This window comes from Cupriavidus sp. 96C5-1 (assembly GCF_057798855.1).
Genome location: NZ_JBYOJU010000030.1, coordinates 56,113 through 113,150, shown reverse-complemented (window position 1 = coordinate 113,150; position 57,038 = coordinate 56,113). Strand labels below are relative to the sequence as shown.

Annotated in this window: 50 protein-coding genes and 1 tRNA gene (2 of these 51 only partly in view); 24 read left to right on the top strand and 27 right to left on the bottom strand. The window is 67.9% G+C overall.

From position 1 onward, the window contains the following. Positions 1-1,632: the 3' portion of an efflux RND transporter permease subunit gene (locus tag AC3FOF_RS28290; protein ID WP_017227668.1), read on the top strand. It extends 1,665 nt beyond the left edge of the window; only the last 1,632 of its 3,297 coding nucleotides appear in the window; its start codon lies off the left edge, out of view; it ends in the stop codon at positions 1,630-1,632. A gap of 9 nt (positions 1,633-1,641) precedes the next feature. After that, complete coding sequence (locus AC3FOF_RS28285) at positions 1,642-3,231, top strand: efflux transporter outer membrane subunit (protein ID WP_488728478.1); 1,590 nt, start codon at positions 1,642-1,644, stop codon at positions 3,229-3,231. Positions 3,232-3,247: 16 nt separating this feature from the next. On the opposite strand, the gene AC3FOF_RS28280 is transcribed toward AC3FOF_RS28285, so the two are convergent. After that, positions 3,248-4,693: a sensor histidine kinase gene (locus AC3FOF_RS28280; protein ID WP_488728477.1), complete on the bottom strand. Its 1,446-nt coding sequence runs from the start codon at positions 4,691-4,693 to the stop codon at positions 3,248-3,250. Continuing rightward, positions 4,686-5,402 (bottom strand): response regulator, encoded by a 717-nt coding sequence (locus AC3FOF_RS28275; RefSeq protein ID WP_276264487.1) that lies wholly within the window; start codon positions 5,400-5,402, stop codon positions 4,686-4,688. Before AC3FOF_RS28275 ends, AC3FOF_RS28280 begins: the two co-directional genes overlap by 8 nt. Before the next feature lie 339 nt (positions 5,403-5,741). Between AC3FOF_RS28275 and AC3FOF_RS28270 the strand changes: the two genes are divergently transcribed. After that, positions 5,742-6,716 carry a tripartite tricarboxylate transporter substrate binding protein gene (locus tag AC3FOF_RS28270; RefSeq protein WP_488728476.1) on the top strand — a complete coding sequence of 325 codons (975 nt, stop codon included), beginning with the start codon at positions 5,742-5,744 and terminating at the stop codon, positions 6,714-6,716. On the opposite strand, the gene AC3FOF_RS28265 is transcribed toward AC3FOF_RS28270, so the two are convergent. Then, entirely contained in the window at positions 6,709-7,632 is a 924-nt protein-coding gene (locus AC3FOF_RS28265; RefSeq protein ID WP_017229620.1) for a LysR family transcriptional regulator, read from the bottom strand. The genes AC3FOF_RS28270 and AC3FOF_RS28265 overlap by 8 nt on opposite strands. A 116-nt stretch (positions 7,633-7,748) precedes the next feature. Between AC3FOF_RS28265 and AC3FOF_RS28260 the strand changes: the two genes are divergently transcribed. Continuing rightward, the gene (locus tag AC3FOF_RS28260) at positions 7,749-8,201 is read left to right on the top strand and encodes a PACE efflux transporter (RefSeq protein WP_276269029.1); all 453 of its coding nucleotides are present in this window, start codon (positions 7,749-7,751) and stop codon (positions 8,199-8,201) included. Between the two features lie 168 nt (positions 8,202-8,369). On the opposite strand, the gene AC3FOF_RS28255 is transcribed toward AC3FOF_RS28260, so the two are convergent. Continuing rightward, positions 8,370-8,579 carry a YMGG-like glycine zipper-containing protein gene (locus AC3FOF_RS28255; protein ID WP_276269028.1) on the bottom strand — a complete coding sequence of 70 codons (210 nt, stop codon included), beginning with the start codon at positions 8,577-8,579 and terminating at the stop codon, positions 8,370-8,372. 322 nt (positions 8,580-8,901) lie between these two features. On the opposite strand from AC3FOF_RS28255, the gene AC3FOF_RS28250 reads away from it, so the two are divergent. The 5 genes from AC3FOF_RS28250 (at position 8,902) to dacB (ending at position 14,217) form a co-directional block, all read left to right on the top strand. Beyond that, positions 8,902-10,182 carry a flavin-dependent oxidoreductase gene (locus AC3FOF_RS28250; RefSeq protein WP_488728475.1) on the top strand — a complete coding sequence of 427 codons (1,281 nt, stop codon included), beginning with the start codon at positions 8,902-8,904 and terminating at the stop codon, positions 10,180-10,182. Positions 10,183-10,243: 61 nt separating this feature from the next. Continuing rightward, entirely contained in the window at positions 10,244-11,458 is a 1,215-nt protein-coding gene (locus tag AC3FOF_RS28245; protein WP_488728474.1) for an ABC transporter substrate-binding protein, read from the top strand. Further along, the gene (locus tag AC3FOF_RS28240; protein WP_276269056.1) at positions 11,455-11,964 is read left to right on the top strand and encodes a DUF3237 domain-containing protein; all 510 of its coding nucleotides are present in this window, start codon (positions 11,455-11,457) and stop codon (positions 11,962-11,964) included. Before AC3FOF_RS28245 ends, AC3FOF_RS28240 begins: the two co-directional genes overlap by 4 nt. Before the next feature lie 79 nt (positions 11,965-12,043). After that, positions 12,044-12,631, top strand: a complete 588-nt coding sequence (locus tag AC3FOF_RS28235) for a MarR family winged helix-turn-helix transcriptional regulator (protein ID WP_488728473.1) — start codon at positions 12,044-12,046, stop codon at positions 12,629-12,631. Positions 12,632-12,675: 44 nt separating this feature from the next. Beyond that, positions 12,676-14,217: a D-alanyl-D-alanine carboxypeptidase/D-alanyl-D-alanine endopeptidase gene (dacB, locus tag AC3FOF_RS28230; RefSeq protein WP_276269054.1), complete on the top strand. Its 1,542-nt coding sequence runs from the start codon at positions 12,676-12,678 to the stop codon at positions 14,215-14,217. 852 nt (positions 14,218-15,069) lie between these two features. Here the strand turns inward: dacB and AC3FOF_RS28225 are convergent. The 8 genes from AC3FOF_RS28225 to AC3FOF_RS28190 all read right to left on the bottom strand — a co-directional run bounded on the left by AC3FOF_RS28225 (position 15,070) and on the right by AC3FOF_RS28190 (position 24,100). Next, positions 15,070-16,056 carry an L-threonylcarbamoyladenylate synthase gene (locus AC3FOF_RS28225; RefSeq protein WP_488728472.1) on the bottom strand — a complete coding sequence of 329 codons (987 nt, stop codon included), beginning with the start codon at positions 16,054-16,056 and terminating at the stop codon, positions 15,070-15,072. 156 nt (positions 16,057-16,212) lie between these two features. Beyond that, a complete protein-coding gene (locus AC3FOF_RS28220; protein WP_017227173.1) occupies positions 16,213-17,457 on the bottom strand; it encodes a 5-(carboxyamino)imidazole ribonucleotide synthase in 1,245 nt (414 codons plus the stop codon). A gap of 54 nt (positions 17,458-17,511) precedes the next feature. Beyond that, positions 17,512-18,009: a 5-(carboxyamino)imidazole ribonucleotide mutase gene (gene purE, locus AC3FOF_RS28215; RefSeq protein ID WP_017227172.1), complete on the bottom strand. Its 498-nt coding sequence runs from the start codon at positions 18,007-18,009 to the stop codon at positions 17,512-17,514. A gap of 202 nt (positions 18,010-18,211) precedes the next feature. Beyond that, positions 18,212-19,120 carry a phosphoribosylaminoimidazolesuccinocarboxamide synthase gene (locus AC3FOF_RS28210; RefSeq protein ID WP_488728471.1) on the bottom strand — a complete coding sequence of 303 codons (909 nt, stop codon included), beginning with the start codon at positions 19,118-19,120 and terminating at the stop codon, positions 18,212-18,214. Positions 19,121-19,275: 155 nt separating this feature from the next. Further along, positions 19,276-20,340 carry a class II fructose-bisphosphate aldolase gene (fba, locus tag AC3FOF_RS28205; RefSeq protein WP_017227169.1) on the bottom strand — a complete coding sequence of 355 codons (1,065 nt, stop codon included), beginning with the start codon at positions 20,338-20,340 and terminating at the stop codon, positions 19,276-19,278. 167 nt (positions 20,341-20,507) lie between these two features. Continuing rightward, entirely contained in the window at positions 20,508-21,944 is a 1,437-nt protein-coding gene (gene pyk / locus AC3FOF_RS28200) for a pyruvate kinase (RefSeq protein ID WP_017227168.1), read from the bottom strand. Positions 21,945-21,957: 13 nt separating this feature from the next. Beyond that, a complete protein-coding gene (locus tag AC3FOF_RS28195; RefSeq protein WP_276264355.1) occupies positions 21,958-22,875 on the bottom strand; it encodes a DUF4349 domain-containing protein in 918 nt (305 codons plus the stop codon). 16 nt (positions 22,876-22,891) lie between these two features. After that, positions 22,892-24,100: a phosphoglycerate kinase gene (locus AC3FOF_RS28190; protein WP_488728470.1), complete on the bottom strand. Its 1,209-nt coding sequence runs from the start codon at positions 24,098-24,100 to the stop codon at positions 22,892-22,894. A 341-nt stretch (positions 24,101-24,441) separates the two neighbouring features. Between AC3FOF_RS28190 and AC3FOF_RS28185 the strand changes: the two genes are divergently transcribed. Continuing rightward, on the top strand, positions 24,442-25,581 hold the full coding sequence (locus AC3FOF_RS28185) for a helix-turn-helix transcriptional regulator (protein WP_488728469.1): 1,140 nt from the start codon (positions 24,442-24,444) through the stop codon (positions 25,579-25,581). Between the two features lie 63 nt (positions 25,582-25,644). Here AC3FOF_RS28185 and AC3FOF_RS28180 read toward each other — a convergent pair whose 3' ends face one another. The 4 genes from AC3FOF_RS28180 to AC3FOF_RS28165 all read right to left on the bottom strand — a co-directional run bounded on the left by AC3FOF_RS28180 (position 25,645) and on the right by AC3FOF_RS28165 (position 31,292). Then, positions 25,645-25,968: an AzlD domain-containing protein gene (locus tag AC3FOF_RS28180; RefSeq protein ID WP_276264358.1), complete on the bottom strand. Its 324-nt coding sequence runs from the start codon at positions 25,966-25,968 to the stop codon at positions 25,645-25,647. Beyond that, positions 25,965-26,786, bottom strand: a complete 822-nt coding sequence (locus AC3FOF_RS28175) for an AzlC family ABC transporter permease (protein WP_488728468.1) — start codon at positions 26,784-26,786, stop codon at positions 25,965-25,967. Before AC3FOF_RS28175 ends, AC3FOF_RS28180 begins: the two co-directional genes overlap by 4 nt. Before the next feature lie 309 nt (positions 26,787-27,095). Further along, positions 27,096-28,124, bottom strand: a complete 1,029-nt coding sequence (locus AC3FOF_RS28170; protein ID WP_488728467.1) for a Bug family tripartite tricarboxylate transporter substrate binding protein — start codon at positions 28,122-28,124, stop codon at positions 27,096-27,098. 246 nt (positions 28,125-28,370) lie between these two features. Next, positions 28,371-31,292 carry a DEAD/DEAH box helicase gene (locus tag AC3FOF_RS28165; RefSeq protein WP_488728493.1) on the bottom strand — a complete coding sequence of 974 codons (2,922 nt, stop codon included), beginning with the start codon at positions 31,290-31,292 and terminating at the stop codon, positions 28,371-28,373. Positions 31,293-32,387: 1,095 nt separating this feature from the next. Here AC3FOF_RS28165 and AC3FOF_RS28160 point away from each other — a divergent pair. The 6 genes from AC3FOF_RS28160 (at position 32,388) to AC3FOF_RS28135 (ending at position 37,069) form a co-directional block, all read left to right on the top strand. Continuing rightward, positions 32,388-33,308, top strand: coding sequence for a branched-chain amino acid transaminase (locus AC3FOF_RS28160; protein WP_017228540.1), 921 nt, complete (start codon positions 32,388-32,390; stop codon positions 33,306-33,308). Between the two features lie 91 nt (positions 33,309-33,399). Next, positions 33,400-33,594, top strand: a complete 195-nt coding sequence (locus AC3FOF_RS28155) for a zinc-finger domain-containing protein (RefSeq protein ID WP_017228539.1) — start codon at positions 33,400-33,402, stop codon at positions 33,592-33,594. 121 nt (positions 33,595-33,715) lie between these two features. Next, entirely contained in the window at positions 33,716-34,738 is a 1,023-nt protein-coding gene (gene waaF / locus AC3FOF_RS28150; RefSeq protein ID WP_276264361.1) for a lipopolysaccharide heptosyltransferase II, read from the top strand. A 57-nt stretch (positions 34,739-34,795) separates the two neighbouring features. Next, entirely contained in the window at positions 34,796-35,236 is a 441-nt protein-coding gene (locus AC3FOF_RS28145; protein ID WP_017228538.1) for a YybH family protein, read from the top strand. Between the two features lie 74 nt (positions 35,237-35,310). After that, positions 35,311-36,384, top strand: coding sequence for a YheT family hydrolase (locus AC3FOF_RS28140; protein WP_488728466.1), 1,074 nt, complete (start codon positions 35,311-35,313; stop codon positions 36,382-36,384). Positions 36,385-36,460: 76 nt separating this feature from the next. Next, complete coding sequence (locus AC3FOF_RS28135) at positions 36,461-37,069, top strand: DUF2946 family protein (RefSeq protein ID WP_488728465.1); 609 nt, start codon at positions 36,461-36,463, stop codon at positions 37,067-37,069. Here the strand turns inward: AC3FOF_RS28135 and AC3FOF_RS28130 are convergent. After that, the gene (locus AC3FOF_RS28130; protein ID WP_488728464.1) at positions 37,062-38,825 is read right to left on the bottom strand and encodes a M48 family metallopeptidase; all 1,764 of its coding nucleotides are present in this window, start codon (positions 38,823-38,825) and stop codon (positions 37,062-37,064) included. The two genes, AC3FOF_RS28135 and AC3FOF_RS28130, sit on opposite strands and share 8 nt — an antisense overlap. 131 nt (positions 38,826-38,956) lie before the next feature. Here AC3FOF_RS28130 and moaC point away from each other — a divergent pair, with 131 nt between their 5' ends. From moaC to AC3FOF_RS28115, 3 genes are all read left to right on the top strand, one after another. Continuing rightward, positions 38,957-39,436, top strand: coding sequence for a cyclic pyranopterin monophosphate synthase MoaC (gene moaC, locus AC3FOF_RS28125; protein ID WP_017228928.1), 480 nt, complete (start codon positions 38,957-38,959; stop codon positions 39,434-39,436). Positions 39,437-39,727: 291 nt separating this feature from the next. Then, a complete protein-coding gene (locus AC3FOF_RS28120) occupies positions 39,728-40,156 on the top strand; it encodes a hypothetical protein (protein WP_276269647.1) in 429 nt (142 codons plus the stop codon). A 118-nt stretch (positions 40,157-40,274) separates the two neighbouring features. Further along, positions 40,275-40,808 (top strand): YMGG-like glycine zipper-containing protein, encoded by a 534-nt coding sequence (locus AC3FOF_RS28115; protein WP_276269646.1) that lies wholly within the window; start codon positions 40,275-40,277, stop codon positions 40,806-40,808. Positions 40,809-40,918: 110 nt separating this feature from the next. Here AC3FOF_RS28115 and AC3FOF_RS28110 read toward each other — a convergent pair whose 3' ends face one another. From AC3FOF_RS28110 to recA, 8 genes are all read right to left on the bottom strand, one after another. Then, the gene (locus AC3FOF_RS28110) at positions 40,919-42,784 is read right to left on the bottom strand and encodes a PglL family O-oligosaccharyltransferase (protein WP_488728463.1); all 1,866 of its coding nucleotides are present in this window, start codon (positions 42,782-42,784) and stop codon (positions 40,919-40,921) included. 114 nt (positions 42,785-42,898) lie between these two features. Beyond that, positions 42,899-43,387, bottom strand: coding sequence for a pilin (locus AC3FOF_RS28105; protein ID WP_488728462.1), 489 nt, complete (start codon positions 43,385-43,387; stop codon positions 42,899-42,901). A gap of 410 nt (positions 43,388-43,797) precedes the next feature. Then, the gene (locus AC3FOF_RS28100) at positions 43,798-44,493 is read right to left on the bottom strand and encodes a TerC family protein (RefSeq protein WP_017229595.1); all 696 of its coding nucleotides are present in this window, start codon (positions 44,491-44,493) and stop codon (positions 43,798-43,800) included. Between the two features lie 311 nt (positions 44,494-44,804). Continuing rightward, complete coding sequence (gene sucD / locus AC3FOF_RS28095; protein WP_276268701.1) at positions 44,805-45,686, bottom strand: succinate--CoA ligase subunit alpha; 882 nt, start codon at positions 45,684-45,686, stop codon at positions 44,805-44,807. Positions 45,687-45,767: 81 nt separating this feature from the next. Then, a complete protein-coding gene (sucC, locus tag AC3FOF_RS28090; RefSeq protein ID WP_276268702.1) occupies positions 45,768-46,934 on the bottom strand; it encodes an ADP-forming succinate--CoA ligase subunit beta in 1,167 nt (388 codons plus the stop codon). Between the two features lie 69 nt (positions 46,935-47,003). Further along, positions 47,004-47,678, bottom strand: a complete 675-nt coding sequence (locus tag AC3FOF_RS28085; protein WP_488728461.1) for a DUF2889 domain-containing protein — start codon at positions 47,676-47,678, stop codon at positions 47,004-47,006. A gap of 324 nt (positions 47,679-48,002) precedes the next feature. After that, the gene (gene recX / locus AC3FOF_RS28080; protein ID WP_017229591.1) at positions 48,003-48,470 is read right to left on the bottom strand and encodes a recombination regulator RecX; all 468 of its coding nucleotides are present in this window, start codon (positions 48,468-48,470) and stop codon (positions 48,003-48,005) included. 252 nt (positions 48,471-48,722) lie between these two features. Next, entirely contained in the window at positions 48,723-49,790 is a 1,068-nt protein-coding gene (gene recA / locus AC3FOF_RS28075; RefSeq protein ID WP_017229590.1) for a recombinase RecA, read from the bottom strand. Positions 49,791-50,123: 333 nt separating this feature from the next. Between recA and AC3FOF_RS28070 the strand changes: the two genes are divergently transcribed. The 5 genes from AC3FOF_RS28070 to AC3FOF_RS28050 all read left to right on the top strand — a co-directional run bounded on the left by AC3FOF_RS28070 (position 50,124) and on the right by AC3FOF_RS28050 (position 55,081). After that, positions 50,124-50,810, top strand: coding sequence for a response regulator (locus AC3FOF_RS28070; protein WP_276263835.1), 687 nt, complete (start codon positions 50,124-50,126; stop codon positions 50,808-50,810). A gap of 130 nt (positions 50,811-50,940) precedes the next feature. Continuing rightward, entirely contained in the window at positions 50,941-52,503 is a 1,563-nt protein-coding gene (locus AC3FOF_RS28065; protein ID WP_488728460.1) for a sensor histidine kinase, read from the top strand. After that, complete coding sequence (locus AC3FOF_RS28060; RefSeq protein ID WP_017229587.1) at positions 52,500-52,841, top strand: DUF4212 domain-containing protein; 342 nt, start codon at positions 52,500-52,502, stop codon at positions 52,839-52,841. Before AC3FOF_RS28065 ends, AC3FOF_RS28060 begins: the two co-directional genes overlap by 4 nt. Before the next feature lie 256 nt (positions 52,842-53,097). Further along, positions 53,098-54,798 carry an MFS transporter gene (locus AC3FOF_RS28055; RefSeq protein WP_276263837.1) on the top strand — a complete coding sequence of 567 codons (1,701 nt, stop codon included), beginning with the start codon at positions 53,098-53,100 and terminating at the stop codon, positions 54,796-54,798. A 206-nt stretch (positions 54,799-55,004) separates the two neighbouring features. Next, positions 55,005-55,081: transfer RNA gene (locus tag AC3FOF_RS28050), tRNA-Met, on the top strand. 124 nt (positions 55,082-55,205) lie between these two features. Here the strand turns inward: AC3FOF_RS28050 and AC3FOF_RS28045 are convergent. Together AC3FOF_RS28045 and AC3FOF_RS28040 are read right to left on the bottom strand one after the other, a co-directional pair. Then, complete coding sequence (locus tag AC3FOF_RS28045; protein ID WP_488728459.1) at positions 55,206-56,210, bottom strand: Bug family tripartite tricarboxylate transporter substrate binding protein; 1,005 nt, start codon at positions 56,208-56,210, stop codon at positions 55,206-55,208. Positions 56,211-56,238: 28 nt separating this feature from the next. Then, positions 56,239-57,038, bottom strand: partial view of an amidase family protein gene (locus AC3FOF_RS28040; protein ID WP_488728458.1) — the 3' portion only. 610 nt of this gene lie beyond the right edge of the window; only the last 800 of its 1,410 coding nucleotides appear in the window; its start codon lies beyond the right edge, outside the window; the stop codon is at positions 56,239-56,241.

Sequence of the window (57,038 nt, the reverse complement as noted above, 5' to 3'; positions counted from 1 at the left end):
CCGGTCCGGCCGGAGCAGCAGGGGCGCTTCTTCCGCGCCAGCGAACGCGCCTTCACCTGGATGCACGACCACTACGCGCGCTCGCTGGCGGTCGCGCTGCGCCATGGCGTGCTGGTGTGGCTGGTACTGCTGGCCACGATCGCCCTCAATGTCTGGCTGTACACGATCGTGCCCAAGGGCTTTTTCCCGCAGCAGGATACCGGGCGCCTGATCGGCTTTATCCGCGCCGACCAGGCCACTTCGTTCCAGGCCATGCGCATCAAGCTCGACAACTTCATCAAGATCGTGCAGTCCGACCCGGCGGTGGTCAACGTCACCGGCTTCACCGGCGGTTCCCAACGCAATACCGGCCAGATGTTCGTCACGCTCAAGCCACTGTCCGAGCGCGAATCCGCCGACGCCATCGTGGCCCGGCTGCGCGGCAAGCTAGCCAAGGAGCCGGGCGCGAGCCTGTTCCTGACGTCCGTGCAGGACATCCGCATCGGCGGCCGGCAGAGCAGTTCGGCCTACCAGTTCACGCTGCAGTCGGACGACCTCGATGTGCTGCGCGAATGGGAGCCCAAGGTGCGCGCGGCGATCTCCAACCTCAAGGGCCTGGAAGACGTCGATACCGACACCAATGACAAGGGCCTGCAGACTTCGGTGATCATCGACCGCGACACCGCGTCCAAGCTCGGCGTCACCGCCCAGCAGATCGATGCCGTGCTCAACGACGCCTTCGGCCAGCGCCTGGTCTCCACCATCTACAACCCGCTCAACCAGTACCGGGTAGTGATGGAACTCAGCTCCGAGTACCTGCAGGGTCCGCACGCGCTGCAGGATATCTACGTGGTCACCGGCGGCGGCAAGCGGGTGCCGCTCTCGGCCTTCGCGCGGGTGACGCCCACCAGCACGCCGCTGGGGGTGAACCACCAGGGCCAGTTCGCGGCCTCCACCATTTCCTTCAACCTCGCGGAAGGGGTGTCGCTGTCGCAGGCCACCGACGCGGTGAAGGCGGAGATGGCGCGCATCGGCGTGCCCGAAACGCTGCAGGCGAATTTCCAGGGCAGCGCCAAGGCCTTTCAGGACTCGCTCAAGAGCCAGCCGCTGCTGATCCTGGCCGCGCTGATCACGATCTACATCGTGCTCGGCATGCTGTACGAGAGCTATGTGCATCCGCTCACCATCCTGTCCACGCTGCCGTCTGCCGGCGTAGGCGCGTTGCTGGCGCTACTGGCCTCGGGCACGGATTTCAGCATCATCGCGCTGATCGGCGTGATCCTGCTGATCGGCATCGTCAAGAAGAACGCCATCATGATGATCGACTTCGCCATCGACGCCGAACGGCGCGAGGGCCTGTCCCCGCGCGATGCCATCTACCGTGCCTGCCTGCTGCGCTTCCGCCCCATCCTGATGACCACCATGGCAGCCCTGCTGGGCGCGGTGCCGCTGGCGATCGGCCATGGCGACGGCGCCGAGCTGCGCGCGCCGCTGGGCATCTCCATCGTCGGCGGGCTGGTGGTCAGCCAGTTGCTGACCTTGTACACCACGCCCGTGGTCTACCTGACGCTGGACCGCCTGCGCCTGAAGGTGCGCGCCTGGCGCCGGCGCCGCACGGCCATGCCTGCGGCCACGGCGAGCCTCGAACCCTGAATGCGATCCATGAACGCCATTTTCCGCATCCCTCCCCTCTTCTTCCCGGCGACCTCGCTGACGATCGCCTGCGCCCTGCTGCTGGGCGGCTGCGCCGTGGGCCCCGATTACAAGCGCCCCGACGCGCCCGCCTCGCCTGCCTTCAAGGAGGCGCCGGCAGACAGCACCCAATGGGGAGAGTGGAAGCCGGCCGAGCCGCAGGACACCAGCGAGCGCAGCAACTGGTGGGCGATATTCGGCGATCCGCAGCTCGACGCGCTGATGTCGCAGGTCAAGGTATCGAACCAGAACATCAAGGCGGCCGAAGCGCAGTACCGGCAAGCGCTGGCCGCGCTGCAGTCGTCCCGCGCGGGTTATTTCCCCACGGTCGGCGCCTCGGCCGGGCTGGACCGCGCGCGCGGCAGCAGCGGCCAGGTCGGCAACAGCCAGAGTGCCTCGCTCTCGGCCAGCTGGGAGCTCGACGTGTGGGGCCGCGTGCGGCGCCAGGTGGAGAGCAGCGAAGCCAGCGCGCAGGCCAGCCAGGCCGACCTGGCTTCCACGCTGCTGTCGACCCAGGCCACGCTCGCGCAGAGCTACTTCCTGCTGCGCATCGCCGACCAGCAAAAGGCCCTGCTCGACCGCACCGTCGCCGACTACGAAAGATCGCTGCAACTGGTGCGCAACCAGTACGCGGCCGGCACGGCGCAGCGCTCCGACGTGCTGCAGTCGGAAACCCAGCTCAAGAGCGCTCAGGCGCTGCAGATCGACATCCAGATCACCCGCGCGCAGTACGAGCACGCCATCGCCATCCTGACCGGCAAACCGCCCTCGGATCTCAGCATCGCACCGCAGGACTATGCCGCCGCCGTGCCGCGCGTGCCCAGCGCGGTGCCGTCGGCGCTGCTGGAACGCCGGCCCGATATCGGCGCGGCCGAGCGCCGCATGGCAGCGGCCAACGCGCAGATCGGCGTGGCTCAGGCCGCTTACTACCCCACGCTATCGCTGTCGGCCAGCGGTGGCCTGTCCGCCGCCACGCTCGCGCGCTGGCTGTCGCTGCCGGACCGCGTGTGGTCGATCGGCCCGGCGCTGGCCGGCACGCTGTTCGACGGCGGCCTGCGCAGCGCGGCCAAGGCGCAGGCGGTGGCGGCCTACGACCAGACCGTGGCCAACTACCGCCAGACCGTGCTCTCGGCGTTCCAGGAGGTCGAGGACAATCTGGCCGGTGCGCGCCTGCTCGAGCAGGAAGCCGTGGTACAGAACGACGCGCTGCGTTCGGCGCGCGATGCCCTGGCGCTGGTCAACAACCGCTACCGCGCGGGCACCGCCAGCCTGCTGGACGTACTGACCGCGCAGACCACGGCCTATACGGCGGAGCGCACCGCGCTGGCCATCGTCGGCCGCCAGTACACCACCAGCGCGGTGCTGATCAAGGCGCTGGGCGGCGGCTGGCATGTCGTGCCGCAGAGCGCTTCGAATCCCCCCCCTGCCGCACCGCCAGCCGCACCGGCCCCGGGCGGCACGCCTCCGCCCGCCGGGACGCAAGGCAACGTGCCGGTACCGGCGGACGCCGCGCGCCAGCCCCCGGCAGGCGCGCCCGCCGGCGTCTCGGCAAAACGGTAGCCGGCTGCGCGGCCTCTTACTGCGGGGAAAAACGCACGCGTACCAGCAGGCCCTTGCCCTGGGCGCCGTCCAGCAGCGCCAGCGAGGCACCGTGCGCAGCAGCAATGTCGCGCACGATGGTAAGCCCGAGCCCCGAGCCGGCGGGGGACGCGTCCCGCGCCGGCCCTGCGTTCCTCGCGCCGGCGGCACTGCCCCGGTAAAACGGCTCCAGCACCGCCGCGCGTTCCGCGGCAGGAATGCCCGAGCCGTCGTCTTCCACCTCCAGCACCACGGCCTCGCCGTTACCGGCATCGCGATAGGCGCGCGCCGTGACGACCCCGCCCGATGGCGTGTAGCGCAGCGCATTGTCGATCAGGTTGGTGACCAGTTCGTGCAACAGGTCGGTTCCGGCCACGTGCAGCACCCCCGCCCCTTCGAAGCCCAGGTCGATGCGCCGCGCACGGGCGGCGGGCATGAGTTCGAGGCAGACCTCCCGCACCAGCGCCGCCACGTCGAGCATGCGGGGCGCCTCCGCCCCGCCGTGCGCGGCGCGCGCCATCGACAGCAGGCGGTCGGCCAGCGCGGCCATGCGCGCGGTGCTGTCGGCGAGACCCTGCGCGATGCGGCGCTGCTCGGCGGGATCGTGCTCGCGCGCCGCCAGCTGCGCCTGCGTGTGCAGCACCGCGAGCGGCGTGCGCAACTGGTGCGCGGCGTCGGCGATAAAACGGCGCTGCGCGGCCAGCACCTGCTCCAGCCGCGCCATATAGCCGTTCATCGCCTGCACCAGCGGTGCCGTCTCGCGCGGCGCGCTGTCGAGCGGCAGCGGCGTGGTGGCGCCAGGCTGCCGCTGCGCCACTTCGGCGCGCAGCGCATCGAGCGGTGCCAGCGCGCGCCGGGTGAACAGCCAGATCACCAACACCGCGGCCAGCACCAGCATCAGCTGGCCCCACAGCACCTCGAACAGGATGTTGCGCGTCAGCGCCTGGCGCGAGTCGAGGGTCTCGCCGACCTCGATCAGCGCCATGCCGCCGTGCGTGCCGCCGGCGTCCATCACCGGCTGGCGCAGCGCGGCGATGCGGATCGGCTGGCCGCGGTAGGTGCGGTCGTAGAAACTCACCAGCGCGGGGTAGAGCCTGGTGCGCGGCTGGCTGGCATCGAACGGCGGCAGGTCGTCGTAGCCCGAGACAAACTCGCCATGCACGCCGCTCACGCGGTAGAACATGGTGGCGTTCATGCCCACCTCGAAGGTGTCGAGCGAGATATACGGCACGTCCACGCGCACGCCTTCGGCCGTGAGCGTGATGCGCTCGGAGATATTGCGCGCCGAGGCGAGCAAGGTGCGATCGTAGGCCAGGTCGGCCGATTCCAGCGCGTTCGAGTACGCCACCAGGCCATATGCCGCCTGCAGCGCCAGCATGGGCGGTATCAGCCACCACAGCAGGCGCGCGCGCAGGCTGGCGGGCCGCTTGCGCCGCTCAGCCACCGCCGGGCTCCGGCACGCCTGGCTCCAGCACATAACCCAGCCCGCGCAGGGTGGCGATGACGGCACCCGAGCCTTCGAGCTTGCGGCGCAGGCGATGCACATAGACCTCGATCACATCGGGCTGGGTCTCGTCGGCCAGCGTGAAGATGCCGGCGTAGATCCGGTCCTTGCTGACGGTCTTGCCGGGCGGCGTCATCAGGATCTCCAGCACCGCATGCTCGCGCGGCGTCAGCGCCAGCGGCACGCCGCCGACCTGGAAATGCCGCACCACGGTATCAAAAGCCAGGCCGCCGCAGCGCACCAGCGGCGCCTCGGTCTGCCGGGCCCGCCGCAGCAGCGCCTTGACGCGGGCCTCGAACTCGGCCAGGTCGAAAGGCTTGGCCATATAGTCGTCGGCGCCGAGATCCAGTCCCTTGACACGGTCGCCCACCTCGCCGCGCGCGGTCAGGATCATCACCGGCACGCGGCAGCCCCGGCCGCGCACGCGCGCCAGCAGATCGAGGCCATCGCGGTCGGGCAGGGTCAGGTCGAGCAGCACCAGCGCATAGTCGCTGCCGGCGCCGCCGGCGCTGCCGGCATGCGTGCTGAACAGCAGCGATTCCGCGCTGGCCGCGTCGGCCGCGCGCTCCACGGTGAAATGCAGCGCACGCAGCGCCTGCATCACCCAGGTGGCCAGTTCGTCGTGGTCTTCGACCAGCAGTACTCTCATGGAAGGTTCTCCTCCTGCTTTCCTTGTGTGCGTTCCGCATCCGGCCGCGTGCCAGCCAATGCCATGCGCCGGCTGGCTTCCGTCCCCCGCTTGCGGGAGGGGGCGGCCCCCCCTCTCCCCGGCCCTCTCCCCATCAGGGTCCATGAGGGAGAGGGCGTGACAGCCGTCGCCGCTGCGGATGGTTTCGGTGCATTCTTTCCGGCGGCTCCGGGCTACCCTGCCGCAGGCGCTCTCTTATGCCTGATTTCCGCATCGGCGGCCAGCGGATTTGTTCGTCGTTTCCCGGTAAGCTGTCTGCCGTGCCCTGCCCCTTCGTCCGGCCCTACCTTAGGAAAAACCATGCGCTTCGTCCTGGCCGCCCTGCGTCCCGCCTGCGCCGCGCTCGCGCTCGGGGCCGCTTGCGCGCCTGCTGCCGCCGCGCCGGAATGCATTGTGCCGGCGAAGCCCGGCGGCGGCTTCGACCTGACCTGCAAGCTGGCCCAGCGCGCGCTGCTGGAAGCCGGCCTGACCGAACAGCCGATGCGGCTGGTCCATATGCCGGGCGGCATCGGCGCGGTGGCCTACAACAGCATGGTGGCGCAGCGCCCTGCCGAGCCCGATACCATCGTCGCTTTTTCCGGCGGCTCGCTGCTGGCGCTGGCGGAAGGCAAGTTCGGCAAGTATGGCCCGGCTGACGTGCGCTGGGTCGGCGCGCTCGGTGTCGACTACGGCATGATCGCGGTACGCGCCGATTCGCCCTACCGGAACCTGAAGGACCTGGTCACCGCGCTCGGGTCGGATCCCGACCAGGTGCTGTTCGGCGCCGGCGGCACCATCGGCAACCAGGACTGGATCAAGGCCGCGCTGCTGGCCAGGCAGGCCGGCGTGGGCTACAAGCGCATGCGCTTCGTGGGATTCGAGGGCGGCGGGGAAGCCTTTACGGCGCTGGCGGCCGGCCACGTGCAGGCAGTGTCCGGCGATGCCTCCGAAGCCGCGCTGCAGCTCGGCACGGGCGGCATCCGCATCCTCGCCGTGCTGGCCGAACAGCGCCTGCCGGGCAGGCTGGCGGGCGTGCCCACCGCGCGCGAACAAGGCTACGACATCACCTGGCCCATCGTGCGCGGCTTCTACATGGGGCCGAAGGTCCCGCAGGCGGACTACCAGCGCTGGGCGAGCCGCTTCGAACGCCTGCAGGCCAGCCCGGCCTTCGCCCGCCTGCGCGCCGAGCAAGGGCTGTTCCCCACGGCGCTGCGCGGCGCGGCGCTGGATGCCTACGTGAAAAGCACGGTGCAGCGCTATGGCGCGCTGGCGAAGGAATTCGGCCTGGTCAGGTAGCGGCTCCGCCCGACGCCGGGCGCCGGCTCTGCGGGCGCGGCAACGGCTGTTTGCTGACCCGCTCCTTGAGCCAGGTGGCGGCCTTGCCGAGCGGCCGCTGCTTGTGCCAGACCAGCTCCATCGCCACCGGCCAGTCCTGGTCGTCGAACTCCAGCACCGGCGACACCAGCTGCGCCGCCGCCGGCGAATTGGCCGCCACGTGCCAGGGCACGAAGGCCCAGCCCAGACGCCGCTTGACCAGTTCGACGATGACCCACTGGCTCTCCACCCACCAGACTTCGGCGGCCACCCGCAGCCGCATTTTTTCCTCGCTGTCGCTACGGGTCGCCACCATCAGCTGGCGGTAGCGCTTTAGCTCTTCCCAGCCCACGCGCTGGTCCGCCAGCGGATGGTCGGGCGCGCAGATGATCTGCATCGGCACCCAGCCCAGCGCGCGGAACCCCAGCTCCGGCGGCAACACTTCCTGGCGCCACATCAGGCCGAGGTCGGCGTTGCCTTGCAGCACCAGCCGGCTGACGTCCTCCATCAGGGGAAACAGCAACTCCAGCTCCACCGCGGGAAAGCAGGCCGAGAATTCTTCCAGCATCACGCCCAGGGTTTCCTCCGGATACAACTCGTCCACCGCCAGCACCAGGCGGCTCTCCACGCCCTCGCCCAGGCTCTTGGCCACCCCGCGGAAATGCTCGCAGCGCTCCAGGATCACGCGCGCCTCGGCCAGCAGGCGTTCGCCCGCCGCGGTCAGGGTGGGATAGCGGCCGCTGCGGTCGAACAGCTGGTTGCCGAGATCGATTTCCAGATTGGCCACGGCCGCGCTGACCACGGATTGGGCCTTGCCCAAGCGGCGCGCCGCGGCGGAAAACGAGCCGCATTCGGCGGCGGCGGCGAAGGCCTGCAATTGTTCGAGCGAAAGACTCATCGGGGATCCTGTAAAACGGCAGCCGGCCAATCCATCGTTTTTAGCGATGGATACCAACTTTACCATCCCAGAATTATAGATAGAATGGCCTGCATTCACGCCAAACAGGAAGCATCATGCGCAGTACCAAGGACAGGATTCGCCACACCGTCGGTTTCGAATTGATCGGCCTGCTGATCTTCGCGCCCGTGGGCAGTTGGCTGTTCGGTTTCGCCCTGCACCAGATGGGCATCATCGCGGTGGTGGCGTCGGTGATCGCCGCCGGCTGGAACTATCTCTACAACCTGCTCTTCGACAAGGCCATGCTGCGGTTCACCGGGCAGCTGCGCAAACCGGTGGCCGTGCGGGTACTGCACGCGATCCTGTTCGAACTGGGGCTGCTGGTGGTCTTCCTGCCGATGGTTTCCTGGTATCTCGGCATGAGCCTGCTGGACGCCTTCATCATGGACATCGCGGTGGCGGCGTTCTACGTGGTCTACGCCTTCATCTACAACTGGGCTTACGACGCTGTATTCCCCGTGGGCAGCACGGCCGGCAAGCATGGCAAGCCGATGGCCGAGTCGGCCTGAGGCATCTGCCAAGGCCGGCCGGATGCGCCAAAACCGTCTGCAATGACGACGGTGTTTACTCCCTCTCCCCCCTCATGGGGAGAAGGTTGGTTTGGCTAGTAGGCACAACAAGCAAAGCCAACGGTGTTGTCCAGCGCGGCGGCGCCTGAAGCGCCCCCGCCCTTCCGCCTACCTGCGCCCAGGGGTCACCACGTTGCCGACCACGCCACCCAGGGCCGCGCCACCGAGCGTGGCCCCCGGGCCGCCGATCAGGGCCGCGCCGGCCACGCCGCCGACGCCCGCGCCGATCACGGTATTGCGCTGCCTGGGCGTCATGCCGGCGCAGCCCGCTGCGCTCAGCAGGGCGGCGAGCATCAGGGACAGGATCACGGTACGCATGATGGGGCTCCTTGATCGATTGGTTCTTTGCGCCTGGCAATTCACCCAGGGCTGTTGCGGTCACCGCAAGATCCGGCATCGCGGCATACGCAAGCAGTATGGAGGCCAATACAGCACGCCGCGACCCGGCCCACACCGAATCCGCTGTCAGAGGATTCCCACAAACCCCGTCGACGGCTGCCGCCTTGCGGGTATCCCCGCATCTCGCGGCGCTTGAAGCGTCCGGCCATTTAGTTATACTCCATAACAATTATTCCGCTTGCCGCCGACGCTGCCCTGGAGAGCGATGCGGCCAGCCATGACAAGCCGAGGAGACGACATCATGAAGATCGCGATTGCCGGCGGCGGCATCGGCGGCCTGACGCTGGCACTGCTTTGCCACCGGCACGGCATCGAGGCCGAGGTGTGGGAAGCCAGCGAAGCGCTGCGTCCGCTCGGCGTGGGCATCAACCTGCTGCCGCATGCGGTGCGGGAGCTGGCCGAGCTCGGCCTGCATGACGCACTGGCCGCGCTGGCCGTGCAGACCTCGTCGCTGTCCTATTACAACAAGCTTGGCCAACGTATCTGGCACGAGCCGCGCGGACGCGCGGCGGGCTACGACTGGCCGCAGTTCTCCATCCACCGCGGCGAGTTCCAGATGCTGCTCTACCGCACCGTGGTGGAACGCCTGGGCGCACAACGCGTGCACACCGGGCATGCTTTCGAATCCGTGGTGAGCACCGGCGCCCGTGCCGGCGATCCGGTGGCGTTCACGCTGCGCCGGCGCAGCGACAACGCGCAGGTCACGGCCCGGGCCGATGTACTGGTGGGTGCCGACGGCATCCACTCCGCGGTGCGCCGCCACTTTTATCCGCAAGGCGATGCGCCGCGCTTCTCGCGCCGCACGCTGTGGCGGGCCGTCACCGAAGCGCCGCCCTATCTCGACGGCAGCTCGATGTTCATGGCCGGACACCAGGACCAGAAGTTCGTGGCCTACCCGATCTCCGAGCCATTGCGCCGCGAAGGACGCTCGCTGGTCAACTGGATCGCCGAGCTGCGCGTGCCCGATCACGTCTCGGATACGCCGCCACGCAGCGACTGGAACAAGCAGGTCGGCAAGTCCGTGTTCAGCGCGGCCTTTGCCGGCTGGCAGTGGGACTGGATCGATATTCCCGCGCTGATCGACGGCGCGCAGGCCATCTACGAATTCCCCATGGTCGACAAGGACCCGCTGCCGCGCTGGACCTTCGACCGCGTGACGCTGCTGGGCGACGCCGCCCACCCGATGTACCCGATCGGCTCCAACGGCAGCGCGCAAGCCATACTGGACGCGCGCTGCCTGATGGACAGCCTGCTGGCCAACGGCGCGCCGGGCGACGTGCAAGGCGCCGGCTACGCCTTGCGCGAATACGAGGCGGAACGGCTGCCGCGCACCGCGGCCATCGTACTGCGCAACCGTCTCAATGGGCCCGAACAGGTCATGCAGCTTGCCGAACAGCGCGCGCCGCAAGGTTTCGACAATATCGACGCTGTGATTCCACGCGCGGAGCTGGAAGCGATTGCGCTGCGCTACAAGCAGCTGGCCGGCTTCGACCGCCAGTCGCTGCAGGCGACGCCGCGCTAGCCGCTTCGTCCGGCGGTCTGCCGTCATCTACCTACCGGCCGGCCGTGAGAAGCCGGCGTCAATGAATACAGGAGACATCGTGCCGCGCCTCAGCCTTGTCCGACTCGCCAATCCGCCCGCCGCCGCAAGCCGCGCAGCCAGCGTCCGTACCGGGTGCGCGGCGGCAGCCCTTGCCGCCGCGCTCGGCGCCGCCCCCGCGCTGGCCGACGTGACGGTCGGCGTCAGCATCTCGTCGACCGGCCCTTCGGCCTCGCTCGGCATTCCGCAGAAGAACAGCATGCCCTTGCTGCCGGAGACCATCGGCGGCGAGAAGATCCGCTACATCGTGCTGGACGACGGCTCCGACCCCACCCAGGCCACCAAGGTGGCGCGCCGCTTTGTCAGCGAGGACAAGGTCGACATCATCCTTGGCTCCTCGGCGGTGGCCCCCTCGATCGCCATTGCCGAAGTCGCCGACGAAAGCCAGACCGTGCAGCTCGCCTTCTCGCCGATCGAACTCAAGCCCGGCCGCGGCGAATGGACCTACCGCCTGGCGCAGCCCGTCGGGCTGATGGCGCAAGCCGTGGCGGAAGCCGCGCACGCCAGGGGCGTCAAGACCATCGCCTTTATCGGCTTCGCCGACGCCTATGGCGAAACCTGGCTCAAGGAATTCACCGCCGCCGCCACCGCGCGCGGCATCCGCCTCGTCGCCACCGAGCGCTATGCGCGCTCGGACACCAGCGTCACCGCGCAAACGCTCAAGCTGATCGCCGCCCGCCCCGACGCCGTGCTCATCGCCGGTGCCGGCACCGGCGCGGCCCTGCCCCACACCGCGCTGCGCGAGCGCGGCTATGCGGGCCCGGTCTATCACACGCACGGCGCCGCCACCAAGGACCTGATCCGCATCGGCGGCAAGGCCGTCAACGGCGCCATCCTGCCGGCGGGCCCGGTGATCGTGGCCGAGCAACTGGCAGACGGCAATGCCGTGAAGAAGCCGGGAATGGACTATGTGAGCCGCTACGAGAAGCAATACGGGCCCGACAGCCGCACCCAGTTCGGCGCCCATCCCTACGATGCGGGGCTGGTGCTGCAGCGTATCGTGCCGGTGGCGCTCAGGCAGGCCAGGCCGGGCACGCCGGCGTTTCGCCAGGCGCTCAAGACCGCGCTGGAAAGCGAGCGCAATATCGTGGTTTCGCACGGCGTGCTGAACTACACCGCGCAGGATCACTTCGGCTTCGACACGCGCGGCCGGGTGATGCTGACCATCGACAACGGCAACTGGAAGTTGCTGAAATGACCGTGCCATCCGCCTGCGCCGCTTTTGCCGCATTGCCGTCGCCGACGCTGGAGCATGTGGCCGACTTCAGCTTCCGGCTGGCGCCGGTCACCGAGGTCGGCCCCAGCGCACTGGGCAACCGCCGCGTGATTCCCATCCTGGACGGCGAGGTGCGCGGGCCCCGCCTGCAGGGACGCATCCTGCCCGGCGGCGCGGATTTCCAACTGGTGCGGCGCGACGCCGGCGACGGCATCATCGTGGCGGATATCGAAGCCCGCTACGTGCTGGAGACCACCGGCGGCGCCCGCATCTATATCGTCAATGCCGGCTTGCGCAGCGGTCCTGCCGACCTGATCGCGCGCCTGGGTGCCGGCGAGACCATCGATCCAGGCCTGATCTACTTCCGCACCGCGCCGCGTTTCGAAACCGCGGCGCCGGAGTATGGCTGGCTTATGCAGCACCTGTTCGTGGCCACCGGGGCACGCCATCCCGACCGGGTGGAAATGCGGTATTTTCAGGTCAACTAAACTAGACACCGGACCACAGCAGACCGGACCGCCGCTGCGCGCGCGCCGGCACGCTCTCCACTCACCAACGCCAAGGCCCATGACCACAGCAAAGGCGCGTCCGCGCCGCAGCCGCGAAGCCCTCGCCCCCAATCCCGCCGGCGCCCGCGATGCGGCATCACCGGGCGGCCGGGCAGATAGCGGCGGCTTCGATGCGCATGTGGCCGACATCGACTATGGCGTGCTCGACAGCCTGGTCGGCTACGCGATCCGCCGCGCGCAGATCCGCATCTACGAAGACTTCGTGCAATCGCTGGCGCAGTGGCATATCACGCCGCCGCGCTTCTCCGCGCTGGTCATCGTCTCGCGCAATCCGCATCTCAAGCTGACCGAGCTGGCCCGCATCCTGGGCATCGCGCGTTCCGGCGCGGTGCTGCTGGTGGACGCGCTGGAAGAGATGAAGCTGGTGGCGCGCCGCCCCGCGCCGCACGACCGCCGCGCCTACAGCCTGGTGCTGACACCCGCCGGCCGCCGCACGCTGGCGGCGGCCACCGCTGCGGTATGCGAACACGATGCACGCGTGGCAGCCGCGTTGACGCCGCAACAGCAGGACACGCTGCGCGACTTGCTCGGCCGGCTCGCACAGCCCGCGCCCGCCACGAAGCCGGACCCGGCAGGCACGGTGTAAATCTCGGCGCGGCGTCATCCGTTGCCCCATGTCCATGCGTTAACATGGGCACCATGCTGAAACGCCGCTCCCCATTCCTTCGCCGCCTGCTGCCGCTTTGCGCCGCCGGGCTGCTCTGCATCCACGGCCTGCCGGCCGCCGCCAAACCCGCCGCCCACAAAGCCAAGGCCACCCACACTGCCGCCGCGGCCGCCGAGCCCGGCACCGCGCGCTCAGGCCTGCCGGCCAGCGTGCTGACCGCGCTGCGGCGCGCCCATGTGCCGGCCTCCGCCACCAGCTTCTATGTGATCAAGGTCGGCGCGCACGCGCCGCGGGCCAGCTGGAACGCGCAGGCGCCGATGAACCCGGCTTCGACCATGAAGCTGGTCACCACCTTCGCCGGCCTGCAATTGCTCGGCCCCGCCTACCGCTGGCAGACCACGCTCTACGCCGACAGCCAGCCCGGCCCCGACGGCACCATCAACGGCAGCATCTACCTGCGCGGGCATGGCGATCCCAAGCTGGTGCCTGAAGAAATGGCCAAGCTGGTAGCCACCGCGCGCGCCACGGGCGCCACCACCATCAACGGCGACCTGGTGCTGGACCGCAGCTTCTTCGATCCTTCCATCGGTACCGGCGGCACCATCGACGGAGAAACCCAGCGCGCCTACAACGTCAGCCCGGACGCGTTGCTGTATTCGTTCAAGACGCTGTCCTTCACCATCACGCCCGAGCCGGCCACCCAGTCGGTTGCGGTATCCGTCACTCCCGCGCTGGCGCAGCTCAAGCTCGACAACCGCCTCGCGCTCGCCAACGGCAAATGCGGCGACTGGTCCGCGCGCGCCCGGCCGTCGGTCACGCCGCAGGCCGACGGCACCGTGCTGGCCTCCTTCGACGGCAGCTACGCCGCGGACTGCGGCGAACACGTGGTGAATATCGCCACGCTGTCGCACAACGAGTTCGCCTGGGGCGGCTTCGTTGCCGAATGGCAGCTGGCCGGCGGGCGCTTCACCCACCAGCCGGCACTGCGCGTAGGCCGCGTCCCGCGCGGCGCCTTCGTGCTGGCGCGCCACTACGGCCAGCCGCTGTCGGAGATCGTGCGCGACATCAACAAGTTCTCCAACAACGTAATGGCGCGCCAGCTATACCTGACCATCGGCGCCGAAATCGACCGCAGCGGCCCGGCCAGCACCGCGCGCTCGGCCAAGGTGGTACAGCGCTGGCTGAACCGCCAGGGGCTGGACATGCCGGACCTGGTGCTGGACAACGGCTCGGGGCTGTCGCGCGAAGAACGGATCAGCGCATACGATATGTCGCGCCTGCTACAGCAGGCGCTGGCCAGCGAAGTGGGACCGGTGCTGATCGATTCGCTGCCGATCCTGGGCGTGGATGGCACGCTGCGCAACCGGCTGACGCGTGCCGGGGCCGCCGGCAATGCCTATATGAAAACAGGCACGCTTGCCGACGTACGGGCGCTGGCGGGATATGTCGATGCCTTGAACGGGGATCGGTATGTGGTGGTGAGTTATATCAACCATGCGAACGCGGCACAGGCGCGGGATGCGCATGATGCGTTGTTGCAGTGGGTTTATCAGGGTGCGCCGTGAAGGTTGGCTGTTTTTTTGGGCAGGGGGGTAACTGCAAAGGCTTAACGGCTTAACGGCTTAACGTCAACGTCAACGTCAACGTCAACGTCAACGTCAACGTCAACGTCAACGTCAACGTCAACGTCAACGTCAACGTCAACGTCAACGTCAACGTCAAAGGCAGTTTCACCTCCCCTACGGGGAGGCGACCTACTTTCTTGTCTCGCCAAGAAAGTAGGCAAAGAAGGCGACCCGGATGCGGCGAAAGACCCCTCGTCGTCGAACCAAAAGAGCGGCCGGAGGCCAAACTCGCATCGCCTTAAGGCGATACTCAAACATGGCCTCCTCTTCTCCGCTCTTTTGGCCCGACGACGAGGCGCCGCATACGGGCAGCCGTATCACCACGGCTCGCTTCGCATCGCCATGGGTGTGGCCCGCTCCGCGGGCGGGCCACACGGCTACGCCGAATCGTTGGCGGGCGGCAGCGTTCTGCGGGTGAACACGAAGGTGTGTAATTCGGGGGGGAGTCGGAGCAGGCAGCAGGTCAAAACATGACCGAGGGTCCAGATCTGCACAATCCAGAACCAGGAAACACAGCGCCGGTTTCGTAGGCCCCCAGGGGCCACCTGTCACGCGATGCGAAGCGAGCCGTGTTGGTGTTGGATGCCGTATGGGGCGCCTCGTGGCCAGCTCAAAAGAGCGGAGTAGAGGGGTTTTTGAGCCCCATCCGGCGCGCCTTCTTTGCCTACTTTCTTGGCAAGACAAGAAAGTAGGTCGCCTCCCCGAAGGGGAGGTGAAACCGCCGTTGACTTTGATTTTGACTTTGACGTTAGGCCGTTAATCAGTTGCAGTTGCAGTCAAACCCTAAACCCATCACCCCCCAAACGCAGCAGCAGCCCGCTGCAAGCGATCCCGAACCCCCTCCCACTCATGCCCAGCCGGCAAGGCCTCGAACACCAGCCGCCCATACCCCTCCCTATCCAGCCTCCGCAACAAACGGTAAAGCTCCCGCGCATAGGATTCCGCGTCGGCAGGCGCCTGCACCCAGACGCAGCGCGGATCGGCAGCCGCCTGCTGGCCAACCCAGGCCACCCTGGCGTCGGCCGGCAGGTCGGCTAGCTGCGCCGGCAAGTCGGCGGCAGACGACAAGGCCAGCGGCGTGTGCGGCGCATAGTGCGCCTTGAGCGTACCGGAAGCACGCGGCGCCGCCGCGTCCGGGGGCAAGGGCATCACGCCAAGCACCTGCGCCATCATGGCCGGCGTGATCGCGCCGGGGCGCAGCAACACCGGGCCGATGCCCTGTTCCAGCCGCGACAGGTCGACGATGGTCGATTCGATCCCGACCTCCACGCCATCCCCTTCCAGCACAAAGACGCTGTCGCCGAACTCGTCGCGCACATGCTGGGCCGTGGTCGGGCTGACCTGCCCGAACTTGTTGGCGGACGGCGCGGCGATGCCGCCGCGCCCGCGCTTGAAGCGGGCCAGCAGCGCCTGCGCGACCGGGTGCGAGGGGCAGCGCAGGCCGATGCTGTCCTGGCCGCCCGCCACCGCCGCGGGGATATGGGCGGCGCGCTTGAGGATCAGCGTGAGCGGGCCGGGCCAGAAGGCATCGATCAGTTGCTGCGCGGCCGGCGGTACGTCGTCGACCCAGTAGCTGATGTCGCCGCCGTCCACCACGTGCACGATGATCGGATGGCCGGTCGGGCGGCCCTTGGCCGCGTAGATGCGGGCGATGGCCTGGGGGTTTTCCGCGTCGGCGCCGAGGCCGTAGACCGTCTCGGTGGGAAAGGCGACCAGCTCGCCGGCCTCCAGCAGTTGGACCGCTTGGTCAAGTTCGGCGGACGTGGGCATGCGCGACATCGGGAATCTCTGCAGGTAGGCGAAGCGATAAAGCGATAAAGCAGTGAAACTATATAGCAGGCAATGCGCCAATACGTGGCGGGTTTCCGGCCCGCGGGCCCACGGCAGCGAGCCCGCGTGGCGCCCCTTCAGGGCGCTGAGACCAGGGCGAGGCAATCAGGGCGCGATATGCAACGCCTTCAGCGCGGCATCGAAAGCGCGCCCGGCGTCGGCCGCCTCGCCACCCACGCAGTTGACGTGCCCCATCTTGCGCGAGGGGCGCGCATCGCTCTTGCCGTACAGGTGCAGCTTGGCGCCCGGCTGCGCCACCACTTCGTCCCAGGCCGGCGTGCGCTCCAGGCCGAACTCGAACCACGCATCGCCCAGCAGGTTAAGCATCTTGCCGGCCGAATGCTGCCGCGTGCTGCCCAGCGGCAGGCGTGCCATGGCGCGCACCTGCTGTTCGAACTGGCTGGTCTCGCAGGCATCCATGGTGATGTGGCCGGAGTTGTGCGGGCGCGGCGCCATTTCGTTGGCGATCAGCGAGCCGTCGGTCAGCACGAAGAACTCGATGCACAGCACGCCCACATAGCCCATTTCGGTGGTGATGGTGGCGGCGGCGGCGCGGGCCCGCGCGGCGATCTCGTCGGAGACGCTGGTGGCGGGCATCACGGTGGAGAACAGGATGCCGTCGCGGTGCACGTTCTCGGCCAGCGGCCAGGTGGCGGTAGTGCCGTCCGCGGCACGCGCGGCCAGCACCGAGACCTCGTAGGCCAGCGGCAGCATCTGCTCCAGCACGCAGGGCACATGCTGCATGGCGCGCCAGGCGGCACGCACGTCTTCGCGGGTCTTGACGCGGGCCTGGCCCTTGCCGTCGTAGCCCATGCGGGCTGTCTTCAGGATGCCGGGCAGCAGGTGCTCCGGCAGCTGGTCGACGTCGGCGTCGTGCTGGATCACCCAGTGCGGGGCCGTGGGCACGCCGGTGCGCTCGGCGCAGGAGGCGAAGAACTTCTTCTCGCCGATGCGGTTCTGCGCGATCGACACGCAATAGCCGCGCGGCGCCACGAAGGCACCGAGCTGTTCGAGCCGGTCGAGCGACAACGACGGCACGTTCTCGAATTCGGTGGTCACCGCCGGGCACAGCGTTGCCATCTCGGCCAGCGCGGCCTCGTCGGTATAAGGCGCGCAGATGTGCTTCTCGGCGATCGAGCCGGCCGGGCTGTCCTGGTCCGGATCGAGCACGCAGACCTTGTAGCCCATCGACTGCGCGGCATGGGCGAACATGCGGCCGAGCTGGCCGCCGCCCAGCATGCCAAGCCAGGCGCCGGGCAGCACCGGTGCGCTGGGACTGTCGATGCCGAACTCGGCACGCGACTCCGGCGTGTGGGCTTCGACCAGGTGGGGATGGATATCGGTGGGCATGGCGCGTCTTTCCGGATTCGAGGGCTTTTGAGCTGGTCTGGTAGTGCTGGCGCCTTATACCGGCAGCGTCATCGCGCGCGCAGCTTCGGTCTGCTTGGCGCGGAACGCTTCCAGCGCCGCGGCCAGCGCGTCGTCGGTGGTGGCCAGGGTGGCGATGGCGTGCAGCGCGGCATTGGCGGCGCCGGCCTCGCCGATGGCGAAGGTGGCGACCGGCACGCCCTTGGGCATCTGCACGATCGACAGCAGCGAATCCTCGCCGCGCAGGTAGCGCGACGGCACCGGCACGCCGAACACCGGCACGATGGTCTTGGCGGCGATCATGCCAGGCAGGTGGGCGGCACCGCCGGCACCGGCGATGATGGCGCGCAGGCCGCGTTCGCGCGCGGTGGCGGCGTACTCGAACATATCGTCGGCCATGCGGTGGGCGGACACCACGCGCGCCTCGAAGGGCACGCCGAAATCCTTCAGCATGGCGACCGCGTTCTGCATCACGTCCCAGTCGGAACTGCTGCCCATCACAACGCCGACCAGCGGCTTGGCTGTATTGCTCACGTCAAATCCTTAATTATCGTCTGGCGCGTGCCGACCAGTCATCGTCATCGCGCCAACCTTCGCCTTGCCGCGGTCTGCTCCCCTCTCCCGCGCGGCGGGAGGGGCCGGGGGGAGAGGGAGTAAACATCGTCAGGCACTTCAAGCGACGCTGGCGCATCCTGCCGGCTTCGGCCAGCGTCGCCGCCCGCGCCGCCTTCAAGAATTACTGCAGTTCCTCGCCGGTCAGGCGCGTCAGCGCCTCGCGGTACTTGGCGGCAGTCTTCTCGATCACGTCGGCAGGCAGGGCCGGCGCCGGGGCGGTCTTGGGCCAGGGCTTGCCGTCGATGCGCACGGCTTCCAGCCAGTCGCGCACGAACTGCTTGTCGAAGGACGGCGGATTGGTGCCGACCTGGTACGAATCGGCGGGCCAGAAGCGCGAGGAATCGGCGGTCAGCACTTCGTCCATCAGCGTCAGCGTGCCGTTCTCGTCCAGGCCGAATTCGAACTTGGTATCGGCGATGATGATGCCGCGCGTGGCTGCGTAGTCGGCCGCTTCCTTGTACAGGCGGATCGAGATGTCGCGCATCTGGCGCGCCAGGTCGGCGCCGATGCGCGCTTCCGTCTCGGCAAAGGAGATGTTCTCGTCGTGCTCGCCCATCTCGGCCTTGGCGGCCGGGGTGAAGATCGGCTCCGGCAGCTTCTGCGCATTCTGCAGGCCAACCGGCAGCTCGACGCCGCACACGCTGCCGGTCGCCTGGTAGTCCTTCCAGCCGCTGCCGGCCAGGTAGCCGCGCACCACGGCTTCCACCAGGATGGGCTTGAGGCGCTTGACCACCACCGCGCGGCCTTGCACCTGCTCGATCTCGGCCGGGCTCACCACGCTCTCGGCGCTGACACCGGTCTCGTGGTTGGGGACAATGTGGGCCAGCTTCTTGAACCAGAAGTTGGCCATCTGGTTGAGCACGCGGCCCTTGGCCGGGATCGGCTCGCCCAGGATGACGTCGAAGGCCGACAGGCGGTCGGTGGTGACGATCAGCAGCTTGTCGTCGCCGACGGCGTAGTTGTCGCGGACCTTGCCGTGGCCGAGCAGCGGCAGCGAAGTGATGGAGGACTGATAGAGAGCGTTCGACATGGTGGTTCCGATAGGAGGCACTAAGAGAATGAAGCGGCCTCGCTCCATTTTGTTAGCGCCTCTCGGGCCCCGGCAAGCAGCGCCGGGGCCTGAAAAGCGTCGTCCCCGCGCTGGTCCTTTTCACGGGATTCACGCGGGGACGGCACGGGTTCTGCTTACTGCACGACCTGGGCCAGCGCGCCCGACTTGTACTGCTGGGCGATGGCGTCGAGCGAGACCGGCTTGATCTTGCCGGCCTGGCCTTCGCAACCGAAGGCGATGTAGCGTGCCTTGCAGACCAGCTTGGCGGCTTCGCGGGCCGGCTTCAGGTACTCGCGCGGATCGAACTTGCTGGGGTTCTCGGCGAAGAAGCGGCGAATCGCGCCGGTCATGGCCAGACGGATATCGGTGTCGATATTGATCTTGCGCACGCCGTACTTGATGGCTTCCTGGATTTCCTCGACCGGCACGCCGTAGGTTTCCTTCATGTCGCCGCCGAACTGGCGGATCTCTTCCAGCAGTTCCTGCGGTACCGAGGACGAGCCGTGCATCACCAGGTGGGTGTTGGGGATGCGGGCGTGGATTTCCTTGATGCGGCTGATCGCCAGGATGTCGCCGGTGGGCTTGCGGGTGAACTTGTAGGCGCCGTGCGAGGTGCCGATGGCGATGGCCAGCGCGTCGAGCTGGGTGGCCTTGACGAAGTCGGCGGCCTGTTCCGGGTCGGTCAGCAGCATGGAGTGGTCCAGCTTGCCTTCGGCGCCGATGCCGTCTTCCTCGCCGGCTTCGCCGGTCTCGAGCGAGCCCAGGCAGCCGAGTTCGCCTTCCACGGTGACGCCGATGGCATGCGACAGCTGCACCACCTTGCGGGTCACGTCGATGTTGTACTCGTAGTCGGACGGGGTCTTGCCGTCTTCACGCAGCGAGCCATCCATCATCACCGAGGAGAAACCCAGGTCGATCGCGGCCTGGCAGATGGCCGGGGACTGGCCGTGATCCTGGTGCATCACCACCGGGATATGCGGGTAGGCTTGCACCGCGGCTTCGATCAGGTGGCGCAGGAAGTGCTCGCCGGCATACTTGCGGGCGCCTGCGGAGGCTTGCATGATCACCGGCGCATTGACTTCGTCGGCGGCCTGCATGATGGCCTGAACCTGTTCCAGGTTGTTCACGTTGAAAGCCGGCAGACCGTAGCCGTTTTCGGCGGCGTGGTCGAGCAGCTGGCGCATCGATACGAGTGGCATGTCAAACTCCTAAAGAAAGAATGGGGTGTCCCGGTATTCGTTTATTGGCGTATTGGCGTATTCGCGTATTCGCGTATTGGCGTATTCGTCCGGTCGCGTCCTCGATGGGTCGCGTGCGGCTTATCCTGCGCGTGCGGGCGCCGGCTGTCTGTCCGGCGCGGCACACATCAGGCGCCGACCCGGACGATCTTCAGCGTATTGGTACCGCCCGGCTGGCCCATCGGCTCGCCGATCGTCAGCACGATAAAATCGCCGCGCTGCACCACGCCGCGCGACAGCAGCAGTTCCTCGGCCTGCTCCAGCGCCGTATCGCGGTCGGCGCTGGCCTCCAGCGGCAGCGGCACCACATTGCGGTAGAGCTGCATCTTGCGCTGCGACGCCAGGTTGGGCGTCATCGCATAGATCGGCACATGGATGCGGTGCCGGCTCATCCACAGCGCGGTGGCCCCGGAATCGGTCAGCGCGGCAATGGCCTTCACCTGCAAATGATAGGCGGTGAACAAGGCGCCCATGGCGATCGACTGGTCGATGCGGCCAAAGGTCTGGTTCAGGAAATCGGTGTCGAGCTGGACCACCTCGGATTTCTCGGCCTCGACGCAGACCGCGGCCATGGCTTCCACGGTTTCCACCGGATAGCGGCCGGCGGCGGTCTCGGCCGACAGCATCACGGCGTCGGTGCCGTCCAGCACGGCATTGGCGACGTCCGACACCTCGGCGCGGGTCGGCACCGCGTTGACGATCATGCTCTCCATCATCTGGGTGGCGGTGATGGTCAGCTTGTTGGCTTCGCGCGCCAGCCGGATCATGCGCTTTTGCAGCGCCGGCACGGCCGCGTTGCCGACTTCCACGGCCAGGTCGCCACGCGCCACCATGATGCCGTCGGATGCCTGCAGGATCTCCTCCAGCACGCCTGGGCGGATCGCCTCGGCGCGCTCGATCTTGGCGATCATGCGGGCCTTGTGCTGGTGCGGCTGCCCGGCCACCGCGGCGAGCTGGCGCGCCATTTCCATATCGGTGGCGTTCTTGGGAAAGCTCACCGCGACATAATCCGCGCCCAGCGCCATGGCGGTCTTGATGTCCTCCATGTCCTTGGCGGTCAGCGCCGGCGCCGACAAGCCGCCGCCCTGGCGGTTGATGCCCTTGTTGTTGGACAGCTCGCCGCCGATGCGCACCGTGGTGAAGATCTCGTGGCCAAGCACGCGGTCCACCACCAGCACGATCAGGCCGTCGTTGAGCAGCAGCAGGTCGCCGGGACCCACGTCGCGCGGCAGGTCTTCGTAGTCCAGGCCGGCGCGCTCCTGGTTGCCCAGGGTGCAGGTGGAATCGAGGATGAACGGCTCGCCGGGATGCAGCGTGATCTTGCCGTGCTCGAACTTGCCGACGCGGATCTTCGGTCCCTGCAGGTCGGCCATGATGGCGACCTCCCGGCCGCAGGTCCTGGCCGCCTCCCGCACCAGGCGGGCGCGCTCGATATGGTCCTCGGCCTTGCCATGGGAGAAGTTCAGGCGTACCACATCGACTCCGGCCGCGATCATGCGCGTGAGCATCTCCAGCGTGCTGGAAGCGGGGCCGATGGTGGCAACGATCTTGGTCGAGCGGGTCATTAGCTTGTTTTCCTTATCGAGAGCCAGCGCCGTCCGGCGGCGCCGGCAAGGCCTGTTTCCTGCGCGCCGCGCGGCGCCGGCGCCAGGCCAGCGCCAGCCACAGCAATGGCACGCCGACCAGCAACCACGGCAGCGCACCGGCGGCCACGCGGATCAGCATGGCCAGGCTGCCGAGGAACAGCCCGGCAATATCGTTATAGGCTTCGCGCAGCGGCGACACCTTGCGCTGGCTGACGAAGCTCTCGCGCGCGACGAAGTCGATATGGACCTCGTTGCGGTCGGTCTGCGCCGCCAGCAGCTTGCGCAGGCCGTTGATGGTGTCCAGCTCGGCCTGCACGCGCGCCAGCTCGCGCTCCAGTTCGATCACGTCGCGCAGCGGGCCGCGCGCGTTCTGCAGCATGGCGCGCAGGCGGTCGCGCAACTCCGTGGTGTTCTTGATGCGCGCCTCGGCATCGATCACCTGGTCGGTCTTGTCCTCGCTCGATACCGTGTTGGATACCACGGTGCCGCCCTGCTCCGCCGCCTTCAGCAGATCGGGCAGGGACTTGGGCGCGACGCGCGCGCGCAGTTCGCCGCGCGGCGGCGCGCCATCGCGGCTGCGCGTGAAGCCGGCCTCCAGCAATTCGCAGCCCAGCGCCTGGCAGCGTTCCACCACGCTCTTCCAGCCGCCTTCCAGCGCTTCTGCGGTGTTTTCCACCGTCAGCGCGTACTTGAGCGCCAGGTAGCGGCGTTCCGCCTCCTGCTGCTCGCCCTGGGCGCCACCCTGCGCGCGCGCCAGTTCGGCCGCGGGCATGCCCGCGGCGGCAGGGGCCGCCGGTGGGCGCCCTTCGGGCCCGTTGCCCGAGCGGCCGCACGCGGCCAGGGCCAGCAACGCCCCGGCCAGCAGCAATGCCGCCAGGCCGCGCGCGCCGTCCAGGCGCGCGCCATTCACGCGGAAACCCCGCACCTCAGCCTGCCGCGCGCTGTTCCAGCACCTCGAAGGCGGGCAGCTTCTTGCCTTCCAGGAACTCCAGGAAGGCGCCACCGCCGGTGGAGATATAGCCCACGCGGTCAGCAATGCCGTACTTGGCGATCGCCGCCAGGGTATCGCCGCCACCGGCGATCGAAAAGGCCTTGGACTCGGCGATGGCCTGCGCCAGCACCTGCGTGCCGTTGCTGAACTGGTCGAACTCGAACACGCCGACCGGGCCGTTCCACACGATGGTACCGGCGGCCTTGAGCTGCTCGGCCAGCATCCGGGCGGTCTTGGGACCGATATCCAGGATCATGTCGTCGTCGGCCACGTCGCGTGCATCCTTGACGGTGGCGGTGGCGCTGGCGCTGAATTCCTTGGCGCACACCACGTCCACCGGGATCGGCACCGAGGCGCCGCGTGCGGCCATGATGTCGATGATGGCGCGGGCGTCGCCCACCAGGTCGGCCTCGGCCAGCGACTTGCCGATCTTGAGCCCGGCCGCCAGCATGAAGGTATTGGCGATGCCGCCACCGACGATCAGGTTGTCCACCTTGCTGGCCAGCGATTTGAGGATGGTCAGCTTGGTGGAAACCTTGGAGCCGGCGACGATGGCCACCAGCGGACGCGCCGGCTGGCCCAGAGCCTTGCCCAGCGCATCGATCTCGGCCGCCAGCAACGGGCCGGCGCAGGCGACGGGCGCATACCTGGCGATGCCATGGGTGGTGGCCTCGGCGCGGTGCGCGGTGCCGAAGGCGTCGTTCACATAGACATCGCACAGCCTTGCCATCTTCTGCGCCAGTTCGTCGCTGTTCTTCTTCTCGCCCTTGTTGACGCGGCAGTTTTCCAGCAGCACCACTTCACCGGGCTTGACCTGGCTGACCTCGCCGGTGCCGTCGACCCAGTTCTGCACCAGCTTGACCGGCTTGCCGAGCAGTTCGCCAAGGCGCTGGGCGACCGGCGCCAGCGAATCCCCGGGCTTGAACTCGCCCTCGGTCGGGCGGCCCAGGTGCGACGTCACCATCACGGCGGCGCCGGCCGCCAGGCAGGCCTCGATCGCCGGCACCGAGGCGCGGATGCGGGTGTCTTCGGTAATATTGCCGGCGTCATCCTGCGGCACGTTCAGGTCGGCACGGATAAAAACACGCTTGCCGGCAATTTTGCCTTCGGAGATGAGATCGGAAAGACGCAGGACAGAGGTCATGGCGGTTGGCTGGGAGCAAAAATCGGGGAAAATCGGCATTTTACCTGATCGCAAGGGCCATTTTGCGGGAATGGGCCCATGATGCCACCGAGGAAGGGTGCCGCTTTCGCCACATGCGGCGAGCGATACGCGGCGCACCCCGAACAGTCCCCCTGAAAGAGGGGTGCGACAATCCGGCACGGTCTCGTAGGCTGATGGAAAGCGTGCAAGTTATGCGCACAAGAACATAGCCAGAGGCCCGCCCAAGACGGGACCCAAGGCAGGGGAGCCGAACGCGCTGAGCCAGAAGCAGCGTCGGCGCCACCCGGCTAATGCCGTTGGTCGCGAAGGCAGGGGTAATCATGAATGAAGACATGCACGGGGCAATCCGTGGCTTGTACGAGGGGATTCTCGACGCGCAGGCATGGCAGCAAAGCCTGCTTGCCATGAGCGGCATCGTGGGCAGCGCGCACGCTTCGATGATCATGCGGGACACCGATCGCGACCTGATGACGGTCAACGAAACGGTGCGCCCGGTGCGGGAACTGTTCAGCGCCTACGAAAACGAATTCCACGAACTGGACCCGGGCAAGCTGTTCGCCCACAAGCTGTCGCCCGGGCAGTGGTACGTCGACGCTCGCGATTTCGGCGAAGGTTCGATGCAGCGCAGCCCGTTCTACCGCGACTTCCTCCACCGCTTCGACCTGTGCTCTTACGCCGCCTGCCTGGTGGAACGGCAGCCACACTACGAGGTGTATTTCTCGCTGCAGCGCTCGTTCTCGCAAGGCGTGTTCACCGAGACCGACACCAGGGCGCTGGACTGGGCGCTGCCCCATATGCGCAGCGCCATGGCCATGCGTGAGCGCACCATCGGGCTGTCGACGCTCGCGCAGCTCTCGGGGCAGATACTGGAACGCCTGTCGTTCGGCGTGATTGCCTATTCGGCCGCGCGCCGCGTCTTGCTGAGCAACGGTATCGGCGAGCGCTGGGTGCGGCGGCTGGACCCCTCTGGCAAGACCGGCGAATGGCAGATGTCGCGCCCGCTGGCCGACATGGTGGCCGCCGCCTGCGCGCCAGGCAGCGCGGTGGCGGCGCAGGCGGCACTGGCCCGCCATGCCGATGGCAGCTGCGCACAGGTGATCGTGCTGCCGCTACCGCCGTCGCACATCTTTGCCAGCCCCTGGCAAAAGCCCACGGCGCTGGCCGTCATCCACGAGGATGCGCAGTCGCCGGCGCAACTCCCGCGCGTGCTGCGCGAGCTCTACGGCCTGACCCCGGCGGAGATCCGGCTGGCCAGCCTGCTGACCACCGGCATGGGCCTGCCCGAAGCCAGCGAGCGCCTGGGCGTGCGGCATGAAACCGCCCGCAGCCAGCTCAAGGCGGTCTTCCTCAAGACGGGTACCGGTACCCAGGCCCGGCTGGCGCGCCTGCTGACCCAGCTGGGCACGGCGCTCGAGCCCGCCGGCGATGCCGGCACCGGAGCGGGTTCAGGCCCTGCCTAGGCGGCGCCCGCCGGGCTGGACATCGCCTGGCCCGGTTGGCGGACCATGGCGCGGACTTGCCGCTCAGGCGAGCAGGCGCAGCCCGGTGTAGACCGCCATCCCGGCCGCGATCATCCCCAGCATGCGCCGCGTCAGCAGGTAGAACACCAGGGCAACCGCCCCGGCCACCAGCTTGTAATTGCCCGGGGCCACTGTGAAATGCCCCTGCCAGGTCATCAGGTCGGGCAGGATGATGGCCGCCAGCGCCGCCGCCGGCGCGTAGCGCAGCGCGCGCTGGATACGGTCCGGCACGGTCACGCGCTCGCCCGCCATCAGGAACAGCGCGCGGGTGACGATGGTCACCACCGCCATGCCCACCAGCGCGATCCAGATCTCGAGATGGCTCATGCCCGGTCCTCCGCCGAATGCACCGGGTGCGCCGCAGCCTGCGCATGTGCCGCCTTGCGGCTGCGGATCCCGCGCAGGGTCGCGCGGGCCGCCAGTTCGTCGCTGGCCATGCCGGCCGCGATGGCGCCCACCACCGCCGCCACCAGGCCAAGCCGGTAAGGCAGGTCGAAGCACAGCAGCGCCAGGGTCGCGGCCACCGCCACCGCCAGCAGCGTGGAACGCGAGTTCACGGTGGAAACCATCACCGGGATCAGCGCCAGGGTGCCGGCCAGGGCCAGGCCCCAGCTATCGGGGAAGACGCTGGCCAGCACAATGCCGATGATGGACGAAACCTGCCACATGGCGAAGTTGGTCAGCGCCATGCCCCAGAAGTAGCCTTCCTTGCCTGGCTCGTAGCCCGGCATGGCATAGCGTTGCATGAAATACACGAAATGCAGGTCGCCATTGAAGGAGCCCAGCAGCGTACGGCGCCACAGCGGCAGGTAGCTGAAGTGCGGCTGCAGCCCGGCGCTGAAGATGACGAAACGCAGGTTGACGATGGCGGCGGTCAGCCAGACCGTCCAAAGCGGCAGGCCGGCCGCGAACAGCGGCAGCACGGACAACTGGGCCGAGCCCGCATAGACCAGCAGCGACATGCCGATGGCCTCGGGCACGCTCATCACCGACTTGCTCATGGCGACGCCGGTCACCAGCCCCCAGGAAAACACCGCGGGCAAAGACGGCGCGAAATAGCGCGCGCCCTCGAAAAAGCCGGCCCGCTCGGCCGGGGCAATACGATGCCAGGGGCGGAGCAAGGCCTGGGGCGTTCGGAATGTCATGTCTGGAGATAGGGAGAGGACAGCGCCGCCGCCGCAAGGACCGGCCCGCGACGAACGGGCCGGCGGGGGACCGCGGGCAAGGCCTCATTATAGGGCCAGTCCGCTGACTCGTAAGCAGCCACTTAATATCAGGCGGACGGCGCTGCGCGGAAGGTCTCTTGCCGAGGATGGACAAAAGAAAACGCCCCCGCGGCGCTGGCCGCGGGGGCGTCTGTATCTGCATCTATGTCTGCATATCCGTATGGGCGGTACGGCGCGCTACCGTCAAGCAGGGCAAGATACTGTCACGGCATGCCAGCAACCCCGGGGTCAGTCGATCGACGCCCCCACGCTCTTCACTACGCCCGCCCACTTCTGGCGGTCCGCCTTGACCGTGGTCCGGAACTGCTCGACCGTCTCGATCCGCGGCGAATTCCCGGCTTCGATCAGCTTCTGGCGGATCGCCGGCGTCTCCAGCGCCACCTTGACCGCCTCGTTGATCTTCTTGCCGAGCTTCGGATCCAGCCCCTTGGGGCCGAACAAGCCAAACCAGATGGTGCTGTTGAAGCCGGCCAGGCCGCTTTCGGCAATGGTCGGCACCTCCGGGATCACCGCCACGCGGCTCTTGGTGGTCACGCCCAGCAGGCGCACCTTGCCGGCGCGGTATTGCGGCAGCACGCTCTGCACCTGGTTGAAGATGCAGCAGACCTCGCCCTTGAGCACAGCCTGCAGCGCGTCGGGGCCGCCCTTGTAAGGCACGTGCACCATGTCCAGGCCGGCGCGCGCGTTGAACTCGGCAAAGGCGAGGTGGGTGCCCGTGCCGTTGCCGGTGGACGCGTAGTTGTATTTGCCCGGGTTCGCCTTGACCTTCTCGATGAACTCCTTGACCGACTTCACGTCGATCACCGCCGGGTTCACGGTCAGCACGTTCGAGACTTCCACCAGCGGCGCCACCGGCGTGAAATCGGCCTCGGCGTCGAACGGCAGGCTCTTGTACAGGGCCGGGTTGATGCCGTGGGTGGCGGCGGTGCCGAGCAGCAGCGTGTAGCCGTCGGGCCTGGCGTGCGCGACCACTTCGGAGGCCACGTTGCCGCCGGCGCCGGGACGGTAGTCATAGATGATGGTGGTCTTGAGCGACTTCTGCAGCGATTCCTGCAGCGTGCGGCCGACCATGTCCACGCCCGATCCGGCGGTGAAACCCATCAGGATGGTGATGGGCTGGGCCGGCCATGCCGGGCCCTCGGCGCGGGCCGGCGCGGCCAGCGTGCACAGTGCCGCCAGCATGCCAAAGCCGGCGGCCAGGCGCGCAGCGGAACGGGAGGCAGGGTGGGAAGCGCGGCGGGATGCAAAGCGGAACATGGGGGGCACCGTCGAAAAAGAAGCAGGTAAACGAACGAAAACAGGCTGCGGATGGAAACAGGCTGCCGGACCAGCGGCCGGGGTCTTGCGCCCCGGGCCAGGACAGCAAGATACCAACGATCCGCCGCTTTCCCAACAACCCGTTTCGCTTGAAGGTATGCCATGTGAGCATAAGCAAACACCGGGCCCGGGCGTGCCCCCCACTGCCTCCGCCTTCCGGCGCCCGCCCGGCAGTCTCTTGCCCGCCTAGCTGCGCAGCAGCCCCACCAGTTCGTCGACGTCCGGCAGCGCGGCGGCCGTGCCGGCCAGGCCGTCTCCGCCCCCCTCGCCGGCCTCCAGGATGCCGTCGGCCAGCGCCCGCTTGCCCTGGTGCAGCGCCAGGATGCGCTCCTCGATGGTGCCCGTGCTGATCAGCCGGTAGACCGTCACCGGGCGCTGCTGCCCGATGCGGTGGGCGCGGCCCATGGCCTGGTCCTCGGCGGCGGGGTTCCACCACGGGTCGGCGATGATCACGTAGTCCGCCGCGGTCAGGTTGAGGCCGAAACCGCCCGCCTTCAGGCTGATCAGGAAGACATCGCCCGCGCCGGCCTGGAAGGCGGCCACGCGCCGGGTGCGCTCGGCCCCCGGGGTGCCGCCGTCGAGGTACTGCCAGGCCAGCCCGGCCTGTTCCAGCCCCCGGCGCAGCAACTGCAGGAAGTCCACGAACTGGCTGAACACCAGCGTCTTGTGGCCATTGGCCGCCAGTTCGCCGGCCAGTTGCACAAAGGCACGCACCTTGGCGCCGTCCTGCCCGGGGTCCAGTTCGGGCGTGACCAGGCGCGCGTCGCAGGCGGCGCGGCGCAACCGCATCAGTTGCGCCAGCACATGGATGCGCGCCTCGGCGGCGGGCTGGCCGGCGGCGGTCCGGCGCGCCTTCGGGCCGCTCACCGCGGCCTCGGCTTCGGCCAGCGCCTGGCGGCGCAGCGCTTCATAGTGGGCCGCTTCCACCGGTTCCGGCTCGATGCGCAAGACCAGCTCGGTGCGCGGCGGCAACTCGTCCAGCACCTGGGCCTTGGTCCGGCGCAGCACGAAGGGCGCGATCATGCGGCGCAGCCGCTGGGCCGCCTCGCGCACGCCGTTGCGCTCGATCGGCACCGCGAAGTGCTCGTTGAAGCGGACCAGCGAGCCCAGCAGGCCCGGATTGCAGAAGCGCATGATCGACCACAGCTCGGCCAGCCGGTTCTCCACCGGCGTGCCCGACAGCGCCATGCGGAAGCCGGAGCGCAGCGCGAACACCGCCTGCGAGCGCTTGGTGGCGGCGTTCTTGAAGGCCTGCGCCTCGTCGGCCACCACCGTATGCCATTCCCGCCGGCAAAACGCCTCCCGCGCCTGCAGCAGCAGCGTGTAGGAGACGATCACCACATCGTGCGGCCCGGCCTGCTCCAGCAAGGCCGCGCGCTCGCCCTCGGCGTAGATATGCACGCGCAGCGTGGGCGCGAAGCGCCGCGCCTCCTCGGCCCAGTTGCCGCACACCGAGGTCGGCGCGACCACCAGCGCGGCGCCGCCGGCCGCGCGCGCCAGCATCACCGCCAGCGCCTGCAGCGTCTTGCCAAGCCCCATGTCGTCGGCCAGGCAGGCGCCGAAACCGGCCTCGGCCAGCGCCATGGCCCAGCGGTAGCCGTCTTCCTGGTAAGGCCGCAGTTGCGCCGCCAGGGTGGCGGGCAGCGCGGCATCGCTGTCGCGCGCCCGGCGCAGCCGCGCCACGCGCTGGCGGAAATGCTGGTCCGGGTCGACGCCCGCGCCCGCCAGCACATCGTCCAGCCAGGGCGCGGCCATCAAGGGCACCTTGATGCCGTCGGGCACGCTGTGGGCCACGCTGGCCAGATCCCGCAAACGCGCGCGCAGGCTGCGCGTCAGGGCCACATACACGCCCTGCCCCATCGGCATAAAGCGCCCGGCGTGGCTGCCGGCCCAGGCCAGCAACTGGCCGAGCTGCAGCACCAGCCCTTCCGCCACCTTCAGCTCGCCGACCAGCTTGAACCATTCGCTCCCGGTCTCGATATGCACCGCCAGCTGGGGAATGTCGGCGCCCACCACGCGGATCTCCTTGCCCCTGGGCCACTCCACCGCCAGCACGCCGGGCAGCCCGGGCAATTGCTCGACCACCGCCAGGGCTTCCTCGGGATCCGCCAGGGTCCAGTCGTATTCCCCGCTCTCGGGCGAGCGCGGCACCAGGAAGGGCAGCGCGTCGAAGACTTCGGCCACGTGGGCCAGTTCGGCCTTGAGGTCGCGCACGGTGGCAAGGCTCTCCCCCTTGACCGCCGCCATCAGCCGCTCGCGCCCGCCGCCCGGCGCCAGCCGTGGCCCGAGCGGGCCCAGCGGCGTCACCACCAGGCGCAGCGCCAGGCCCTCGCCCAGCGGCGACAGTTCGGCACGCAGCCGGCTCTCGGTGTCGAGTTCGCGCGCGCTGCCATCGTGGTCGGAGTGCACCTGGAAATGGCCGGACAGCGCGCGCAACGTGGCGTCGAGCTGGGCATGGGCCTCGGCCGGCACCGCCAGCCCGTCGGCGATCAGCTGGGCCGCACCCTGCTGCGCCGGCGTGAGCCGGATCACGCGCAGGCGCTGCGAGCCTTCGCGCAGCACCGTGATCTGGCGCAGCGCTTCGGCATCCGCGCGGCTGCCGGCAGGCAGGAAGCTGTCCAGCGCCGGGGCCTCGCGCGCTGGCGGCGAGATCCGCAAGGTATAGCGCCCGCCCTGGCGCACCACTTCCAGCGTGGGCGCGCCCTCCACCACCTCCAGCGTCTGCTCGGGCGCCTGCGCCAGCACCACGCCGGGATGGCCGACCAGGGCCAGCATGGCGGCCGCGCGGTCGAGCACATAGCGCCGGTGGTAGGACTGGTCGCGGCGGATGGCGCGGGCCACGCGGGCATCCCACGGCTCCAGGCGGTCGTCCTCCGCCAGCCGGGCCAGCGGCAGCGGGCGCGGCTTGTTCCAGCCGCGCGGGCCACGCTGCTGCTCGAACGGCTCGATGGTGCCGACCGCGCCATCGCCGTCCAGGGTCAGCGCCCACAGCAGGCGGCTGGCACTGGCGCCATCGGGCGCGCGTGGCTCGCCCGCGAGCGCCTGCAGCGCTTCGAGCGCCAGCCGCCAGCTTTCCTGGCGCTGGCCGGCGAAGAACGTGTCCGGCACCGGCTCGCCGGCTTCCAGCGCCTGCGCGGCATCCAGTTGCTGCGCGAACCAGTGCAGGCCGCAGGCTTCCAGCCGGGCGCGCAGGGCCGCGATGGCTTCGGCCCGGGCGGACGCCGGCTGCCGGCGTCCGCCGGCTTGCGCCTTGTCGCCCAGCCATGCACGCAGCTGCACGCGCCAGAACTGGGCCAGCGGCGCCACCTCGGGATGCAATGCGAAAGCATCCTCGTCCAGGCGCGCGTCACCCCGGTGAACGGCCAGCACGTGGCACCAGAGCCCCCAGCGCTCGGTCGGTACCGGGCTGCGCGTGCCGGCTTCCGCCTGGCAGAACTTGCGGGCCTGCTCCAGGTGCGCGGGGGTGCGCTGGGCCAGCAGGGACAGCGGGTAGTACGGGGCGAGCGAGGGCCGCAGCAAGCCGGTCCGCTGGCGGCTCCCGGCCCTGAGCCGCTTGAGCGCGGCCTCGAAACCCGCCTGGGCAGCGGGCCAGCCGCCCTCCTGGAAGCGGGCAAAGGCACGCAGGGCGTCGCCATCCCCGCTGCCGGCGCCACCGACGGTGGCCAGCAGGCTCAAGGCGGCAGTGCGCTCGCCGGCGTAAAGCTGCCCCTCGGCCAGCGCGGTGAGCAGCGGTACCGGCGCCGCCGGGTCGCTGGCGGCGCGCGTAAGCGCGTAGTCCAGGTAGGGCCGCAGGCGTGGGTCCCAAGCGTGGTAAAGGCGGTCCAGCACGGACACCACGATGCGCCAGCGCCAGGCCGGCACCACGCGATCCAGCAGCGCGGCATCGCCAGCCGCCAGTGCCACCTCCACCAGCAGCCCGGCCAGGCCGGCGCCGTGCTCCCATGGCGCGAGCAGGCTGTCGATCTCCTCTTCGGACGCTCCCGAGAACAGCGCCTGGCGCAACCGCGCCGCGAGCTGGCCGGCAAGGCGATCGGCGCTCGGACCGGATGGTCTGGATAACGGGGAAAGGGGCACGGGCGGCAGGGTCAGCGTACACAATGTGACGATTTTAGACCCCCGCAGCCATGCGCCTGCGTTGGCACCGGGGGTCCCGGGGTTTACAATGTTGTTTTTGTATTGTTGACGGCGCTCAGGGAGACGACCATGTCGATGGCGGATCGCGACGGAAAAATCTGGATGGACGGCAAGCTGATCGAATGGCGCGACGCCAAGATCCACGTGCTGACCCATACGCTGCACTACGGCATGGGCGTGTTCGAGGGCGTGCGCGCCTACAAGACGCCGGCCGGCACCGCGATTTTCCGTCTCAAGGAGCACACCCGCCGCCTGTTCAACTCGGCCAAGATCTTCCAGATGCCGATGCCGTTCGACGAGGCCACGCTGGAGGCGGCGCAGCTCGAGGTGGTGAAGGCCAACCAGCTCGAATCCTGCTATATCCGCCCGCTGGTCTGGATCGGCTCGGAAAAGATGGGCGTATCGGCCAGGGGCAACACCATCCATGTGGCGATCGCCGCGTGGCCATGGGGCGCCTACCTGGGCGAGGAAGGCATGGAGCGGGGCATCCGCGTCAAGACGTCTTCCTTCACCCGCCACCATGTCAACGTGTCGCTGGTGCGCGCCAAGGCCAGCGGCTATTACATCAATTCGATCCTGGCCAACCAGGAAGCCACCAGCCTGGGCTATGACGAAGCCCTGCTGCTGGATACCGAAGGCTATGTCAGCGAGGGCTCGGGCGAGAACGTGTTCGTGGTCCGCAACGGCGTGATCTACACCCCCGACCTGGCCTCCTGCCTGGACGGCATCACCCGCGACGCCATCCTCACCATCGCCCACGACCTGGGCATCGAGGTACGCGAGAAGCGCATCACGCGCGACGAGGTGTACTGCTCGGACGAGGCATTCTTCACCGGCACCGCCGCCGAAGTCACGCCGATCCGCGAACTCGACGACCGCGTCATCGGCGAAGGCCGCCGCGGCCCGGTGACCAAGCGCGTCCAGGATGCCTTCTTTGCCGCCGTCGGCGGCACCAATGAACAATACAAGCGCTGGCTGACCCTGGTCTGAGCACCGGCCAGGGCACGGCCACGCACCGGCCGGATTTCCGGTCCCCGATTTTCAGTCCCCGATAGAAGACTAAATCCACCCCCGCAACACCATGACGCAAACCGCCTCCGTAATCGAAATCGGCGCAGAAGATCTTCCGCTGCACTGCCCCACCGGCAATACCCCCGCCTGGAACTACCATCCGCGCGTCTTCCTCGACGTGACCGATACCGGCGAGGTGAAGTGCCCGTACTGCGGCACCGTGTACAAGCTCAAGGCTGGCACCGTCATCAAGGGTCACCACTGACACGCTTCTCGCTTTACCGCGCCCTGCCCATGCTCCGGCCCGCCACGCGGCGCGCCGGAGCGTCGGCGTGCGCGGTGCGCGTGACCGATGTCACGCCCATCTTTCCGGCAGCGCCCCATTCATGAAAAAAGCCCTCGTCATCGCCCCCAACTGGATTGGCGACGCCCTGATGGCACAGCCGCTCTTCTCGCTCATGAAAGCGCGCCATCCGCGCCTGCAGATCGATGCCCTCGCGCCCAAGTGGGTGGCGCCGGTGCTGGCGCGCATGCCCGAGATCCACCAGGTATTCCCCAGCGAGCTGGCGCACGGCAAGCTGCAGCTCTCGGCACGGCTGATGTTCGCCCAGCAGCTCAAGAACGAAGGCTACGATGCGGCCTACGTATTGCCCAACTCGCTCAAATCGGCGCTGATCCCGTTCCTGGCGGGCATTCCGCTGCGCGTCGGCTATCGCGGCGAAGCCCGCTTCGGCCTGCTCAACATCCGCCATGCCAACCCGCCGCGCGACCACCGGCCGCCGATGATCGAGCACTACGCCCGCCTGGCGCTCAAACCCGGCGGCCGCCTGCCCGAAGAACTCCGCGAGCCGCACCTGCGCATCGATCCGGCGCGCATGGCCAAGACCGCGGAGCGCTTCGGCATCCCGCCGCAGACGCGCCTGATCGCCTTCTGCCCCGGCGCGGAATTCGGCCCGGCCAAGCGCTGGCCGGCCGCGCACTTCGCGGTGCTCGCGCAGATGCTCAAGCGGTCGTTCCCGTATGCGCAGATGATCACCCTGGGCTCGCCCAAGGACGCGGAGATCGCCGCCGAGATCGTCAAGGACGCCCCCTTCGTGCGCAACCTGTGCGGCCAGACCTCGCTGGACGACGCTGTCGACCTGCTGGCGATGTCGGAGGCCGCGGTGTGCAACGACTCCGGCCTGATGCACGTGACCGCGGCGCTGAACCGGCCCCAGGTCGCGGTATTCGGCTCCAGTGACCCACGCCATACCCCCCCGCTGTCACAGGCTGCGAGTATCATGTGGCTGCAGCTCGAATGCAGTCCGTGCTTCAAGCGCGAGTGTCCCCTCGGCCACCTGCGCTGCCTGAAGGACATCGAGCCCGAAATGGTGTTTGTGGAGCTGCGCAAGCTCCTGCACCGGGCCTGAAGCGCTGACCCGCCGTTCGTGTCAATCCGGCCAACGAATCCCTGAGCCCAGTCCACCATGCCTCGTTTTGCCCGCCTGTTCGATTCCGCCGAAGACATCGTAGAAGCCTTTCGCGAGGCCATGAAGCTGCGCGATGCGGACGGCGCCCTGCGCCTTTGGCTGGACGAGGACTCGGTTACCTGCGTGATGCCGGACGGCCAGCGCCTGATCGGCCACGAGCACCTGCGCCAGGCATTCGCGCAGTTGCTGGAAGTGCAGCCGGTGCTGATCGACGTGATCGAGACCAGCAGCCATACCTCGATGGGCGTCGCCATCTTCGACGTGACCGAAGTCCTGCGTTTCGGCGAAGACCGCGTCGAAGCGGACCTCTATGTGCACACCACCTACGTGCTGATGCAGAACCACGAGGGCTGGCGCCTGGCGCACATCCATTGCAGCCCGGCCAACGCCGCGCAGGTTGCCACCGTCAGCACCGCGCCGGGCCAGGCCCTGCACTAGGGCTGCACTAGGGCTGCCGGCACGGCGGTGCCAGCGCGTCACTCCGCCATCGGCCTGACCTGCATCCGACCTGCATGAGCCAGCTTCCGCAACCGCACCTCCAGTCCCCGGGGTCCGCCCCGGCGGATGCCAGCACCGCGTCCTCGTTCGGCGGCGGCCGCCCCATGCCCTGGTGGCTCGCCGGCGGCCACGCGCAGACCATCATCCCGGCGCGCTTCACGCGGCGCCCGCGGGCGTCGTTCCAGCGCGAGCGCTGGAACGCCCCCGACGGCGACTTCGTCGACCTGGACTGGACCACCCACCCGGTCGCGCCCGATACGCCGCTGCTGGTGATGTTCCACGGCCTCGAAGGCAACTCCGACAGCCATTACGCGCAGTCCATCATGCATGCGCTCGGCGCGCGCGGCTGGCAAGGCGTGATTCCGCATTTCCGCGGCTGCTCGGGCGAACTGAACCTGGCGCCGCGCTTCTATCATTCCGGCGACGCGGAAGAGATCCAGTGGATACTGGAGCGCCTGTACCGGCAATATTGCGCCCATGGGCGCAAACTGCTGGTGGTGGGCATCTCGCTTGGCGGCAACGCCCTGCTGCGCTTCCTGGGCGAACAAGGCGGCGGCGCGCGCTTCGTCGGCGCGGCGGCATCGGTTTCGGCGCCGCTGGACCTGGCGGGCGGCGGCGCGGCGCTGTCGCAGGGCTTCAACATGCTGTACACCCGCATGTTCCTGCAAACCCTGAAGCGCAAGTCGCTGGCCAAGCTGGGCCAGTACCCCGGCCTGTTCGACCGCGAGGCCATGCTCGCCAGCCGCGACCTGTATGCCTTCGACAATATCGTGACGGCGCCGCTGCATGGTTTCCGCGACACCGATGACTACTGGGCCCGCGCATCCAGCAAACCGGTCCTCGGCGCAATTGCCGTGCCTACCCTGGTGCTCAACGCGCGCAACGATCCCTTCCTGCCCGCGCGCCACCTGCCGGGGCCGGCCGAGGTCAGCCCCCAGGTCTGGCTGGAGCAACCCGAGCACGGCGGTCACGTGGGTTTCATGACGCCGCGTGAAGATGTGCTGCGCGCGCTACCGGTGCTGCCCTATGGCGGCCATATCGCGTGGCTGCCGGCGCGCATCCTGCAGTTTTTCGACGCCGTGGCGTAGATGGCAGGCCCCTGCGGGCCGAAGCGAACGCAAGCGGAAGGCCCGGCACGGGCAACCCCGCAAGGAGACAGCGACGATGGATGAATCAGTCAAGCACGCAATGGCCCGCTGGCCCAATGTCCCCAACTGCTACGGCTGGCTGGCACTGGACCGGCGCGGGCAGTGGCGCATGCGCAACGAGTATGCCCAGCAGCACGGGCTGTCCGGCGACCCGATCCGGCACGAGGCGCTGGTCGCCTTTATCGAGCGCAACTACCTGCACGACGAGCATGGCGCCTGGTATTTCCAGAATGGTCCGCAACGCGTATTCGTGAACCTGGCCTATGCGCCATGGATCGTGCGCCTGCACCAGGGCCGCTTGCACACCACCTCGCAACGCGCCTTCACCCTGCGCGCCTGCTACGCCGACGAACACGGCAACGTGGTGCTGGCCGGCGACGTGGAGGGGGAGAGCAGCGCGGGCGCGGGCGCGGGCGGCCTGCAGGCCGCGCTGCTGCACGACCATGACCTCGACGCCTTCAGCAGCGCCTGCACCTGGCATGGCGAAGCCTGCGGCGGCAATCTCGGCGTCTTTCATTTCAACGGCGCCGATGTGCCGATCGAGCCCGTCGCCCTGGACGAGGTGCCGGCGCGCTTCGGTTTCGTGCGCCAGCCGCAGCTGCCGGCGGTCAGTTCGATCAGTTAGGCATGCCCTTGTTGTCCTGCTTTTCCTCGCGGAACTGGCGCTCGAGCTGGTGCAGCCGCGCATCGACTTCCGACAGCGTATAGAAATCGCCGTCGCCGGCCTTGCGCGCGATCTGCAACTGCTCGATGGCGGCCTGGTAGGCGCCATCGACCGCGTACTTCTCCGCCAGCGCCTGGTGCTGCTGCACGCGCCGCCCCTGTCCGGCATAGGCCCGTGCCAGCATGTCCCACCACTCGGCGCGCGAGATCTCCTCGCGCGTGCGCTCGCGCAGGAAGGTCACCGCCTGGTCCAGCCGGTGCGTGTCGAGCAAGGTCGCGGCGTAGCTCATGGCGACCGCATGCGACAGCGGGAACGCCTTCATCGACGCCACGGCCTGGTTCAGCGCATCCTGCTGGCGGCCCTGCGCGCGCGCCAGCTCAACGGCCATCACATCCAGCATGGGACTGCCCGAAGTGGCGCCCGGGATGGTGCCGTACAGCCTGCGCGCCTCGGCCAGCGACTGCTCGGCGGCGGCATTGCGGCCCAGCCGCTGCTCGGCGAAGGCAATCCCGTAGTGGAGCGCCGGCAGCCGCGCGGTTGAGGCGCCCGCCAGTTGCGATTGCAGCGCCGCGCGCGCGTTCTGCAGGTCGCTCGGCGTGGTTTCCTGCAGGATGCGCGAGCGCATGCGCGCGAACTCGTACTCGGGCGTGCTCGGCACGCGCCGCGCCGCCACGTGGCTGACGCGATCCTGCATGTCGGCGATCCGCTCGGCGGTGAGCGGGTGGGTGCGCACATAGGACGGCACCGAGCTTTCGGCGATGCCCATCACCCGCTGCAGGCGCTTGAAGAAATCGGGCATGCCCTGCGGATCGAAACCGGCGGCGGTCATGATCTGGAAGCCGACCCGGTCGGCCTCGCGCTCGGCGCCGCGCGAGAACGACAGCTGGTTGGACACCGCCGCCGCCTGGCCGCCCATGGCCAGTGCCGCCGCCGCGTCGCCGCTCTTGGTGGCGGCCAGCCCCGCCAGCACCATCGACGCCAGCGCGATCCACATCGACTGGTCCTGCGTGGTGATGCCGCGCGCGATATGCCGCTGCATCACGTGGCCGATTTCGTGGCCGAGCACGGAGGCCAGCTCGGACTCGGTCGCGGACTGCACCAGCAGGCCGGTGTGCACGCCGATATAGCCGCCTGGCAGCGCGAAAGCATTGATGGTGCGGTCGCGCACCGCGAACAGCTCGAAGCCGGTGGCGAACGTGCCGGCACCGGTGGAGCCGGAGATGTTCTGCCGGCGGGCTGCCTGCACCAGGCGATAGCCCAGCGAGTTCAGGTAATCGGACAGCAGCGGATCGGCCACGTAGTCGGGATCGCGCCGGATGTCGCGCATGACGCGGTCGCCCAGGCGCTTTTCCATATCGGGCGTCAACGACGCGGTGGAAGGATCGCCCAGGTCCGGCAACTGCACGCCGCTGGTATCCACCACCGTATTGTTGCTGCGCAGCCCGAACTCGGATTTCTGCCCGGCCTTGACGCTGCGGTTCAGGTTGTCATAGACCTGGTCGCTCCCCTCGCCGCCATCGCTGGCGCTCGCCGCTGCCGCGGCGGCGGTGCGCGCGGGATCGATCACCGGCAGGCGCTGCTGCGACCAGGCCGGCACTGCGAGCACCAGCGCCACCAGCGCCGCGAGCGGGCGGCGCAGCGGGTGGGCCTGTAGTGGGTGGCGGGCCTGGCGGGCGGGCGAAGGAAGCGTTCCGGCGAGCGTTTGGTTCTGGCGCATATTGCTATGATAGCGGCCTCCGGAAGCCGTTCCCATCGGGCATCGCCCGGGCTTGCCGCACGCCGCCCTTGCGGGCGCGGCAAGCCGGTCCGCCAGCGGCTTTCCCAACCCCCTCAAGCCAGGTCCACGCCATGAGCCAGCTCACCCATTTCGATTCCGCCGGACAGGCCCATATGGTCGACGTCGGCGCCAAGGCGCATAGCCACCGCGTGGCCATCGCCACCGGCACCATCGCCATGCTGCCCGCCACCTTCGCGCTGGTGCGCGATGGCACCGCCAAGAAAGGCGACGTACTCGGCATCGCCAGGATCGCCGCCATCATGGCCACCAAGCGCACCGCCGACCTGATCCCGCTGTGCCACCCGATCCCACTCACCAAGGTGGCTGTGGACTACGTGCTGGACGAGCCCGCCGCCACCATCCGCTGCACCGTGCGCACCGAAACCCACGGCCAGACCGGCGTGGAGATGGAAGCGCTGACCGGCGTGCAGGTCGCCCTGCTGACCATCTACGACATGTGCAAGGCAGTGGATCGCGGCATGGTGATGGGCGATGTGAAGCTGCTGGAGAAGCATGGCGGGAAGTCGGGGGACTGGGTGGCTGGCGCCTGAGCTGAAGCGGCGTGCCCCGGCGCGGCACCCGCGCCGGTCCACTGGAAATCCCCCAGCCCTCCCCGCCTGCGCCGCAAGTGCGGAATGCGGCGCGTCCCTGACACCGCATTTCTTACCGTCCATGACACGGCCTTGCGCGGCCGTACCCTCCCCTGTAACAAGCGTAACGCCGCATTTCGCCAGCGGGCGGCGCGGCTCCGCCCGCAGCAAATTGGTATTCAATGCAGATGGAGGGGGCGCGCGACGCGCCGCCCGCGGGGTTTCGTCCCGCGTCGATCCGGGGTGAGCAAAATGAACGGGCTTAGGGTTGGCCAGCTTTTGCTGGTGTTGGCGATGCTGGGCGCGAGCGGGACGGCCCTGGCAGGAAGAGGCGGCTGGCACGGCGGCGGTGGCTTCCATGGCGGTTTCCATGGGCGCGTTGGCGTGGGGGTCGTGATCGGCCCCGGCTTCTATGGGTACGGCTACCCTTATCCCTATCCCTACGCCTACCCGTACTACTACCCCGGCTACTACCCGCCTGCCGTGGTAGGCGTGCCCGCCTCGCCCCCGCAATACATCGAACAGGGCGAGGACGACGCGGTGGACATGGGCGGCGGTGCGGCAGCGGCGCCCCAGCAGCAGGCCTACTGGTATCACTGCACCCGCCCGAACGGCTATTACCCGTATATCAAGTCCTGCCCCGCCGGCTGGCAGAAGGTGCCGGCCCAGCCACCGGGCTGAAGCGCGGATAGGGCCGATTTGCGATGCCGCATGGCGTGGACACACGGCTGCATGGACATGTAGTGCCGATGCGGGCGTGCGACGATTGGATTGATGACCGAGGTTCCGAGGTGCCGAGATGAACGCCCTTACCCTGCCCAAGCTACCAAGACTGCCGGTCCTGCTGGCCCTGCCTCTGGCGGCGCTGACGCTGGCCGGCTGCGCCGTCATGCCGAGCGGCCCCAGCGTGATGGTGCTGCCCGGTACCGGCAAGAGCTTCGACCAGTTCCGCGCCGACGACAATAGCTGCCGCCAGTTCGCCTTCAGTCAGGTAGGCGGCGTCACCGCCAACCAGGCTGCCACCAATAGCGCCGTCGGCAGTGCCGTAGTCGGCACCGCACTGGGCGCGGCAGCGGGCGCGGCCTTCAACGGCGGCTCCGGTGCCGCCGTCGGCGCCGGCGCCGGCCTGCTGGCCGGCTCCCTGGTGGGCGCCAGCAATGCGCAGTATTCCGGCTACGGCAGCCAGCGCCGCTACGATGCCGCCTATGTGCAATGCATGTACGCCAGCGGCAACCGGGTGCCGGTGTATGGCCGCATGGCATCGGCACCGCGGCCGGCTGCGCCGACCTACTACTACCCGCCTCCGCCGCCTCCGGGCTACGCGCCGCAGTAGCCCGGAAGCGATGCTGTAGCAAGCAAGCGGGTCCCCGGTCCAGGCGGCCAGACCGGGGATCGGCGCGCATTGCACCGCCACGCCTGTGACCCGGCCCCCGGGCCGCTGGCCTATTCCGCTTGCCCCTTGCTGCGCGCTGCCACCCAGTCGCAGAATTCCTGCGGCCGGGCGGCGGCGCCGGCCTCCGCGCAGGCGCGCGCCACGCTGGCGAACTGCGTTGCTTCGTCGCCGGCATAGTAGAAGCGCAGCCGCTCCAACCACACGCGGCCCCTGGCGGCATCGCCGGTCAGGGCCATCAGCCATGCGGTGCGGGCGATCAGCGTGGGGGTCGGCAGCAGGTGCACGGCGGCGATATGCGGCGCCAGCAACTGCGCCGCGTTGGCCGGCGTGATCCTGGTCTCCTCCACCACGTCGGAGGCGGCGGCCTGGCGGAACCAGAAGCCGGGTATCGGCAATGCGGCGCGGCGCTCGGCGGCGCGGGTATATTCGCGCGCTTCGGCACGGCGGTAGTCCTGCCACATGGAGGCGAGGATGGCCGCCGCCACGCCGGCAAATACCACGCCGGCGAGCACCGCGAACCAGCGCGGCGCCCGCACGCGGCCAAAGCCCGCAGGCTCCAGCCAGCCCAGCATGAAGCAGAACGGCAGGATGAAGTACAGGTAATGCAGCGGGTACTCCAGCATCGAGTGCGCGCACAGCATGGCCAGCCAGGTCAGCACCAGCGCCGTCTGCGCCCGCTCCCGCGCGTCGCCGCGCCACAGGCGCCGGCGCACCACGCGCCAGAGCCAGGCGAGCAGTGCCAGCGCCACGCCGGCGGTACCGATCGCGCCGGTCTTGGCCAGCAGGTCCAGCACGGCATTGTGGGCATGCAGGGACATCTCCACCGTCACGCCAACCTGGGCCAGCTGCTGGAACTGCGCCCAGCCGAACTCGCCCCAGCCCACCCCCAGCCAGGGATGCGAGCGGAACATCGCCCAGGCATGCGCCCACAGGGCCCCGCGCGCGGACACCTGGTCGGATGCCGCCAGCTGCGCGATGGTATCGAACAGCCGCCAGTCCAGCGCCTGTCCCAGCCCCCTGATGGCCGGCTGCAGGATCATCAGCAGCACCGCCATGGCCACCGCGGCGAACACCAGCCCGGCGGGCCGGCGCATGGGGTTGCGGCTCGGGCGCAGCAAGGCGCCGTCCGCTCCGCCCGCCTCGCCCTCGCTGCCGAACGCCGCGCCGTTGCGCGCCAGCCATGCCGCCACCAGCGCATAGGCCGACGCCAGCCCGACATGAAGCACGCCGGTGCGCGAGCCGGACAGCACGATGCCGCTCTCCAGCAGCAGCACCGCCGCCAGCCACGCCGGCACGCGCAGCCGTCCGCGCGCCGCCAGCCACACCGCCGCCGCCAGCGCCAGGCCTTCCACCGTGGCCTGGTGGTTGGGCTGGTTCAGGTTGCCCCAGAGGCGGCGGTTTTCGTCATAGAAGTAAGTGGACACCAGCCCCAGCGTGTCGGACTCCAGGCCGAAGACCTGGATCCATTGCGCCAGCGCGCCCAGCAGCCCGGCCACCAGCCAGGCGATGGCCAGCACGTCGGCCATGGCCTGGCGCTCCGGCGGTGACGCTGCCTGCCCTTGCCGCCAGGCCGCCCACATCACCGCCGCGGCCAGCGCCAGCACGAGTTCGGTGATCAGGCGGCTGCCGGACACATCCACCATGCCGCTGAGCGTCTGCGTGATGCCGGTGGCGATCAGCCAGAGGGGAAAGAGGACGATCCAGGGAAACTGGGCGGGGGCGGCATCGCTGGCCCCGCTCCGGTCCTGCCGGTGCGCCAGCGCGCCGAGCACGATGACGGCAAGGGCGAACAGCAGCGCCGAAGACCACTCGCCGTAGAAGGTGGCGAGCGGGAGCGTGTGCCGGGAGACCAGCAGCGGCACGATGAGTGCGACAGCCAGGATGCTGAGGGGGATGGCTGGCCGGGAGGGCAGCATGCGGGGGCGCCTTGTTAAGCCAGGTTGGCAAAAGGCGGATGATAGCTTGGGGAGGGGGGAAAGAAAAAGCGCCCGAAGGCGCTTTTTTCACATGCTCTTTGTACCTAAATCACCTCAAACGCCCGTGCACGTCTTCGGCAGGAATTTCTGCTTCATTGTGCTAGCGCAACCCCATGTAAAGGTGCCAGTCGTGTTACCCGCTAGCGCAGGAGGTGTCAGAGTAATCGTTTGCGTGGCGATATCAGCACCAACGACGCCCGCAGCAGCCATGGTAACTGTGATTACACCAGTCGCAGCAGTCACTGCAGCTGATGAGTACCGACCTTGCGTGGGCGCTGCAGCGGTGCCCAGATTCAGGTTGGTAATGTCGGCTGCAGCCGGATACGCTCCATTCGATTGAGCGAAGTCAGCAATTGCAGTCTTAGCCCCCTCAATCAACGTGAATGCCTCAGAAACCTGTGCTCGCTGCGTATAGTCCTGATACTGCGGAATAGCAATAGCCGCCAAAATACCAATAATCGCAACCACGATCATCAGTTCGATCAGCGTGAAGCCCTTCTGGACTCGGCGGCCCAGTTTTTTCAGTTGTACCCGTTGTTGCATGATTGACCCCTCGAAGGAATTTTAGATACAGATCGAAACATCTTGTTTCAAGTGATGCCACACGTTCATAGCAGTTAGCGTGCCAGCGCCGCAAACCGCCAATCCTCGCCGGCAGGTGACAATTTTCGCCACTTCGGATGCCTCGCCGCTTTGACCATGGGCAAATTTTGTCACTTGCGATGACGCAGACGGTCAGCGATACCAAAGTATGGCTAAAGTCAGTTAGAAACCGCACTGAACTGGCAGCGTAATTCCGCTTCGCAGCGGATCAAGGTGGAAGCGGCAAACAAGCCACTTCGCACACCCCCGGCAAAACAAAACGGGCGGCCTCCCGGGCCACCCGTCCGGCGGCGCCCCAAAGGACGCCGCTCGCCAGCAAACCCCGTCCACGAGGACAGGGCAACTTACCTTCAGGCCGGCTGCGCCGAGCGCTTCTGCAGCAGCTTGCCGACCACCACCACCAGTGCCGCGCCAAGCACGCCGAACACCAGGTGGGCATGCGGCACATGCATTTCGAACCAGGCGGCATCGACCGGGTCGCTGACCAGCATCTCGCCGGCCAGGTAGCCCAGCAGCGCGGCGCCCAGCACGATGATGATGGGGAAGCGGTCCATCACCTTGAGCAGGATGGTGCTGCCGAACACGATCAGCGGAATCGACAGGCCCAGGCCCAGGATCAGCAGCATCAGCTGGCTGCCTTCCGGCCCCTTCTGCGCCGCGGCGGCCACGGCCACCACATTGTCCAGCGACATCACCAGGTCGGCGATCAGGATGGTGCGGATCGCGGCCCAGATATTGTCCTTGGCATCGTGGCCGTCCTCGTCGTCGTCGCCGGTCAGCAGCTGCACGCCGATGTAGACCAGCAGCAGGGCGCCGACGATCTTCAGGTACGGCAGGCTCAGCAGCTTGACCGCGGCAACGGTCAGCACCACCCGCATGATGATGGCGGCGGCGCTGCCCCAGAAGATGGCTTTCTTCTGCTGGGCCGGCGGCAGGTTGCGGGAAGCCAGCGCGATCACCACGGCGTTGTCGCCGGAGAGCACGATGTTGGTCAGGATAATGGATCCCAGCGCGATCCAGAACGCGGTGGAGGACAACAGTTCCACGGTAAAACTCCTCGGGTTTCTAAATTCTAAATTATGGTACGAACGCCACATGACGACTGCATTGTCTGCGGAATTTCGGATGTCTGAGTTTTCAGACATGCAGATTTACCGTATCAAGCTTTCGATTTGGTTTCAATCGCCATGTCATGCGCCTCCGGAGATACCCTAGGGCTCGGCTCTCCGGAATGACATGCCCCCGCACGAAGGCGGGGGCATGGGGGCCCGGACTTGCACCGGGCAGGCAATCATCCCCGCCCGAGGGGCGGGAACGCAGCTTATGGCTGCTACTGCAGAATCACAGGATCACAGGATCACAGGATCGACTTCAGCAGGCGAGCCATTTCCGACGGATTCTTGGTGACCTTGATACCGCAGGCTTCCATGATTTCCAGCTTGGCCTGCGCCGTGTCGGCACCGCCCGAGATCAGCGCGCCGGCGTGGCCCATGCGCTTGCCCGGAGGCGCGGTCACGCCAGCGATGAAGCCAACCACCGGCTTCTTCATGTTGTCCTTGATCCACTCGGCCGCATTGGCTTCGTCCGGACCGCCGATCTCGCCGATCATGACCACGGCGTCGGTTTCGGGATCGTCGTTGAACATCTTCATGACGTCGATGTGCTTCAGGCCGTTGATGGGGTCGCCACCAATGCCCACGGCCGACGACTGGCCCATGCCCAGCGCGGTCAGCTGACCCACGGCTTCATAGGTCAGCGTGCCCGAGCGCGACACCACGCCGATGCGGCCCTTGCGGTGGATGTGGCCCGGCATGATGCCGATCTTGATTTCGTCAGGCGTGATCAGGCCCGGGCAGTTCGGTCCCAGCAGCAGGGTCTTCTTGTTGCCCTTACGCATCTTGTCCTTGAGCTCCATCATGTCGCGGACAGGAATGCCTTCGGTGATGCAGACCACCAGGTCCAGGTCGGCGTCGACGGCTTCCCAGATGGCGGCAGCGGCGCCGGCGGGCGGCACGTAGATCACGGAAACGGTGGCACCGGTGGATGCCTTGGCATCCTTGACGCTGGCGTAGATGGGAATGCCTTCGAAGTCTTCGCCGGCTTTCTTCGGGTTCACGCCGGCAACGAAGCAGTTCTTGCCGTTGGCGTAGTCGCGGCAGCCACGGGTGTGGAACTGGCCGGTCTTGCCGGTGATGCCCTGGGTGATGACCTTGGTGTCTTTATTGATCAGAATCGACATGCTGTAATCCTTTGCTTGGCTCAAAGCAGCGCACGGGGGCCTGGCCCCGGCGCGCTGCTGGCGTTCGTGTTCGCGTCTGGCTTACTTGCCCGCGGCAGCTGCCACGACCTTCTGGGCGGCTTCTTCCATGGTGTCGGCCGCGATGATGGGCAGGCCCGAGTCGGCCAGCATCTTCTTGCCGATCTCTTCGTTGGTGCCCTTCATGCGCACGACCAGCGGCACGGACAGCGACACGGCCTTGGATGCAGCAATCACGCCTTCTGCGATCACGTCGCAACGCATGATGCCGCCGAAGATGTTGACCAGGATGGCCTTCAGGTTCGGGTTCTTCAGCATCAGCTTGAATGCTTCGGTCACCTTCTCGGTGGTGGCACCGCCGCCCACGTCGAGGAAGTTGGCCGGCTCGCCGCCGAACAGCTTGATGGTGTCCATGGTGGCCATGGCCAGGCCGGCGCCGTTCACCAGGCAGCCGATGTTGCCGTCCAGCGAGATGTAGGCCAGGTCGAACTTCGATGCTTCGATTTCGTTGGCGTCTTCTTCGTCCAGGTCGCGGTAAGCGACGATTTCCGGGTGACGGAACAGGGCGTTGGAGTCGAAGTTGAACTTGGCGTCCAGTGCGATCACCTTGCCGTCGCCGGTCAGGATCAGCGGGTTGATTTCAGCCAGCGATGCATCGGTATCCCAGAATGCCTTGTACAGGCCTTGCAGGGCCTGGCGGGCTTGGGCAACGCTTGCGTCGGGCACGCCGATCTTGCGGGCGATGTCGTCGGCGTCAGCGTCGGCCAGGCCGGTAGCCGGGTCGATGATCAGGGTGTGGATCTTTTCCGGGCTGTGGGCAGCGACTTCCTCGATGTCCATGCCGCCTTCGCTGGAGGCCATCAGGGCCACCTTTTGCGAAACGCGGTCAACCACCAGGCTGACGTACAGTTCCTTCTTGATGTCCGCGCCTTCTTCGATCAGCAGGCGGTTGACCTTCTTGCCTTCCGGGCCGGTCTGGTGCGTGACCAGGGTCATGCCCAGGATATTGCTGGCGTAGGTCTTGACCTCGTCGATGCTCTTGGCCACCTTCACGCCGCCACCCTTGCCGCGGCCACCCGCGTGGATCTGCGCCTTGACGACCCAGACCGGGCCACCCAGTTGTTCGGCTGCCTTCAGGGCCTCTTCGACCGAGAATGCCGGGATGCCGCGCGGAACCGGCACATTGTATTTGCGCAGGATTTCCTTGCCTTGGTACTCATGGATATTCATGCGTGTTTCCTTTCGGGTAGGCGTAAAAGTGTGGAGATGGAATCTCGGCGGATTGCAGGCCGGCCTGGCTTAGCCGGAGGTGCCGGTTGGCCTGCGGGACATGGCGCCGTCACCGGCGGCGGCGAGCGCCTCCAGTGGCTGCGCCGCCGGGGGTGGCGACCCTTCGGTCTTGATCCTCGGCTTTGGCTGGTGACCATACCAGCGCGGGTAAAACTGACGCACCACCTCACCTTCGAAATGCAGGGCGTGACAGCCGTGCAGCTGGTAAGGGGGCTCGGGATTCGTATCTTCGGTGCCGGCGTCGCGGATGTTGAAGACATCGCCGGCAAAGGCCTGGATCGCTGTGGTCGGCAGCACGCCGGCCAGCTCGGTAAGGTGGGTGCAGCCCGACACGCCCGACAGCCGCTCGCGCACCGCGCGGCGGAAGCCATTCATCAGGTTCAGGCCGATCAGCTTGCGGTAGGCCGGGCCGATGGTGTCGCACTGGCCGGGATAAGGCACCCAGTCGGAACAGGCATCGGCGTCCACCACATTCATGCGCAGGTCGATGGTGACGCGCAGCCACAGGTCGTGCAGCGGCTGGCCCACCGGGCGCACGCCGCCACCGGCCAGCGGAATCTCGCGCGGCTTGGTGTCGGTCAGGCGCGCCTCGATATCCCACAGGCCATCGTCCCTAAGGTAGGCCTCGGCCGTGATGGCACGACGGTGGCGCAGGGTGCGATTGACGGGTGGGGAAAGCGGCATAAAACCAGGCTGGAGCGGGGAGAAAAGGACGGCTGGACCGGAAAACCGCAGGATTTTAACATGCCGCACAACTTTGGCCGGGAACAAACCGCGCGCGGCGCTGTTGCCGGGGATTGTCGGGTGACGGACAGGCGCCGTGGACCGGCGAAATGTGCGGCAGCGCAGGCTGAAGCGGGGCCCGCGCCCGTCTGCGAACAGCGGATGGCCAGCCCTTATCCCTCCCCTATACGCCTACTCGCAATGCAGGTATGCGCACCGTGCCGGTGCAAGGGCCTTGGGAACGTCGCCCGGCGCCGCCAGCGTGGCGCGCCGCGCACCAGATCTTCAGTCGGCGCCATCCAGCCATTCGTCGGCACCCTTGATCACCTCGCTCACCACCGCGCGCGAGAAACCGCGCGCCACCAGGAAACGGATCTGCCTGGCCTTTTCTTCGGGCGTGGCTGGCGGCGTGCCGAAGCGTTTCTGCCAGACCGCCCGGCCGCGCTCCAGTTCGGATGCGCGCAGGCGCTCCTGCAGGTCGGCGAGCTGATCGCCGCCAAGCTGGTGGGTGCGGGCTTCCTGCATCACGCGGGCGGCGCCATAGCGGGCAGCGCGCCGGTGCACCAGGCTGTCGACGAAGCGCTCGTTGGACAGCCAGTTCTCGCGCTCCAGCGCGTCCAGCAGCTGCTCCAGCGCTTCCGGCGACTCGGCATGCGGGGCCAGCTTGCGGGCCAGTTCGGCCCGGCTGTGCTCGCGCCGCGAGAGGTAGCCGACTGCGCGGGCTTTCAGGGAGAGGGGGGGACGGGTGGCCATGGGAACGGGAGGCGCGGCGGGGAGATGGGAGTTGGGATTGGGGGGTTGCTGGATTGCGACTGCTTCTGCCTGACTTCAAGGTCAACTGCAGTTTCACCTCCCCTGCGGGGAGGCGAGCCCTCCGGCGCGGGACCCGCGCGACGATCCGATGGATCACGAACCAGGGACGAAAAATACAACGGGGCGGCGCGCGTCGACACGCGTGCCGCCCCGGTGGGGGTTCGCGGCCGGGAACGTTCCGGCCGGCGAAGCTCAGTCTTCGGCGGTGGCCACTGCGGCGGCCGGCGTGCCGTTGAGCAGCACCACGCCCAGCGATTCGCGCACCTTGTTTTCGATCTCGTCGGCGATATCCGGATTCTCGCGCAGGTATTCGCGCGCGTTGTCCTTGCCCTGGCCGATCTTCTCGCCTTTGTAGCTGTACCAGGCGCCCGACTTCTCCACGACCTTGGCGTCCACGCCGAGATCGATGATTTCGCCCTGGCGCGAGATGCCCTGGCCGTAGAGGATGTCGAAGAAGGCTTCGCGGAACGGCGGCGATACCTTGTTCTTGACCACCTTGACCTTGGTCTCGTTGCCGATCACCTCGTCGCCCTTCTTGATCGAGCCGATGCGGCGGATGTCCAGGCGCACCGAGGCGTAGAACTTGAGCGCATTGCCGCCGGTGGTGGTTTCGGGCGAGCCGAACATCACGCCGATCTTCATGCGGATCTGGTTGATGAAGATCACCAGGCAGTTGGTGCGCTTGATGGTGCCGGTCAGCTTGCGCAGCGCCTGGCTCATCAGGCGGGCCTGCAGGCCGGGCAGGGAATCGCCCATCTCGCCTTCGATTTCGGCCTTGGGCACCAGGGCCGCCACCGAGTCGATCACGATCAGGTCGACCGAGCCCGAGCGCACCAGCGCATCGGTGATTTCCAGCGCCTGCTCGCCGGTGTCCGGCTGGGAGATCAGCAGGTCGCCCACGGCCACGCCCAGCTTGCTGGCGTAGTTGACGTCGAGCGCGTGCTCGGCGTCGATAAAGGCGCAGGTGCCGCCCAGCTTCTGCATTTCGGCCACGACCTGCAGGGTCAGGGTGGTCTTGCCCGAGGATTCCGGGCCGTAGATCTCCACCACGCGGCCGCGCGGCAGGCCGCCCACGCCCAGCGCGATGTCCAGGCCGAGCGAGCCGGTGGACACCACCTGGATATCCTGTTCGACCTCGGCATCGCCCATTTTCATGATCGAGCCCTTGCCGAACTGCTTCTCGATCTGGGCCAGCGCGGCGGCCAGCGCCTTCTGCTTTTCGGCGCTTACGCCAGCACTCGCCTTCTTGCCGTCATCCATGGTCGTCCTTCCGTCAATGGTGTATAAATAGGCCGCATGTGGCGCGTTGCCTGCTTTTGCCGGCAACCGCGCGACCCGCGCCGCGCTGCGAACCCCCGATGGCGATGATCCTGCCGCCGGGGGGCGAACATCTGGGCAAACATTGGGCAAACGCCGGTAGGACGTTCGATGAATGCCTGATGAAACGTCGCTACCGGATCCGGTAAATTCCGGCCCAGGTGCAAAGCGACCGGATCAAGCGGGTACTGTATAAAAAAACAGTATGCTTGGCAAGCCCCGTCCGCTTCATTCGATGGAAAGCGGCGACAAAGCCAGGCCAGGGTGGAGACAACCATGCGTATTCTGATCGCCGAAGATGACGATGTGCTGGCAGATGGCCTGACGCGCTCGCTGCGTCACTCGGGCTATGCCGTCGACCATGTCGCCAGCGGGATGGAGGCCGATTCCGCGCTGTCCACCCAGACCTTCGACCTGCTGATCCTCGACCTCGGCCTGCCCCGCATGCCCGGGCTGGAGGTGCTCAAGCGGCTGCGCGCGCGCGGCGCCATGGTGCCGGTGCTGATCCTGACCGCCGCCGATGGCGTGGACGAGCGCGTCAAGGGCCTGGACCTGGGCGCCGACGACTACATGGCCAAGCCCTTCGCCCTGTCCGAGCTGGAGGCGCGCGTGCGCGCGCTGGTGCGGCGCGGCGCGGGCGGCGGCGCCACGCTGACCCACCACGGCCCGCTCGCCTTCGACCAGGTCGGCCGCATCGCCTACCTGAACGAGCAGATGCTGGACCTGTCGGCGCGCGAGGTGGGCCTGCTGGAGATCCTGCTGACCCGCACCGGGCGGCTGGTGTCGAAGGAGCAGCTGGTGGACCATCTGTGCGAATGGGGCGACGAGGTCAGCAACAATGCCATCGAGGTCTATGTGCACCGGCTGCGCAAGAAGATCGAGGTGGGCGGCATCCGCATTGCCACGGTGCGCGGGCTGGGTTACTGCCTGGAGAAATTCCAGGCCGCCGTGACGCACGATTGACTGGACGAGGCTGGCACCCCCCGCTGCTCCGGCCTTCGGCGAACAGGAAGAGACCGCACCAGAAACGCCAGAGGCACCAGACGCACCACACCCGCCACACGCACTACAGGAACCGCCCCACCCTTCCCCCATGAGCCTGCTGCGACTGCCCCGGCGGCGCCCGCGGGCCTCGCGCCCCCCGCGCCCGCCATCCCCGTCACCCGGCGACGCCATCGTCAGCGACGAAGCGCTGGCCGACGCCCTGCCCCATCTCGAGGACAGCGCGGGCCACCCGTCGCCACGCTCGCTGTTCGGGGAGATCCTGGACTGGATGCTGGCGCCGCTGCTGCTGCTGTGGCCGATGAGCATTGCCGTGACCTACCTGGTGGCAAAATCGATCGCCAACGGCCCCTTCGACCGCTCGCTCGAGGCCAGCGCGATCGTGCTCTCGCAGCAGGTGCGCGAGGTCAACGGCCGCGTCACGCTGCAGCTGCCGCTGTCCGCGCGCGAGATCCTGCGCGCCGACGAGTCCGACAATATCTACTATCAGGTGGTGGGCACGCACGGCGAATTCGTCGCCGGCGACAATGACATGCCGCTGCCCAACGAAGACGATCGCGGCCATGCCGGACTGGTGTCGCTGCGCGACGACCGTATCGCGGGCAACGACGTGCGCGTGGCTTATACCTATGTCGATCTCAAGCATGGCGGCGACACCCAGCCGGTGCTGGTGCAGGTTGGCGAAACCCTCGACAAGCGCGCGCGCCTGGCCAACGAAATCATCAAGGGCGTGATCCTGCCGCAGTTCGTGATCCTGCCGCTGGCGGTGGTGCTGGTGTGGTTCGGCCTGACGCGCGGGCTGGCGCCGCTGACCTCGATCCAGCAGCGCATCCGCGCGCGCAATCCGGGCGACACCAGCCCCATCGACGAACACGCGGCACCGCAGGAGATCACGCCGCTGGTGGCGTCCTTCAACGATCTGCTGGCACGCCTCGATACCTCGGTGCAGACCCAGAAACGCTTTATCGCCGATGCCGCCCACCAGATGAAGACGCCGCTGGCCGGCCTGCGCATGCAGGCAGAACTGGCGCAGCGCGAACAGTCGCCCGAAGAGCTGCGCAAATCGCTGGCGCAGATCGCCGGCAGCTCGGAGCGCGCCGCTCACCTGGTGACGCAGCTGCTGTCGCTGGCGCGCATGGAGAACCTGGCCGGCGCGGGCAGCATGGCGCCGCTGGACCTGGCCGCGCTGGCGCGCGAAGTGGTCAAGGACTGGCTGCCGCAGGCCTGGGCGCGCCGCATCGATCTTGGCGTCGATGCCGACGACCATCCCGTGATGGTGCAGGGCAACCGCCTCATGCTCACCGAGATGCTGAACAACCTGATCGACAACGCGATCCGCTACACGCCCGCCGATGGCCGCGCCACCGTGCGCGTCAGCGCGGATGCCTTCGAACCCTTCGCCTACCTCGAAGTCGAGGACACCGGTCCCGGCATCCCGGTGGCCGAGCGCGAACGCGTGATGGAGCGGTTCTACCGCGTGCTCGGCACCAAGACCCAGGGCAGCGGGCTGGGACTCGCCATCGTGCGCGAGATCGTGCAGCAGCACGGCGGCGATGTCGGCATCCTCGACCACGTCTATCAGGCGGAGCCGCGCCTGGCCGGCACCTGCTTTCGCATCACGCTGCGCCGGCCATCCTATATGGAGCCGGCATGAGCGCGCCCGGGCAGCCAGACGCCGACCACATCCGCGCCGCGCGCGACCAGGCCGACGGGTCCGAACGGCGCGCATGGCAGCGCAACCTGCGCTGGATCGCGGTGCTGTTGTCGCTCTGGTTCATCGTCACCTTCGTGGTCGCGTGGTTCGCCCGCGAACTGCGCTTCGACTTCTTCGGCTGGCCCTTCTCGTTCTGGGTCGGCGCGCAGGGCGCGCTGATCCTCTACGTATTGATGGCGGCGCTGTATGCGTGGCGCATGAACCTCGCCGACGACGACCAGGCGGACAATCCGCTCCCGCCCGCCGTCCCGCGACAGCACGACCACGATGCTGCATAGCAGGAAACGCCGCGCCGACGCGTGGCGCTGACCGCGGCGGCGCATCCGGCAGGGCTGTTTCCCCGCGGCGCAGCAACGCCAGGGCCACTTCGCGTCTAGCGTATACCCCGAGCGTTTAGCCGGGAACCACGCTGGAATTGTCAGAACGCAGTAAGTTTCGCCACCCACAATCCATTGCAGCTTCGGAGCCCGCAGCGTGCCCGCCAGGGCGTGACGGCGCGCCTCCGAAAGACCCCGATATCATACGGAGGAGACAATGGCGAATGTACGGAACGTGGCAATGCCTGGCGGCAGTGCCCAAAGCTCGGGAATGACCAGCGAGGAGAGGAAGGTGATTTTCGCCTCCTCGCTCGGCACGGTGTTCGAGTGGTACGACTTTTATCTTTACGGTTCGCTGGCGGCCATTATCGCCAAGCAGTTCTTCGCCGGGCTCGATCCGACCGCGGCCTTCATCTTCGCGTTGCTGGCCTTTGCCGCGGGCTTCATCGTGCGGCCGTTCGGCGCACTGGTGTTCGGCCGCCTGGGCGACATGATCGGGCGCAAGTACACCTTCCTGGTGACCATCCTGATCATGGGCGCGTCCACGTTTATCGTGGGCCTGCTGCCGGGCTACAACAGCATCGGCTGGGCGGCGCCGATCATCCTGATCGGGCTGCGCATGCTGCAGGGCCTCGCGCTCGGCGGCGAGTACGGCGGTGCCGCCACCTATGTGGCCGAGCACGCGCCGCACGGCAAGCGCGGCGCCTATACCGCATGGATCCAGACCACCGCCACGCTCGGCCTGTTCCTGTCGCTGATCGTGATCCTGCTGTGCCGCAACCTGACGGGCGCGAACTTCGACGCCTGGGGCTGGCGCATCCCGTTCCTGGTCTCCATCCTGCTGCTCGCCGTATCGGTCTATATCCGCCTGTCGATGAGCGAGTCGCCCGCCTTCCAGAAGATGAAGGCCGAGGGCAAGACCTCCAAGGCCCCGCTGACCGAGTCGTTCGGCCAGTGGCGCAACCTGAAGATCGTGATCCTGGCGCTGGTGGGCCTGACCGCCGGCCAGGCCGTGGTGTGGTACACGGGCCAGTTCTACTCGCTGTTCTTCCTGACCCAGGTGCTGAAGGTAGACGCCACCACCGCCAACCTGCTGATCGCGGGCGCCCTGGTGGTCGGCACGCCGTTCTTTATCTTCTTCGGCTCGCTGTCGGACAAGATCGGCCGCAAGTGGATCATCATGGCCGGCTGCGCGCTGGCGGTGCTGACCTACTTCCCGCTGTTCAAGGCCCTCACCCACTATGCCAACCCGGCGCTGGAGCGCGCGCAGCAAAGCGCCCAGATCGTCGTCACCACCGATCCGAAGCAATGCTCCTTCCAGGGCAGCCCGATCGCCCGCGAAATCGATTTCCGCAGCTCCTGCGACATCGCCAAGCGGACCCTGGCGCAAGCTTCGGCCAGCTATGAAGTGGTGGAAGCCCCGGCCGGCACGGTGGCATCGGTCAAGATCGGCGACAAGGAGATCGCCTCCTTCAACGCCACGCTGGTACCGGCGGGCCACAGCTTCGACGATGCCAGCAAGAAGCAGATTGCCGCCTTCAAGAAGCAGGTGGGCGACTCCATGGCCTCGGCGGGCTACCCGACCAAGGCGGACCCGGCGCAGATGAACACCATCATGGTGCTGGTGATCCTCGTCATCCTGGTGATCTACGTGACCATGGTGTACGGCCCGATCGCCGCCATGCTGGTGGAAATGTTCCCGACCCGGATCCGCTACACCTCGATGTCGCTGCCGTATCACATCGGCAACGGCTGGTTCGGCGGCCTGCTGCCCACCATCTCCTTCGCCCTGGTGGCGCAGAACGGCAATATCTACTACGGGCTCTGGTATCCGATCATCATCGCGGGGGCCACCTTCGTGATCGGCGCACTGTTCGTCCGCGAAACCAAGGATGTGAACATCTACGCCAACGACTGATATCCGCCAACGCCAAAGACTGCGCCCGGCGTCCAGGGCCAGGCAAGACTGATCCGGTAATCAGTCGCTCCAACCGGCGGGCCGCGAGGCCCGCCGGTTTTTCCTTGGGGCAAGCGGCCGGAAAGCCCGCCGCCAGCCCCCCTGAAGATTTTCCGATGAGGGTGTTGACAAGCCGAAAACTGTACGTATAATAGCGGTCTTCGTTAGGCGAATTAGCTCAGTCGGTTAGAGCGACGGAATCATAATCCGCAGGTCCGGGGTTCGAATCCCTGATTCGCCACCAGTATTAAGAAGGGCCTAGCGCAAGCTAGGCCCTTTTTCTTTTGGCAACTGTCAACGGACAGTCAACCGCCACGGCGCCAAGCCCGTGTGCGCCCGCGACGCCGCGCAGGCAATCGGCCGCCTCCTCAATCCCCCTTGAACCCCGAAGCCTTGATCACCGGCGTCCAGCGCGCGGCAAGGGCGTTCGCATACCGCGCAACCTCATCCGGCGCACCGCCGGAAAGCAGGTCATAGCCGGTGCGCCCCAGCTTCTCGCGAACGTCCGGCATGGCGAGGATCTTGCGCACGGCGTCTCCCCACTGCGCGGCCACGTCGGGCGCGGTGCCCGCGCGCGCGTACAGCAGGTAGCGCGACGCGGTCACCAGGTCTGGGAATCCGGATTCCGCAAACGTGGGCACCTTGGGCAGCGCGTCAGCGCGCTTGTCGCCGGCCACCGCCAGCACGCGGAGCTTGCCGGCGCGATGGTATTCCACGAAGGTGGTGGTGGCGTCCATGCCGGCAGCAATCTGGTTGCCCATCAGGTCCGTGACCAGGGGGCCGCCCCCGCGATAGGGCACCAGGGTGCTGCCGGCGTGGGACTGGGCGACGAATTCCACCGCCAGGAAGTGGAGCAGCGTGCCGACCGTGCTGATGCCGATCGAATGCTCGGCGGGCCGGGCCTTGGCCGCCTGGACAAAATCGGCGAGCGTCTTGATCGGCGAGCTTGCATTGACCGCCAGGCCGAACTGCACGCCGGCCACGTCGGTGATCGCCTTGAAATCGGTGACGGGATTGAAGCGCATGTTGTTGTAGATCAGCGGGCCGATGAACATCGGATCCACTGGCGCCAGCAGCACGGTATTGCCGTCGGCGGGCGCGTTCTTCAGGACTTCCGCCGCCACGCGGGTGCCCGCGCCCGGACGGTTGTCGACGATGACGGTGCGGCCCATCGCGTCCTTGAGCTTCTCCGCCAGCAGGCGTCCCATGAAATCGGCCGGCCCGCCCGCGGGGAACGGCACGATGATGCGGGACACGGTCTGGCCCCAGGCCGCGCGCGAGAGCACGCTGCCGGTACACAGGACGGCGGCGGCGCCGGCCAGCATGGACCGGCGCGAGAGGCGCACGGCATCGGGAGGGTTGTGGTCGTTCATGCGTTGCTCCTGGTTTGTCTGCGGGGGATTACAGGGCGGTGAATGGGGTGAAGCGCGCTGCGTCTTCGATGACCTGGCCGGCTTGCAGCAGCAGGTCTTCCCTGAAGCGCCACGCCATCAGTTGCACGCCGACGGGAATGCCGCCGGCCATGCCTGTGGGTACCGAGAGACCTGGCATGCCGAGCATGGCCGTGGCGAGCAGCGGGCTCTGGGCGTCGAGCAGCGCATGCATCTGTTCCAGCGAGCCGAGGTCGGCGTCTTGCGCGCACGGGCGCTGCCACGACACCGGCATCAGCACCAGCGGGTAGCCGTGCAGGAAGACCGACCAGTTGCGCGCCAGTGCCTGGCGCCGCGCCAGCGCATCGAGGAAATCGTCGCGGCTGGTTTGCGCCATGCCGTCGATCATGTTGCGCTGGCTGCGGCGCATGGCTTCGTCGCCGTGGTGTTCCACGCCCGCGATGATGTTGCGGCGGCTGTCGTCCGTGATCAGCGTGCGCCAGAGCGCCGCGGCTTCGAGGAAGTCGGGCAAGACGGCTTCTTCCACGGCGTAGCCGGCTTGCTGCAGCCATTGGGCGGCGCTGTCCAGCGCCTGGCTGACCGCCGGGTCGATGGGGATGCCCGGGCAATGCTTGAACAGCGCCACGCGGATCGGGCCCGCCGGCGGCGGCAGTTCCAATGGCGCCGGGACCCAGGCGGGATCGCGCGGGTCGGGGCGCGCCATGGCGTGATAGCCGAGCCGCAGGTCGGCCATGCTGCGCGCCATGGCGCCCTGTACCGACATCAGCTGCGGCGTGATGCCGCGCTCGGCGCTGGCGCTGGGGTTGTACG

Coding starts and splice junctions, on each gene's coding strand:
- AC3FOF_RS28285 (WP_488728478.1), top strand. CDS start 1,642: ATGAACGCCATTTTCCGCATCCCTCCCCTCTTCTTCCCGGCGACCTCG.
- AC3FOF_RS28275 (WP_276264487.1), bottom strand. CDS start 5,402: ATGAGAGTACTGCTGGTCGAAGACCACGACGAACTGGCCACCTGGGTG.
- AC3FOF_RS28270 (WP_488728476.1), top strand. CDS start 5,742: ATGCGCTTCGTCCTGGCCGCCCTGCGTCCCGCCTGCGCCGCGCTCGCG.
- AC3FOF_RS28265 (WP_017229620.1), bottom strand. CDS start 7,632: ATGAGTCTTTCGCTCGAACAATTGCAGGCCTTCGCCGCCGCCGCCGAA.
- AC3FOF_RS28260 (WP_276269029.1), top strand. CDS start 7,749: ATGCGCAGTACCAAGGACAGGATTCGCCACACCGTCGGTTTCGAATTG.
- AC3FOF_RS28255 (WP_276269028.1), bottom strand. CDS start 8,579: ATGCGTACCGTGATCCTGTCCCTGATGCTCGCCGCCCTGCTGAGCGCA.
- AC3FOF_RS28250 (WP_488728475.1), top strand. CDS start 8,902: ATGAAGATCGCGATTGCCGGCGGCGGCATCGGCGGCCTGACGCTGGCA.
- AC3FOF_RS28245 (WP_488728474.1), top strand. CDS start 10,244: ATGAATACAGGAGACATCGTGCCGCGCCTCAGCCTTGTCCGACTCGCC.
- AC3FOF_RS28240 (WP_276269056.1), top strand. CDS start 11,455: ATGACCGTGCCATCCGCCTGCGCCGCTTTTGCCGCATTGCCGTCGCCG.
- AC3FOF_RS28235 (WP_488728473.1), top strand. CDS start 12,044: ATGACCACAGCAAAGGCGCGTCCGCGCCGCAGCCGCGAAGCCCTCGCC.
- dacB (WP_276269054.1), top strand. CDS start 12,676: ATGGGCACCATGCTGAAACGCCGCTCCCCATTCCTTCGCCGCCTGCTG.
- AC3FOF_RS28225 (WP_488728472.1), bottom strand. CDS start 16,056: ATGTCGCGCATGCCCACGTCCGCCGAACTTGACCAAGCGGTCCAACTG.
- AC3FOF_RS28220 (WP_017227173.1), bottom strand. CDS start 17,457: ATGCCCACCGATATCCATCCCCACCTGGTCGAAGCCCACACGCCGGAG.
- AC3FOF_RS28210 (WP_488728471.1), bottom strand. CDS start 19,120: ATGTCGAACGCTCTCTATCAGTCCTCCATCACTTCGCTGCCGCTGCTC.
- fba (WP_017227169.1), bottom strand. CDS start 20,340: ATGCCACTCGTATCGATGCGCCAGCTGCTCGACCACGCCGCCGAAAAC.
- pyk (WP_017227168.1), bottom strand. CDS start 21,944: ATGACCCGCTCGACCAAGATCGTTGCCACCATCGGCCCCGCTTCCAGC.
- AC3FOF_RS28190 (WP_488728470.1), bottom strand. CDS start 24,100: ATGACCTCTGTCCTGCGTCTTTCCGATCTCATCTCCGAAGGCAAAATT.
- AC3FOF_RS28185 (WP_488728469.1), top strand. CDS start 24,442: ATGAATGAAGACATGCACGGGGCAATCCGTGGCTTGTACGAGGGGATT.
- AC3FOF_RS28180 (WP_276264358.1), bottom strand. CDS start 25,968: ATGAGCCATCTCGAGATCTGGATCGCGCTGGTGGGCATGGCGGTGGTG.
- AC3FOF_RS28175 (WP_488728468.1), bottom strand. CDS start 26,786: ATGACATTCCGAACGCCCCAGGCCTTGCTCCGCCCCTGGCATCGTATT.
- AC3FOF_RS28170 (WP_488728467.1), bottom strand. CDS start 28,124: ATGTTCCGCTTTGCATCCCGCCGCGCTTCCCACCCTGCCTCCCGTTCC.
- AC3FOF_RS28160 (WP_017228540.1), top strand. CDS start 32,388: ATGTCGATGGCGGATCGCGACGGAAAAATCTGGATGGACGGCAAGCTG.
- AC3FOF_RS28155 (WP_017228539.1), top strand. CDS start 33,400: ATGACGCAAACCGCCTCCGTAATCGAAATCGGCGCAGAAGATCTTCCG.
- waaF (WP_276264361.1), top strand. CDS start 33,716: ATGAAAAAAGCCCTCGTCATCGCCCCCAACTGGATTGGCGACGCCCTG.
- AC3FOF_RS28145 (WP_017228538.1), top strand. CDS start 34,796: ATGCCTCGTTTTGCCCGCCTGTTCGATTCCGCCGAAGACATCGTAGAA.
- AC3FOF_RS28140 (WP_488728466.1), top strand. CDS start 35,311: ATGAGCCAGCTTCCGCAACCGCACCTCCAGTCCCCGGGGTCCGCCCCG.
- AC3FOF_RS28135 (WP_488728465.1), top strand. CDS start 36,461: ATGGATGAATCAGTCAAGCACGCAATGGCCCGCTGGCCCAATGTCCCC.
- AC3FOF_RS28130 (WP_488728464.1), bottom strand. CDS start 38,825: ATGCGCCAGAACCAAACGCTCGCCGGAACGCTTCCTTCGCCCGCCCGC.
- moaC (WP_017228928.1), top strand. CDS start 38,957: ATGAGCCAGCTCACCCATTTCGATTCCGCCGGACAGGCCCATATGGTC.
- AC3FOF_RS28120 (WP_276269647.1), top strand. CDS start 39,728: ATGAACGGGCTTAGGGTTGGCCAGCTTTTGCTGGTGTTGGCGATGCTG.
- AC3FOF_RS28115 (WP_276269646.1), top strand. CDS start 40,275: ATGAACGCCCTTACCCTGCCCAAGCTACCAAGACTGCCGGTCCTGCTG.
- AC3FOF_RS28110 (WP_488728463.1), bottom strand. CDS start 42,784: ATGCTGCCCTCCCGGCCAGCCATCCCCCTCAGCATCCTGGCTGTCGCA.
- AC3FOF_RS28105 (WP_488728462.1), bottom strand. CDS start 43,387: ATGCAACAACGGGTACAACTGAAAAAACTGGGCCGCCGAGTCCAGAAG.
- sucD (WP_276268701.1), bottom strand. CDS start 45,686: ATGTCGATTCTGATCAATAAAGACACCAAGGTCATCACCCAGGGCATC.
- sucC (WP_276268702.1), bottom strand. CDS start 46,934: ATGAATATCCATGAGTACCAAGGCAAGGAAATCCTGCGCAAATACAAT.
- AC3FOF_RS28085 (WP_488728461.1), bottom strand. CDS start 47,678: ATGCCGCTTTCCCCACCCGTCAATCGCACCCTGCGCCACCGTCGTGCC.
- recX (WP_017229591.1), bottom strand. CDS start 48,470: ATGGCCACCCGTCCCCCCCTCTCCCTGAAAGCCCGCGCAGTCGGCTAC.
- recA (WP_017229590.1), bottom strand. CDS start 49,790: ATGGATGACGGCAAGAAGGCGAGTGCTGGCGTAAGCGCCGAAAAGCAG.
- AC3FOF_RS28070 (WP_276263835.1), top strand. CDS start 50,124: ATGCGTATTCTGATCGCCGAAGATGACGATGTGCTGGCAGATGGCCTG.
- AC3FOF_RS28065 (WP_488728460.1), top strand. CDS start 50,941: ATGAGCCTGCTGCGACTGCCCCGGCGGCGCCCGCGGGCCTCGCGCCCC.
- AC3FOF_RS28060 (WP_017229587.1), top strand. CDS start 52,500: ATGAGCGCGCCCGGGCAGCCAGACGCCGACCACATCCGCGCCGCGCGC.
- AC3FOF_RS28055 (WP_276263837.1), top strand. CDS start 53,098: ATGGCGAATGTACGGAACGTGGCAATGCCTGGCGGCAGTGCCCAAAGC.
- AC3FOF_RS28045 (WP_488728459.1), bottom strand. CDS start 56,210: ATGAACGACCACAACCCTCCCGATGCCGTGCGCCTCTCGCGCCGGTCC.